Raw genomic sequence first — 57,671 nt, forward strand, 5'->3', positions numbered from 1 at the left:
GCCTAGTAATGAAATAGCAGTAAATGATGATATAGATTCATTATTATCTGAAGATTTAGGAGATGCACTTGGTGACGATGTAGAAGCTGAGTTAGAGGTTACTCCCGAACCAGAAATCGAACAAGCAGATTTAAATGAAAGTGCTGATCTAGATAATCTTGATGATATAGACGCTTTATTAGCAAATGATTTCGGCGATGAACTCGGTGACGATTTAGAAACTGAATTAGAAGTTACTCCTGAACCTGAAATTGAACAACAAGATTTAAATGAAAGTGCTGATCTAGATAATCTTGATGATATAGACGCTTTATTAGCAAATGATTTAGGCGATGAACTCGGTGACGATTTAGAAACTGAGTTAGAAGTTACTCCTGAAACTGAAATTGAACAACAAGATGTAAATCAAACCATTGATTTAGATGCGCTTGATGATATAGACGCTTTATTAGATGCTGATTTAGGCGATGAGCTAGGCGAGGAAATAGGTGACGATTTAGAAACTGAGTTAGAGGTTACTCCCGAGCCAGAAATCGAACAACAAGATGTAAATCAAACCATTGATTTAGATGCGCTTGATGATATAGACGCTTTATTAGATGCTGATTTAGGCGATGAACTCGGTGACGATGTAGAAACTGAGTTAGAAGTTACTCCCGAGCCAGAAACCGAACAACAAGATGTAAATGAAACAATTGATTTAGATGCGATTGATGACATAGACGCTTTATTAGATGCTGATTTAGGCGATGAACTCGGTGACGATTTAGAAACTGAGTTAGAAGTTACTCCCGAGCCAGAAATCGAACAACAAGGTTCAAATGAAAGTGTTGATTTAGACGGGCTTGATGATTTAGATGCACTTGATGACATAGACGCTTTATTAGATGCTGATTTAGGCGATGAACTCGGTGACGATTTAGAAACTGAGTTAGAAGTTACTCCCGAGCCAGAAATCGAACAACAAGATGTAAATGAAACCATTGATTTAGATGCGATTGATGACATAGACGCTTTAGTAGGTGATGAGTTAGATGCTGATTTAGGCGATGAACTCGGTGACGATTTAGAAACTGAGTTAGAAGTTACTCCAGAGCCAGAAATCGAACAACAAGATTTAAATGAAACCATTGATTTAGATGCGATTGATGACATAGACGCTTTATTAGGTGATGAGTTAGATGCTGATTTAGGTGATGAACTCGGTGACGATTTAGAAACTGAGTTAGAAGTTACTCCCGAACCAGAAATCGAGCAAGAAGATGTAAATGAAACCATTGATTTAGATGATATTGATTCTTTATTAGAATCTGATTTAGACAGAGACCTACTAGGGCCTAATGATGATCTAACACTAAACAGTGAGCAGAACAAAGAGTTTAACGCACAACCGGATCTACCAGAAAAAGATCCAACTTTAGATGAGAGTGAGTTTGTACATGAAAACTTAGATAACTTTGATGTAGAACTAAACACAAGTGCTGAAGATTTAGAAATCGATTTAGGTGATGACCCTCTATTAGAAGCCGGTGATTTTGATTTGTCATTAGAAGACGGATCAATAAATGATGCGCAAATTTCATTAGAGCAAGAACATGCAGATTCACCAAGCGAAGAATTAGAAGAGTATCCTGAGTTAGCACTTGACGATGCACTTGCTGAAATTGAAGCTAATGAAGAAAGTGTCCAGCTTTCTCAAGCCGAAATTGAACTTGCGGAATCAATGAGAGCATCAACATCAATTGAAATAGAAGATGATTTTGGTTTAAAAGAAGAAGCCCTTGGTAATTTATCATTAATTGAAGATGATGAATTGGACGCTTTGCATGACGATGAGGACTTACTAAACCTATCATCTGATGATTCGGAAAATGACTTAGAACAGTTAGAATCTGATTTAATGTCAACAGATCAAAACCTATCTACAATAGACATTGATGAAAAAACGCATGAAATTGAAATGGATCTCGAAGGGCTATTAGAGGAAACTAGTGACGATACTTTATTAGAATCTCAAAATGAGAGTAGTGAGATTGATGACTCGTTAAGTGATTTAGAAAGTACAGATTTTGATTCATTACTTAATGAATTAGCTGAACCAGAAGATTTGACCAATCTTGATTCGCAAGAGTTTGAAATTGATTTTGATAGTTTATTATCAGAAGAAAATACATTAGAAAACGCAATTGAGATAGATGATGATCTTGAACTAGAAGACGACTTTGAATTAGAGACTAGCCTAGGCGGTGATACCGACTTTTTGAATATTACGGATTTAATTGAAGAAAGCGATGATATTGAACCTATAGACGAACCTTACGATAGTGTTGATATGGATGTTGGTTTAAGTGAATTTGATGAATTACTAGCTGGAGAAGAAAGTTTAGATGTTGATGCTCAAAATGGCGGTTATTCGGCTAAGTTAGATTTAGCGCTGGCTTATTTAGAGATTGAAGACTTTGAAAGTGCATCTAAAGCAATTCAAGATGTTATTGATAATGGCCCTCCTGAAGTTCAAAGAGAAGCCCAACAATTGAAGAAAAAAATTAAATTATAATCTTTTAGTTAATCAAATAACAAAAAACACTGCTATTTATATCAGTGTTTTTTTGTTTTTAAGCTTGTCGCCCTAGTCGCATTTTTGGCTTAAATGGGTATAATACGGCGCTTTAGTAGTTTCTATTGGATTAATATGCGAATAGCACTTGGTATAGAGTATGATGGCTCACAATATTATGGCTGGCAACGCCAAGATAATGTGATCAGTGTACAGGAAGAGGTTGAAACCGCACTTTCCAAGATTTGTAATGAAAAGGTTGTGGTTTTTTGTGCAGGCAGAACTGATGCTGGTGTACATGGCACAGGACAAGTTGTACATTTTGAAACAACATCTGTGCGCGATATGAGTGCATTTACATTAGGTATGAACTCTTTATTACCAGATACAGTTGCTATTCGTTGGGCAAAAGAAATTCCATTTGATTTTCATGCAAGATATAGCGCTGTGGCAAGGCGTTACCGTTATATTATTTATAATAGCCCATTACGACCTGGCATTTTAAAGAATGGTGTAAGCCATTATTATCAGCCTTTAGATGTAGAAAAAATGCAACAAGCTTGTCCACACATTGTAGGTGAACATGACTTTACTTCATTTAGAGCAATACATTGCCAAGCTAATTCACCAAACCGAAAGATAATTCACTTAAAAGTAGATCGTTATGGTGATTTTATTGTTATAGATGTTAAAGCTAATGCTTTTTTACATCATATGGTTAGAAATATAACAGGATGTTTGATTGATATTGGTTTACATAAACAAAAGCCAGAATGGATGAAAGAAATTTTAGAACTAAAAGATAGATCTCAAGCAAGCCCAACAGCAAAAGCAGGCGGTTTATATTTAGTTGATGTGGAGTATCCTGAAAAATGGGGAATAGAAAAAACACATCCAGGACCCCTGTTTTTACCTGATTTCTAAACAGACCCACAGCTAAGACCAGTTTTTTATACCTTACTGATAGAAATCGTGTTCTAATTGATAAAATTTATCTGTCTGTATACATATATAGGCAGGTAATAGACTAAATTTATAAGAATTAAGAGAATCGCACATGAGTTGGTTAGAAAAAATCTTACCTAAAACAAAATCTTCAGGTCGAAAAGAAATTCCTGAAGGCGTATGGGCTAAATGTGGAGACTGTGATGCTATTTTATATAAAGCTGAATTAGAAAAATCACTTAACGTTTGTCCTAAATGTGATCACCATATGCGTCAAAGTGCGCGAGGTCGCATTGAAGCTTTCTTAGATACTGCTGATAGAGTAGAGCTTGGCCTAGATTTAGAAGCGCAAGATTTATTAAAATTTAAAGATTCTAAAAAATATACTGATCGCCTTAACTCTGCTAAAAAAGTGAGTGGAGAAAAAGATGCATTAGTAGCGATGACAGGTCGCTTAAAAGGCATTCCTGTTGCTGTTGTTGCATTTGAATTCTCATTTATGGGCGGCTCTATGGCATCAGTTGTAGGTGCGCGTTTTGTTGAAGCGGTTAACAAATGTCTAGAAAATGATATGCCGTTAGTCTGTTTTTCTGCATCAGGTGGTGCAAGAATGCAAGAAGCATTAATGTCTTTAATGCAAATGGCTAAAACAAGTGCAGCCCTTGCTAAAATGAGTGAAAAAGGCTTACCTTACATTTCAGTGTTAACAGATCCAACTATGGGCGGTGTTTCTGCTTCTTTGGCTATGTTAGGTGATGTAAATATTGGTGAACCTAAAGCATTAATTGGTTTTGCTGGCCCACGTGTAATTGAACAAACAGTACGTGAAACTTTACCTGAAGGTTTTCAGCGTAGTGAGTTCTTATTAGAGCATGGTGCCATTGATATGATAGTTGACCGCCGTGAAATGCGCGATACGATTGCTAGAATTGTAGCTAAATATATGAACTTACCGTCAACAGAACAAGAACATAGAGTTGCTTAGTTTTGTCGCTTTTGAGCGGTATTTTATATAAAATACTGCTCAAGCCAAGATTAATTACAAAAGTGAAAATATGTCACAGTGTATTTTAAGCCAATCATCAAGCCTTGATGATTGGCTTTGTTATTTAGAAAGTATCCATCCTGCCAATATAGAAATGGGTTTAACACGTGTTGAGAAGGTTGCTCAACAGCAAGGGTTATTAAATCTTTCTAGCAAAATAATCTTAATTGCAGGTACTAATGGTAAAGGCACAACAGCACGCTGTTTAGAAGCGATGTTACTCGCTCAAGGCTACTCTGTTGGTACTTATGCTTCACCTCATATATTTCATTATAATGAAAGAGTCAGGATCAATGGCAATAAACTTGACGATCAAGAGCATGTTGATGCATTTCATGCTTTAGAGCATGGACGAGGTGAAACGACACTGACTTATTTTGAATATTCGACCTTAGCGGGTTTAGAGATATTTAAACGTCATCAAGTTGACTATATATTGCTAGAAGTCGGTTTAGGTGGCAGATTAGACGCGACTAACATTGTATCTCCTATCGCTTCAGTGATCACAACAATTGATTTAGACCATAAAGACTACCTTGGCGATACCAGGGAGTTAGTTGGTTTTGAAAAAGCGGGAATTTTTAGAAAAGATACGCCTGCGATAGTGGGTGATTTGAATATACCACAATCAGTAATTGATTATGGTACTAAAATATCAGCCAATATGATTTTATCTGGTAATGATTTTAAATATCTCGATCATGGTTCGTCATTTGAGTGGCACTATGAATCAAATAAGATTGAATATAAACAACCTGCCATCCCAGCTCAAAATATTGCGACAGCATTAACAACACTTAAAAGTTTAAACTTACTCCCTAGTGATAAAATAATAACTCAGGTGATCAAAACATTAAAAGTAGAAGGGCGGTTTGAGTGTTTAAGCCAATCTCCATTAGTGTATGTTGACGTGGCACATAACCCTGAATCTGCACGTTACTTAGCTAAACAGCTACAAATATTAAAGTTAAAAAATTATAAAATAAATGCATTAGTGGGCATGTTAGAAGATAAAGATCAAAAAGCGGCTTTATCAGAACTAACACAGGTTGTTGATAATTGGTCCATTGCAACACTAACATGTTTTAGAGGTGCTAAAAATGATGTGTTAGCAGAAAAATTATCGTGTTTAGGCATAAACGATGCTCAAAAATTTGCGTCTGTTGACAATGCGTTAGATAATCTTTTACCAAAGATGCAAGGAACAGATAAAAATGGTGAAAAACAACTGTTGATTGTTTTTGGTTCATTTTACACTGTGGCAGATGCAATGCTTTTTCTTAGCTAAGAGGAAATTTAGGTGAATTCAGGGTTTATAAATAGGTTAGTAGGCACAACTATCGTTGTTATTGCAGCAGTTGTGTTTATTCCAAATATCTTAGATGGTGAAAAGGTCCAATTTAAAGAGGGTTTTAAAACAATTCCCGATCGCCCTGAATTTAAAACAGTTGATTTAGATTTAGAGCAAGCACAAGCTGACTTAGAATTTAAATTACCAGATACCTCGACTGAAATAGTGGATGAAATAGCGCTTGATATTACACCATCAGAAATAGCAAACACACAAGTAAAGCAAGTCGACACGGCTACAGAAGTGGTTACAACTAATACAACAGCAAAGAGCGATGTTGTTGAGGTGAGTACATTTAAACCTGAACCTAAAGTTGAAAAACGAGCTAAAAGCGAAAACTTAACTGATTTTGCTTATGTCATTCAGTTGGGTAGTTTTTCTCATAAAGCAAATGTAGCAAGTTTATTAGCTAAATTAAAAAAAGCAGGTTTTACAACTTTTACTAAACCTATATCAACACCATCTGGTCAGCTGACTAAGGTTTTTGTTGGCCCTATGATTAAAAAGTCTGCATTAGAGCGCAAACTACCAGCATTAAAAACGCTAACGGGTCTAAATGGTAAAGTAACTGTATTTGATGTTACAAAATGATCTGGCATTTTAGGCTCGTGTCTTATAAAATGCGCCCGAAATTAACAAAGGCTAATTTATATGATTTGGGTTGATTATGCCATATTAGGCATTATTACACTTTCTGCTATGATCAGTTTGATCAGAGGTTTTATAAAAGAAGCAATCTCCCTTGCTATTTGGGTTGCTGCCTTTTTCATCTCTAGCTTTTTCTATGAGCACTTAGCTGCTTTTCTAACATCCATTTCAGAACCTTTATTAAAAAATGCCGCCGCAATCTCTATTTTGTTTGTATCCACTCTTTTCTTAGGCGGATTATTTAACTTTATTTTAGGTAAGCTAGTTGAACATACTGGTTTATCAGGCACAGATCGCGTTATCGGTCTTGCATTTGGTGCACTTAGAGGTGTATTAGTTGTTAGTGCTATATTATTTTTTCTAGATGCTTTCACCAGTGCGCCAAAAACGCATTGGTGGGAGACTTCAACGTTAATCCCTGAATTTGGCTTTGTTATTGAATGGTTTTTTGCATACCTTGAAAATAACTCTAGCTTTTTAACTTCAGTAAACCCTTAGTCGGCAAGGATAAATAACATGTGCGGTATTGTTGGTATAGTCGGGAATTCTCCTGTTAATCAGGCAATTTATGATGGCTTAACTGTGTTACAACATCGAGGTCAAGATGCGGCCGGTATAATCACCATTAACAACCATACTTTTAGTTTGCGTAAAGATAATGGTTTAGTGAAAGATGTATTCCATACTCGTCATATGAAGCGTTTACAAGGTGATATGGGCATAGGCCACGTGCGTTACCCAACTGCAGGTTCATCTAGCTCAGCTGAAGCGCAACCTTTTTATGTAAACTCACCTTTTGGTATTTCATTAGCCCATAATGGTAACCTAACGAATGCAGAAGCTTTAAAACAAGAGTTATTTTCAGTTGCTAGACGTCATGTAAATACGACTTCAGACTCTGAAGTTTTATTGAATGTATTAGCTCATGAAATCGCATTGACTGAAAAGCTAAGTTTAGAACCAGAAGATATCTTTAAGGCTGTGACAGCTGTAAATGATAAAGCTGTTGGTGGTTATGCTGCAATTGCTATGATCATTGGTCAAGGCATGATTGCATTTCGTGATCCAAATGGTATTCGTCCATTGGTATTTGGTAAGCGCGAATCAGATAAAGGTACAGAATATATGTTTGCCTCTGAAAGTGTTGCACTAGATAGCTGTGGTTTTGAATTTATCCGTGATGTTGCCCCTGGTGAAAGTATTTTTGTTAATAACGATGGCCAGTTGTTTTCACAGCAATGTTCAAAGCATGCTTCTTATTCTCCATGTATTTTTGAATTTGTATACTTTGCACGCCCAGATTCTACATTAGATAATATCTCTGTTTATGCGGCACGTGTAAATATGGGTACTAAATTAGGTGAAAAAGTAGCGAAAGAATGGGCTGATAAAGAGATTGACGTTATCATTCCAATTCCTGAAACATCATGTGATATCGCACTTGAAATGGCTGCAGTGCTTAAAATTCCATATCGCCAAGGTTTTGTAAAAAATAGATATATCGGCAGAACGTTTATCATGCCGGGCCAAGAAATGCGTAAAAAGTCAGTTCGTCAAAAACTTAATGCAATTGGCCGTGAGTTTAAAGGTAAAAATGTATTATTAGTTGATGATTCAATTGTACGTGGTACTACATCGGCTCAAATCGTTCAAATGGCAAGAGAGTCAGGCGCTAAAAATGTGTATTTTGCATCAGCGGCACCTGAAATTCGTTTCCCGAATGTTTATGGTATTGATATGCCATCTGTGACTGAATTAATTGCCCATGGCCGTGAAGTTGAAGATATTAATGAATGTATTGGTGCTGATGGTTTAATTTTTCAATCTTTACCAGACTTAATTGAAGCTGTTTCAAAAGAAAACCCTGAAGTTAAGGCATATGAAACGTCAGTATTTAATGGTCAATATGTGACAGGCGATATCGATCAAACATATTTAAATCGTATCAATGATTTAAGAAATGACTCTGCTAAATCTGATAATGAGCAAGCAATGTCATCAGGACTTGAATTACACAATCAAGACTCTATCGATTAATAAATTTGATTAGCGAGTTAAGATAATAAAAAGGAGCTAAATAGCTCCTTTTTTAATGTTTTAATAATGACTTTTAAACTATTCTCAGCCAACTAAGCGAACATAGGTCCATAACCTGTTGTCCACATCATGGCGGTTAAAGCCAAAATACATACAAGTAAAATTAAGCCAGTTGTTACTACAGAACTTGCATAAATAAAACCGCGTTCTTCAGGAATATGCATTAAAATTGGTACGCCGGTATATAGCAAATAAACAGAATAAGCTAAAGCGATACATCCCACTACAACGATAAACCATAAAACAGGATAAAATGCAGCGAATGCTGTCATAAAGATGGGGGTTGCGGTATATGCTGCCAGCTCAAGTGTTTGTGTATATGTAGGATTTGCACCAAAAGTTTTAGCCATCCAATGTGCTAATAATCCTAAAGCACACACACCACCAATTAATGCGAAGTACATGGCAGTCGCAATCAGCATAGCACTAGATTCTGTTAAATGAATAGGATCTCCAGTACCAATACTCCAACCTAAATGAACGGAAGAATAATAGCCCATAATTGATGGAATTAATGCAATTAGTAAAATGTGAGAAATACTATATTTTAAACTTTCATGACGTTTATCAATGGTTTGCCATTCATCTTTTGGATGTGCGTATATACCCCAGAGGTGATTTAATATCATAATTATTACTTCCTTCTTGTATTATTTTGAGTTGTTTTTATTAGTCTTACCTTTTAGGTATTGTTGAATGTTAATATTTTGTCAAGTTTATAAGTGTTTTAATCAATAATAGGCAATGAGAAAAATGATTATATGAAGCCTCTTATGGATAGAGATCAAGATGTACTTGTTTGATTATGATAAAATGTATTTTTAAATTTAGCTTCTTAATATGAGATATTCATGACTAGCGAACAGTTATTAGCACCCATTAAAGCATTTTTACAATGTGATACTCCTGATGAATGGATTAATGAAGCTAAAAAGCCTGAAAACTTAAAAATATTATTATTAGATCACCTTATTTGTGAGCTAAAAGCGGGGCAAACAGCGATGTGGCTGATCCGTAAATATGCTGTTGATAAAGAAAGTGGCAAAGCTTTGCTTGAATGGTTTCAACCATATGAGAAATACGTATATAAAAAAGAAGGGACTTTAGAAAGTTTAGCTGAACACGCTAAGTTATCTAAGGCAATAGTGCCTAAAAGCAGCTCTGTTTTTGGTCAGGATTTAATTGATAAAATGGTATTATTAATTAAAGAAGAGCTTCATCACTTTTATCAGGTATTAGAAATAATGAATGATAGAGGCATCGCTTATGAAAATATTACGGCTGGGCGATACGCAAAAGGCATGATGACACATGTACGTACTCACGAACCTGCAATATTAATAGATAAATTGATTTGTGGTGCATATATAGAAGCACGTTCTTGTGAACGCTTCGCAAAAATAGCACCGCACTTAGATGATGACTTAAATAAGTTTTATGTCTCTTTATTACGTTCAGAAGCACGTCATTATCAAGATTATTTGAGTTTAGCGCAGCAAGTTGCAGGCGAAGATGTTGATATCAGCGATAGAGTGAAATTTTTTGGTGAAGTAGAAGCACAACTGATCAGTTCAGAAGATACTGACTTTAAGTTTCACTCAGGAGCACCGAGTTTAACATGAGGCTATTTTTAAAATATTTTACTCAAAGTCAGTAAAAATAAGGTCTTGAGCGTCTTTTGTAACAACTAAGTACGAACCTTGTGTATACCAGTCACCTAAAACAATACGTTTGGCTGGTGTACCATCAATATCGTGTTCATGTACTTTGGGTCTATGCGTATGTCCATGGATCATTAAATGAGTTTGATATTTTTTGAAAGTATCTATTACAGCATCATGTGTTACATCAAGTACTTCAGGTGCTTTATCCATTTGGGAAGCTTTACTACGTTCTCTTGCTTTTTTAGCAACGCTTTGTCGATAAAACAATGGCATAGCTAACATGAGTTTAGGCCACCACCAACCTCGGCTTTTCTTTCTGAATTTTTGGTACTCTATATCTTGAGTACACATTTCATCTCCATGAAGAATTAAAGTTGGGGTACCGTATAAATCAATCACTGTTCTTTCATTTAATATTGATATTCCTGATAGCTCAGCATATTTTTTACTGACTAAAAAATCTCTATTTCCATGAATAAAATAAACAGGGATCCCTTTATTTGTAATTGCCTTTAATTCTTGAGCTATTTTTAATGTCAGATCAGTTTGATAATCATCACCAACCCAAACTTCAAAAAAATCACCAAGAATATAAAGCGCATCTAGTTCACTCGTTACTTGATTATCTAGGAAGTCAAAAAATGCTTTACTAATATCTGGTCTAGACTCGGTTAAATGCAGATCTGAGATAAATAAGGTTTTATTCATAAATAAATTTGCTTCGCATATTTATTAGGGCCACTTCGTGGAGAAAAGAAAGGGCTAAAAGATTAGCCCTTAGGTATTACTATGCTTCTACTGTTACTTTAGTGATAATAACATCTTCAAGCGGTACATCTTGGTGGAAACCTTCACTACCAGTTGCTACATTTTTGATAGTTTCAACAATATCAAGACCTTCAACAACTTCAGCGAATACACAGTATCCCCAACCTTGAGATGTCTCACTTGTAAAATCTAGAAAGTTGTTATCATTAACATTGATAAAAAATTGCGCAGTAGCTGAATGTGGATCAGGAGTACGAGCCATAGCTAAAGTACCTTTCTTATTAGAAAGACCATTTGTTGCTTCATTTTGGATTGGATCTTGAACTTCTTTTTGCTCCATACCAGGTAAGAAACCACCGCCTTGAACCATGAAACCATCGATTACACGGTGAAAAATAGTGCCATCGTAAAAGCCTGAATTAGCATATTTTAAAAAGTTTTCTACCGTTTGAGGTGCTTTTTCAGCGTTTAGAGCGATTTTGATATCACCGAAGTTGGTATGTAAAGTAACCATGAAATTTCCTATCTTAAAATAGAGTGTTTATATTAGGGGTATTCTATCTAAGTTCGCAGCGTTCTACAAAGTGATATGGCCAACTGAACCAGTAATTAAGACACTTTTTGATAATTGCATTCACCTAATAAAAGTATCTAGAGCAAGTTGGCTGCAAGTGATAAGATAGCTCTCAAATAAATTTGATCCCCAAACGTGAAGGATTTTTAGTAAATGGTACAAATATACAACACACTGACAAGACAAAAAGAGGCATTTAAACCCCGAGTTGATGGCAAAATCGATATGTATGTGTGTGGTATCACTATTTACGATTACTGTCATATAGGACACGCAAGAACATTTGTTAGTTTTGATGTTATAGCGAGATACCTTCGACATATCGGTTTTGATTTAAAGTTTGTCCGAAATATTACAGACGTAGATGATAAAATCATCAATCGCGCTAATGAAAATGGTGAAACAATTGATGCGTTAACTAAACGTATGACACAAGCCATGCACCAAGATTTTGATAATTTAGGCATGTTACGTCCAGATGTTGAGCCTACAGTGACAGATCATATTCCTGAAATTATTGAAATGGTTGAGCGCTTGATCAATAAAGGGCATGCATATGTTGCTGCAAATGGCGATGTATTATTTAGTGTTTCAAGTTTTGAAAATTATGGTCAGTTATCACAGCAAGATTTAGATATGCTACAAGCGGGCTCTCGTGTTGAAGTTGATGAGAATAAAAATTCTCCTTTAGATTTTGTTTTATGGAAAAAAGCAAAAGTAGATGAGCCGTCTTGGCAGTCACCATGGGGAGCAGGGCGCCCAGGTTGGCATATCGAATGTTCAGCTATGAGCAACAAACATTTAGGTGAACACTTTGATATTCATGGTGGAGGTTCAGATTTACAATTCCCACATCATGAAAATGAAATAGCACAGTCTTGTTGTGCTAATAACGGTGAATATGCTGATACTTGGATCCACACTGGCATGGTTCAAGTGAACAAAGAAAAAATGTCTAAATCTTTAGGTAATTTCTTCACTGTTAGAGACGTATTAAAAAAATATGATGCAGAATCTGTTCGTTACTTTTTAATTTCAGGTCATTATAGAAGCCAACTTAATTATTCTCAGGATAATTTAGACCAAGCACGTTCTTCATTAGAGCGTATCTATACTGCACTACGTGGTGTAACACCTATTGCAGTTGAATTAACTGATAATGAATATGCAATAAAATTCAGAAAAGCGATGGATGATGACTTTAATACACCTGAAGCCTTATCTGTTGTGTTTGAATTAGCTAAAGAATTAAACCGTATTAAAGAAACAGATGACAATAAGGCATCTGAATTGAGTTATGTATTACGTAGTCTTGGCGAAGTGTTAGGTATTGCACAACAAGCACCGACTGATTTCTTACAAGGCGAGCAAGAAGATGACGAAGTCGCAATCATCGAAGCTTTAATAAAACAGCGAAATCAAGCAAGAGCAGATAAAGATTGGGCGATGGCTGATGATGCAAGAGATAAGTTAAATGAAATGAAAATTGTTTTAGAAGATAGTGCTGCAGGTACTAGTTGGCGTAAAGCTTAAGCTTAAGCTTAAATTTAGTCATAAAAAAAACCGCATTCTATGCGGTTTTTTTATGACTAAATTATCGATTTAATAATTAGCTATGGTAATTTTCGCATGCTTCTAAAGTATTCTCTATCAAACTGGCAACTGTCATTGGGCCTACGCCACCAGGCACTGGTGTGATAAAACTTGCATTGTTTTGTGCAACATCATATTCAACATCACCCACTAACTTACCTGAATCTAAACGGTTGATACCTACATCTATTACAATCGCACCTTCTTTAATCCAATCACCAGGAATAAATGCCGGTTTACCAACGGCAACAACCACTAAGTCTGCACGACGAACATGTTCTTCAAGATCCTTTGTGAATTTATGACAAACAGTTGTTGTACAACCTGCTAGCAACAATTCTAAAGACATAGGGCGGCCTACTATATTAGATGCACCAACAACAACAGCGTGCATACCTCTATATTTAACACCAGTTGAATCAAGCAAAGTAATAATCCCTTTTGGAGTACAAGGGCGAAGTGCTGGCATACGTTGTGCTAATCTACCTATATTGTATGGATGGAAGCCATCAACATCTTTATGAGGTGTAATGCGTTCAAGTACTTTTTCGGCATTTAATCCTTCAGGTAAAGGTAGCTGAACTAAAATACCATCTACTTCAGGGTCATTATTTAACGAATCAACCAGATCTAAAATTTGCTCTTCAGTTGAATCTACTGGTAGGTCATAAGACTTAGATACAAATCCAACTTCTTCACAGGCTTTGCGTTTTGAACCTACATATACTTGACTGGCAGGATCTAAACCTACAAGTACAACAGCTAAGCCAGGAGCTCGTAAACCATTTTCTACACGCTGTTTTACTTTTGAAGCTACTGCATTTCTAACTTGTTTCGCAATTGCTTTACCATCTATGATGTTTGCCGTCATGGGTGACCTTTAAATTTGGGGTTATAGGACTTTTGATACAGGTTATTTTCTCATGAAACGTGTGATGCGCCAAGTAAGTCTGCTTTAGATAATAAAGATAATGATGTTTTATAATTAAAAGTAGACAAAGATTAATCAAAAAACCTAAAAAACAGTCAGTATGATTTAATTTTAGGCACTTAGAAATATTTATTAAAAAAAGGTTTGACCTGCCTACATCAAATCTCTATTATGCACCCCGTTGCCAACGAGGACTTACTCGAAAGTAACTGAATATTCGGCGATTAGCGCAGTTTGGTAGCGCACTTGGTTTGGGTCCAAGGGGTCGCAGGTTCAAATCCTGCATCGCCGACCACTTTATTTTTATAAATAAAAGTGGTTAAATAAAATAAAATGCGCCCTTAGCTCAGCTGGATAGAGCAACGCCCTTCTAAGGCGTGGGTCGAAGGTTCGAATCCTTCAGGGCGCACCATTTTATTGTGATATTCAAAGATTTAAATTATGGCGGTTGTAGCTCAGTTGGTAGAGCCCTGGATTGTGATTCCGGTGGTCGCGGGTTCGAGCCCCGTCAATCGCCCCAATTTAATTCTAAAAAACATAAATATAGTTCGGCGATTAGCGCAGTTTGGTAGCGCACTTGGTTTGGGTCCAAGGGGTCGCAGGTTCAAATCCTGCATCGCCGACCATTTATGAATATATTCATAAATATAGTTTACATTTGAAAATTTAGTTTCGGCGATTAGCGCAGTTTGGTAGCGCACTTGGTTTGGGTCCAAGGGGTCGCAGGTTCAAATCCTGCATCGCCGACCATCTAAAACACCCCATATTAAAAGAAATAAATACGGCGATTAGCGCAGTTTGGTAGCGCACTTGGTTTGGGTCCAAGGGGTCGCAGGTTCAAATCCTGCATCGCCGACCATTTCTAAAGACTTCTATCTACATATTATCTATATCTAATTAATCATTTTTTCATTCAAGATACTTATTCAATTTGTGCTACACAGCTTATTTATCCTTAGTTTTTATAAAATCACCATTCAAAAATTTTAATTTGTCACTCTTATTTAAAAAATCATATTGGTTACTCGACTATCTGAATATTTACGCTATAATGCCGCGACTAATATTAAATAAAAAACGTCTACGGACGATCAAGCAGTAATTTTTATTGTTTGAAAGGAAGGCGTATTGAACGCCAAAATATATAGATTGAGGTAAATCATGCAAGTTTCTGTTGAGACGACTCAAGGCCTAGAGCGCCGTTTGACTATCACTGTTCCAGCTGTGAACATCGATACTGAAGTAAAAAAACGCTTACAACAATTATCAAAAACTCAACGTATTGATGGTTTCCGCGCAGGTAAAGTTCCAGTTTCTGTAATCAAAAAACGTTACGGTGCAGCTGTACACCAAGAAGTTGCTGGTGAACTTATGCAACGTCATTACATTGATGCTGTTGTTGCTGAGAAATTAAACCCAGCAGGCGCACCTACTTTTGCTCCTAAAGCATTAGAAGCAGGTAAAGACCTAGAATTCGCTGCAACTTTAGAAGTTTACCCTGAAGTTGAATTAAAAGATTTAGAAACTATCAAAGTTGAAAAGCCAGCTGTTACTGTAACTGACGCTGATCTTGAAAACATGTTAGAAACTTTACGTAAGCAACACGCTAACTGGACTGTATCTGAAGATGCTGCGTCAGAAAGCGCTCGTGTTACTATCGATTTCATCGGTAAAGTTGACGGTGAAGAGTTTGAAGGTGGCAAATCTGAAGATTTCCCTCTAGAACTTGGCCAAGGTCGTATGATCCCAGGTTTCGAAGATAACATCATAGGTAAAAAAGCAGGCGAAGAATTAGTTGCTTCTGTAACTTTCCCTGAAGAATACCACGCTGAAAACCTTAAAGGTAAAGACGCTGAGTTCGCAATCACAGTTAAAAAAGTTGAAGTTCAAGAATTACCAGAGCTTAACGACGAATTTGCTGTTGTATTCGGTGTAGCTGAAGGCGGTGTTGACGCACTTAAAGTTGAAGTTAAAAAGAACATGACTCGTGAACTTGACCAAGCTGTTAAAGCGAAAGTTAAAGAGCAAGTAATCGAAGGTCTTTTATCAACTAATGATGTTGAAGTACCAAGCGCTTTAGTTTCTCAAGAAGTTGATACTTTACGTCAGCAAGCTGCACAACGTTTTGGTGGCGACGCTAAAAACATGCCTGAGCTTCCTGCTGAATTATTTAAAGAGCAAGCTGAGAAGCGTGTTAAGACTGGCCTATTATTAGGTGAAGTGATCAAATCAAACGAAATCAAAGTTGATGATTCTAAAGTTGAAGAACTTATCTCAACTATGGCTTCTGCATATGAAGATCCAACTGAAGTTGTTGAGTACTACAAATCTAACGAGCAAATGATGCAGCAAATGCGCAATGTTGCTATGGAAGAGCAAGCTGTAGAGACTCTTTTAGCAAAAGCAACTATCTCAGATGTTGAGACTGCTTTTGATGATATTATGAACCCACAAGCGGCTCAATAATACACCTTTAGCATAAAGTCATTGACTTAAATCTCTGCTAAAGTTTAAATGGCTCGTGTATCTGTGTTATTTCACTTGATACTCGGGCCTTTTTACATTTTAGCCTATAATTTTTCTCCTAATAAAAAGCGAATAAGGAAATTGATTTAAATGTTTAATAATATTACAGCTCCTTCAGACGCATTAGTTCCTATGGTTGTTGAACAGACACCAAAAGGCGAGCGCTCTTATGATATTTATTCTCGATTACTAAAAGAGCGAGTTATATTTCTGACTGGTCAAGTTGAAGATAATATGGCTGACTTAATTGTTGCCCAATTATTATTTTTAGAATCAGAAAATCCAGAAAAGGATATTTTCATCTATATCAATTCGCCAGGTGGTTCAGTGACTGCTGGAATGGCAATTTATGATACGATGAATTTCATCAAACCAAATATTAGTACTGTATGCGTTGGTCAAGCAGCAAGTATGGGGGCTTTTTTATTATCAGGTGGCACAAAAGGTAAGCGTTTTTGTTTACCCAATGCACGCGTGATGATACACCAACCTTTAGGTGGGTTCCAAGGCCAGGCATCTGATTTTGAAATTCATGCTAAAGAAATCCTGTCTATTAAAGATAAGTTAAATAGATTACTTGCAGAACATAGTGGGCAACCATTAGAAGTTGTTGCAAACGATACAGATCGTGATAACTTTATGAGTGCTGAACAAGCTGTTGAATATGGCATCGTTGATGCTGTACTTACACAACGCGATTAGTGCAAAATAAACGAATAATTAAATAAGTGTGCGCATCTAAGATTTTTTTACTAATATTTTAGTATAAAGAGCTTAGTGATGCGCTAGGAAAGAGGTAGCTTAATGTCCGACACTACTGACGGCGATAAGAACAGTAAACTTTTATACTGCTCATTCTGTGGCAAAAGCCAACATGAAGTACGCAAATTAATAGCAGGTCCGTCTGTTTATGTTTGTGATGAGTGTGTAGAGCTATGTAATGATATTATCAGGGAAGAGATACAAGATATTGCTCCTAAGCATATCGCATCTGAAAAGCTGCCTGTGCCAAAAGAGATACGCGCACACCTTGATGACTATGTTATAGGCCAAGAGCATGCTAAGAAAGTATTGTCTGTTGCTGTTTATAACCATTACAAGCGTTTAAAAAATCAATCTACAACAACATCTTCGGTTGAATTAGGTAAAAGTAATATTTTACTTATTGGGCCTACAGGTAGTGGTAAAACTCTATTAGCTGAAACATTAGCTAAATTATTAGATGTACCATTTACAATGGCTGATGCAACAACATTAACTGAAGCTGGTTATGTTGGTGAGGATGTTGAAAACATCATTCAAAAATTACTGCAAAAATGTGATTATGATGTAGATAAAGCACAACGTGGTATCGTTTACGTTGATGAAATTGATAAAATTTCACGTAAATCAGATAATCCATCTATTACCCGTGATGTATCAGGTGAAGGTGTTCAGCAAGCTTTACTTAAACTTATTGAAGGGACTGTTGCATCTGTGCCACCTCAAGGTGGTAGAAAACACCCACAACAAGAGTTTTTACAAGTTGATACTTCTAAAATCTTATTTATTTGTGGCGGCGCATTTGCCGGCTTAGATAAAGTTGTTGAAGCTCGTGGTCATAAAAATACGGGTATTGGTTTTGGTGTAGATGTTAAATCATCAGAGAAAACACAAACGTTAAGTGATAACTTAAAAGATGTGCAACCTGAAGATTTAATCAAATTTGGTTTAATTCCTGAATTTATCGGTCGTTTACCTGTTGTTGCCACTTTAGGTGAGTTAGATCAAGATGCCTTGATCCAAATATTAAACGAACCTAAAAATGCATTAACAAAGCAGTATGATGCCTTGTTCCAAATGGAAGATGTTGGACTTGAATTCCGCGAAGATGCATTAATTGCAATTGCTGAAAAAGCAATGGAAAGAAAGACAGGCGCACGTGGTTTACGTTCGATTGTTGAAGCCGTGTTACTTGATATCATGTATGAATTACCTTCTATGGAAAATGTTAGCAAGGTCGTTATAGATGAAACAGTAATTAAAGGTGAGTCTGATCCTATATTAATTTATGAAAACCCACCTACAGATAAAGCAGTATCTGAATAGCTTAATTTTTAGCTGGTTTAGTATATAAAACAAACAAAAAGGAACCATTCGGTTCCTTTTTTCATAAAATGATTGATCTTTAGTTTAGTTATCCCCATATTCAATTCATGCCCTTTTTTTTTAAATACCAATGCAAATAAATTATAAGTAAAAAAACGTAATTTTTTGTATTGATATCAGCCTCAAGAGAATAATAATGACGCTTGAACGAACTGATTGTGTTGAGATTCCAGTATTAGCCCTAAGAGATGTGGTTGTTTACCCGCATATGGTGATCCCTTTATTTGTTGGACGTGAAAAATCTATCAAATGCTTAGAAGCGGCAATGGACAATGACAAACAAATATTTTTAGTAGCACAAAAAGATGCCAGCATTGATGAACCTGAAGTTGAAGATGTTTATCAGGTTGGTACGATTGCAACGATCCTACAATTATTAAAGCTACCTGATGGTACTGTTAAAGTCTTAGTTGAGGGCACACAGCGTGCTCAAATTACAGAGTTTACTCAAACTGATGAATTTTTCATTGCGAAGTCGCAATATATCGTATCAGAAGAAATTGACGAGCAAGAGCATGATGTATTTATTCGTAGTGCTGTTAGTCAATTTGAAGGCTACGTTAAACTTAATAAGAAAATCCCACCTGAAGTACTGACATCAGTTTCAGGAATAGATGAGCCTGCACGTTTGGCTGATACTATGGCGGCACATATGCCATTAAAAGTAGCTGAAAAACAAAAAGTACTTGAAATTGCTAATGTGACTGAACGCCTAGAGTTTTTAATGGCGCAAATGGAAGGTGAAATTGACTTACTTCAAGTAGAAAAGAAAATTCGCTCTCGTGTTAAAAAGCAAATGGAAAAAAGCCAACGAGAGTACTATTTGAATGAGCAAATGAAAGCGATTCAAAAAGAGTTAGGTGAATTAGATGATGCGCCTGATGAATTTGAAGCATTAGCTAAAAAAATAGATGAAGCAGGTATGCCTCAAGAGGCAACAGACAAAACCAAAGCTGAATTAAACAAGCTTAAAATGATGTCTCCTATGTCTGCAGAAGCCACTGTTGTTCGTTCATACATAGATTGGATGATAGGTGTTCCTTGGAAAAAACGTTCTAAAGTTAAAAAAGATTTAGCCAAAGCGCAAGAAGTACTTGATTCAGATCACCATGGTCTAGAAAAAGTTAAAGAACGCATAATGGAATATCTTGCAGTTCAACAACGTACTAATAAACTTAAAGGTCCTATCTTGTGTTTAGTCGGACCTCCTGGCGTTGGTAAAACGTCGTTAGGTCAATCAATTGCTAAATCAACGGGTCGTCAATATGTACGTATGGCACTTGGTGGTGTAAGAGATGAAGCTGAAATACGTGGTCATAGACGTACTTACATTGGTTCTATGCCAGGTAAGATCATTCAAAAAATGTCAAAAGTAGGTGTTAAAAACCCATTATTCTTATTAGATGAAATTGATAAAATGTCATCTGATATGCGTGGTGACCCATCTTCTGCATTATTAGAAGTATTAGACCCAGAACAAAATACCAGCTTTAACGATCACTACCTAGAAGTAGATTACGATTTATCTGATGTGATGTTTGTAGCAACTTCTAATAGCTTTAATATTCCTGGGCCATTATTGGACCGTATGGAAGTGATTCGTTTATCAGGTTATACCGAAGATGAAAAACTAAACATTGCAACTAAACATTTACTTGTTAAACAAATTAAACGTAATGGCTTAAAGCAAAATGAAATTGAAATTGAAGATAGTGCCATTATCGGCATTATTCGATATTACACACGTGAGGCAGGTGTACGTAATCTAGAGCGTGAAATTTCAAAATTATGTCGTAAAGCAGTAAAAGAAATTTTATTGAATAAAGACATTAAAAAAGTGGTTATTAATCAAGATAACCTTGAAAACTACTTAGGTGTGCAACGCCATGATTATGGTAAAGCGGAAGGTGATGACCGTATTGGCCAAGTGACTGGTTTAGCATGGACTGAAGTAGGCGGTGATTTACTAACAATTGAATGTGCTGCAGTGCCAGGTAAAGGTAAGTTAACTCACACGGGTTCTCTTGGTGATGTTATGCAAGAGTCAATTCAAGCTGCAATGACTGTCGTTCGTAGCCGCAGTGAGAAACTTCGCATTAATGAAGATTTTTATGTGAAACGTGACATTCATGTTCATGTACCTGAAGGCGCAACACCTAAAGATGGGCCGAGTGCCGGTGCTGCTATGGTATGTGCATTAGTATCGAGCCTAACAGGTAACCCTGTGCGCTCTGATGTTGCAATGACAGGTGAAATTACACTACGTGGTGAAGTATTACCTATTGGTGGCTTAAAAGAGAAGTTATTAGCTGCACACCGTGGTGGTATTAAGACTGTTATTATTCCAAATGACAATGCAAGGGACTTAAAAGAGATCCCTGAAAATGTATTGCAAGGCTTATCAATTCACCCAGTTAAGTGGATTGATGAGGTATTAGAGCTGACTTTATTAAACCCAATTGAGAGTTTTTCAGTCGCTTCTAAGTAAATATTAACAAAAATGTTAAAAAAATTGAAAAAAGTGCTGTAAAGGGCTTTTCAAATTAAAAAGGTATGATAAGTTAGGCTCTGGTTTTTAAGTGCAGCCCTTATCCTATAAGGATTTGGCTAACTTACATCAAATTTAACTAAGATGTCGAAAGTCTTGTTTTCGATGATAATAAAAATATAAGGGGATGTTGTTGTGAATAAATCTCAACTAATAGATCAAATGGCTTCAAGTGCTGATATTTCTAAAGCTGCAGCAGGACGTGCACTAGATTCTTTCATCAATTCAGTTTCAGGCGCACTTAAAGAAGGTGATTCTGTTGCATTAGTTGGTTTTGGAACATTTTCTGTTCGTGAACGTGCTGCGCGTACTGGTCGTAATCCACAAACTGGTGCTGCAATTGAAATCGCAGCTGCAACAATTCCAGCTTTTAAAGCTGGTAAATCACTTAAAGATGCCGTTAACGCTTAATTCAACATTTAGTTGATTGTGAAAGTTAGGGATGTTTATTCCGTTAATAGCTTCAAGTAAAAAGGCGCATCTGATAAGATGCGCTTTTTTTACACCAAATTTTTCAAGTTGAATTACCAATCGGTTTCCAAGTCCAATTTAGGCTGATGCTGATTTGTAATTTTACTTGGTACATAAAGAGATAAAATAATGTTAGAAAGAATTAGAGAAGGATCACAAGGTGTAACAGCTAAGATTGTCCTTGGTTTAGTAATATTATCATTTGCCTTAGCGGGTATTGGTAGCTATTTAGGTTCACCGAACGATCAACCTGTTGCGGTTGTAAACGGACAAAAAATTAGTCAAACAACTTTTGCACGTGCTTATGAAAACGAGCGTAGTCGTTTAGAGCAACAATTTGGTGAGTACTTCTCACAAATTTCATCAGATCCAAGTTATATGGCACGTGTTCGTGAAAATGTAATCGAGCGTTTAGTACAACAAGAATTACAAACGCAGCTTGCTAACGAATTAGGTTTACGTGTAAGTGATGAAGCGTTAAAAGAAGAAATTCGTGGTATACCTTCTTTTCAAATTGCAGGTCAGTTTAGTAATGACCGTTATATTCAAGTTATTAGACAAATGAACTACCAACCAGATGCATTTCGTGATTATTTAAGAACAGAAATGACACGTAGCCAACTTGTTTCTGCAGTAGCAGGCACTGACTTTGCATTAAATGGTGAAGTAAGCTTAGCAACGCAACTTGAAGCTCAGGTACGTGATCTAGATTACTTAATTGTTTCTGCCGATAAAGTAAAAGCGGGAATTGAAGTAACAGAGACTGAAATCTCAGATTATTACACATTAAACCAATCGCAGTTTATGTCTCAAGAGCAAGTTTCTGTTGAATATGTTGAATTATCGTCAGATTCAGTCGTATTAGATACACCTATTACAGAACAAGATATTGAATTGGCTTATGAAGAAAATAAAGCTCAGTATGTTGAAGCTGAAAAACGTCGTGTTGCACATATCTTAATTGATAACAGTGAAGACGATGCTGCTGCAAAACTTAAAGCTGAAGCTGTACTTGCTAAATTGAATGCAGGTGAAGATTTTGCAAAATTAGCCGAAACAGAATCTGATGATATTGTAAGCGGTGAGCTTGGTGGTGATTTAGAATGGATTGACCGGGATATGATGGATCCTGCTTTTGAAGATGCGGCATTTGCATTAAAAGCAAAAGGTGATGTGACTGAAATAGTTAAATCTGAATTTGGTTATCATATTATTAAACTAACAGACTTATTAGCGCAACAAATCAAAACATTAGATCAAGTTAAAGAAGAATTAAAAGCGTCATTAGAAAAAGATGCTAAAACAGAGCTTTTCTACGGTAAACAAACAGAACTTGCTGAACTTGCATTTGAAGTTGCCGATTCACTTGAAGATGCTGCTGGTGCAATTGATCATGAAGTAATGTCTACTGCATTATTTAACCGTTTCAATGCGCCTGCTGCGCTAAGTAACCCAGCAGTTGTTAAAGCTGTTTTTTCTGCTGAATTAATCGAAGATGGTGTTAACTCTGAAGTCATTGAGTTAGGTGATGAGCATGTCATAGTTGTTCGTATAAAAGAGCATAAAGCTGCAGCGACTAAGCCAATGACTGAAGTATCAGAGCAAATTAAATCAACATTAGTTAACCAAAAAGCTGCCGAACTGACTAAAGAAAAATCAGATGGTTTGTATGCAAAAGTTCAAGCTGGTTCTACTTTAGCTGATATCTCAACTGAAGCTGAAGCTGAAGTTAAGCAAGTAACAGGTTTAACACGTAGCGATCGTTCAGTATCACCTGAAATTGCACAGTCAGTATTTAAACTCGCACATCCTACAGATACTGCTGTAACTGATTTAGTGTCACTTAATAATGGTGATGTTGCAATCGTTGCATTAACTAAAGTAACAGCAGCTGATGCCGTTACTGTAGAGCCACAAGTTAAGCAAAACTTCGCAACACAACAAATTAATAAAAATTATTTAGTTTTTGTTAATTCATTAAAAGCTGATGCTGAAGTAGTTGCTGCAAACTTAACTGTTGCAGAACAAAACTAAACTTCTAAATTTAATTTAGAATTAGAAAAGGCGCATTTTAATGCGCCTTTCTTGTTTGCGAAATATGCAGAGGGACTAAATGCTATTTTTAAATGAGATACTGCTCTTAGTTTATTCTACCACGTAGTATCATAAATAGAGTTGCGAAAGAGATAGATTAGCAGTTCAATAATCTTTGTGTTGCTTTACATTTATGTTGTTTAAATAGATCTAAAGTTTTACCCGATTCAATCACTTTTCCTTGGTCTAATACTAAGGTTTGATCGCTCATATGTTTAACCAAACTTAAATGATGTGTGATAAGTACATAGCTTAAACCGGTTTCTTGCTGAAGTTTCAGCAATAAATTAACTGTTTGCGCCCTTACAGAGGGATCTAAAGAAGATAAAGCTTCATCTAATACTAAAACCTTAGGTTCTAAAATTAAAGCGCGAGCGAGAGCGACACGTTGTAGTTGTCCGCCTGAAAACATATGGGGGTAATAATGTTGGTGCTCAGCTAATAAACCTACTTTTAATAAAATTTTATTAATTGTGTCTTTACATTGTAAATCATCAAAATCAGTATTCATCAAAAGAATTTCTTTTAATGTCTTACCTATTGTGATCCCTGGGTTAAGTGATTTAGATGCGTCTTGAAATATTAATCTGATATCACGACAACTGGTTTTTCTTTTACCGTCATCTTCAATAATATTACCTTCAAGTAAAATTTGACCTTTTTGGCTTATTTCAGCGCCTGCTAATATTTTAGCTAAAGTGCTTTTACCTGAACCCGTTTCGCCAATAATCGCAATTGTCTCACCTTTTGATAGGCAAAATGAGATGTTATCCAAAACTTGGAATTTTTTACGTAAAAAATATTTGTCTCGCACTTTAAATGTTTTTGATAATGCTTGAACTTTTAAGATTGGCTGCATTTTAAATTCCTTTTAGTTTTTTCTGCGGTCATTAAAGGAAAGTGGCATGCAAAGCTATGCTCTTGCTGAGAATTAAGTTTTGGTGTTTTTACACAATCTTTTTGAGCTTGAGGGCAGCGAGGGCCTAAACGACAGCCAATAGGCAAATGCTGTAATGTCGGGATTGTGCCTTTCAAAGCGTAAATCTCATGCTTGTGCTCTAAGCCTTTATTATAATCGGGTAAACTTTTTAATAAGGCACTAGTATAAGGATGATAAGGGGTTTTATATAAGATCTTAGTTGGTCCCGCTTCAACCATTTGACCGCAATACAGTACATGTAAGCCATGAGTCCAGCTCGATAGTTCTTCAAGTTCATGGCTGATCATCAATATAGACATGTTTTTTAATAAATTAAGACTTTTTAATAATCTGAACACTTGTGCTCGAGTCGTACTTTCAAGTGCAGTTGTTGGTTCATCTGCAATAAGTAATTTTGGTGAGCGGGCAATCGCCATAGCGATCATAACTTTTTGACAAATCCCATCAGATAATTCGTGTGGATAGCTGCTCAATACTTTCGTATGATCCCTAATACCCACTTTATGCAATAAAGCGATTGCACGTTCATTTCTTTGTTTATTTTTTTGCCAGAAGTATCCTTTTAGGCCTTTATCTGGAATGCTCTCAGCGATTTGATCTGCTATTTTTGCGGTAGGGTCGAGACAACTGCTAGGATCTTGATAAATCATGGCAATTTCTTGGCCAATGAGTTTTCTACGCTTTTCAGGAGAAAGCCGCATTAAGTCGATACCTTGCCAATGCATTCTATCAGCAGTGATACGCCATCGAGAATTTAATACACCAACAATTGCTTTAGCTATGAGACTTTTACCTGAGCCTGATTCGCCTACAAGCGCATGTACTTCACCTTCTTTTAAGCTCAGGCTAATTTTGTCTACAGCGCGAATAATGCCATCAGGTGTTTCTAACTCGATAGTGAGATTGCGAATATCTAATAATTGCATTGTATTTTACTCCAATAGAGCAAGACATTACTGTTTTGTTTTACTAGGGCTTTAATTAAATAATTCAAGTTAAACAACCCCCATTATATCGCTTTACGTTTTTTGAGTGCACTTCTGAGTCCATCACCAACGAGGTTAGTGGCAAGTACTGCGAAAAATAATAAAATACCCGGCAGTGCAACAGTCCAAGGCGCTAAATAAATAAAGGCTAAATTTTCAGATAAAATAGCACCCCATTCAGCGGTTGGTGGTTGTGCGCCAAGCTTTAAAAACCCTAAAGCAGAAATATCTAAAATAGCTGTTGAAAGTGACATAGTAAAAATTACCACGATATGCTCATAAATATTAGGGAAAATACCACGACTCAAAATATGCCAGCTGTTTGCGCCATCTAACCATTGCGCAACAATATAATCTTTAGATAACTCTTGCACCACTAGGTTTCTAACAGAATGAATATACTGAGGCAATAAAGCTAAAATAATTGCCCACACCGTATTTAATAAACCAGGGCCTAATAATGCAATTATAATGATAGCTAATAACAGAGAAGGAATAGACAAAGTCACGTCGAGTAAGTGATTTAAAACACTAGAGCGCACGCCTTTACTCATGCCTGCAAAAACACCTAATACAACGCCAAGTAAAGTAGTTATTAAAGCCGTTAAAATTGCCAAACCAAATGTATAAGTTGTGCCATTTATCAAGCGCGATAAAATATCTCTGCCTAGGTCGTCTGTGCCTAAAATAAATCTGACATCTCCAGCATCATTCCAAGATGGTGGTAATAATAAGGCATCGCTATGTTGCTGATTAACACCATAAGGCGCAATAACAGGGGCTAAAGTTGCCAGTATTGTTAAAGCAATAAATAACCATAACCCAACTAAAGCAACATGATTTTCTTTAAAGTGACGCCAAAGTTGGCGTAATGGCGATTTATTAAGATCTTCAGAACTAATATCTGTATTTATATTAAATTTTGCCATGAGTTTGGTTCCGGCTAATAGGGTCAAACAAAGAATGCATTAAATCGGCTGTAACCGTCGCTAAAATGATAAATGTAGAAACGGCTAATAACCCGCCCTGAATAGCTGGAAAGTCTCTTTGGTAAATACTATCAATTAACCAACGACCAATACCTGGCCAAGAAAAGATAACTTCGGTGATCATGGCTAAAGTGATCAACGTACTAAACTGTAAACCAATTTGTTTAATTACGGGTAAAAGCGCATTTCTAAGTGCGTGTCGAAAGATAAGCTGGCTTCTACTTAAACCTTTAGCTCTCGCAGTTTTTATATAGTTTTTCTCAAGTACTTCAAGCATAGAGTCTCGGGTAAAACGAATAAGTACCATTGTAGGGTAAGTAGATAAAACAATTGTTGGTAATAACAAATGTTTAATCGCATCTATAAATGCATTAAATTTATAACTCACATCGCTCAATAATATATCTATTAAAATAAAGCCTGTCACATCAGGTATTTCATATAATAAGCTCACTCTTCCAGACATAGGCAGTAAGCCTAACTGCAAACAAAAAAACATGATCATGAGCAAAGCGAGCCAAAAAACGGGTGTTGAATATCCTAATAAAGTAAGGGTATTAATGATTTTATCAGGCCACTTTTTGTAATACGCAGCTGAAATGATGCCAGCTGGAATACCAAATACAATTGATGCTAATAGCGCATATAAAGCTAATTCTAATGTTGCAGGGAATAATGCAACAATATGATCAAAAATAGGCTCTTGTGATGCAAACGATATGCCCCAATCTCCTTGACTAACTCGTGTTATAAAAGAAATAAATTGTGTTGGAATACTCTGATCTAATTTATATTTCTCAGACAAGGCATCTGATTCATGAAATGAAATATTTTGAATTCCGCTTAAATTACTTAAAGGATCGCCTGGGAACAAAAAACTTAAAGAAAATGTGAAAATGGATAAAAGTAACAGCATAAAAGAGAGTAAAATTATACGGCGAAATACATATTCTAAAGCCATTATAGTTTCCTTGCCTTAGCCAGTGATACTCCACCAAAAGACTTGATTTCTATATTTTCAACACTGGTAGAGCTCGCTTGAAAGCGCATTCCTTGTGCTATGGGTAAAAGAGGTAACTCTTGAATAACCATTTGTTGTGCTTGAAAGTAAAACTCTTTTCTTTTCTCAATTTCGATTGTATCTAATGCTTTTGATAGCAATAAATCAAACTCAGGATCACACCAATTGGCTGCATTTTTACCATTAAGTGCTGCGGCGCAACTCAATAGTGGGCTAAAAAAATTGTCAGGATCGGGTGTATCTGCTGACCAACCTAGAAGTACTGTATCGTGAGCATGCTCTTCAAGTTTTTTTATAAAGGTATTCCATTCATATTCAACAATATTAACCGTAATGCCTATTTTCTTTAAATCACTTTGTATTAACTCAGCCATTTTTCGTGCATTAGGATTGTATATTCTGGCTACTGGCATCGCCCATAAGTCCATTTTGAACCCTTCAGCTATACCGGCTTGTTGTAATAGGCGTTTGGCTAGTTCTGGATTGTAGTTTGGCATATTGACTTGGGCTTGATACGCCCATGAATCGTTTGGCAAAATAGACTCTAATCGTTTGCCATTATCTAGATATACAGCATGCATTATTTTTTCAATGTCGACAGCATGAGCAAGCGCTCTTCGTACTCGACTATCATCGAATGGGGCTTTTTGTGTATTGAAAGCCCAAAAGCCAATATTTAAATTAGTTTCTTTTTGTACTTTGATATCGTTTCTGCTGGCTAAAATAGAAAGCTGAGATGAGTTTGGATGGGGTGTGACATCACACTCATTTGTTAACATTTTTGCAATTCGTGTCGTACTATTTGGTGTAATATCATAAACCAACTGTTCTAATTCAACTGGGTGTTTCCAATACGATTTATGTTTATAGTAACGAATTAATATATCGCGTTTATAATCCTTAAATTTATAAGGACCAGTACCCACCGGAAAGTTATCTAAATTATCTAGTGTTTCATTAATTTCTAAATTCTTCGCATATTCTGCTGATAAGATCACAGAAAAGTCCGTGGCAATATTAGCTAAAAAACTGCTCTGTGCATCAAATAGTTCAAATGAAACACGATAATCAGACTCTTTGATTATGGACTTAATCAATTGATCTAAACCGATGCTTTGAAAGTAAGGATATTGCCCGCCGCCAACAAAGTGGTATGGATTATAGGCATCAAATAAGCGACTAAAAGTAAATACAACATCATCGGCATTAAAGTTTCTAGTGGGAGTAAAATAATCTGTTTGATGAAATTGCACATCTTGTCGTAATTCAAATGTGATCTTTTTTCTATCTTTTGAAATTACCCAAGACTTAGCAAGTTCAGGTAAAAACTCGCCTGTATTAGCGTCAATACTGATCAAACGGTTATATAACTGGTTTGATGTTAAATCTATTGTAGATCCTAAAGTAGTGATCTGTGGATTAAAGCTAACAGGGTTAGCTTCGGCACAGTATATTAACCCATGGCTATTTTGATTTTTAAGGGCGTGTTCAGAACAGCCTGTAAGCATAATAATGACTATGCTAAAGATGAATTTACTCACTCATCATGCCTCTTTATTTTTGTGTTTATTGAGCATTTTCTAATAAATTGTACTTTTTTAGATATCCTCTAAGCTGATGATACGTTAAACCTAGCATTTCTGCAGTCTTCTTTTGATTAAATTGACTATTTTTAAGTGCATTTTTAATCAAATCTATTTCAAATTGATTTGATAATGTCTTTAAATCACATGGAAAGTTATTTGTATTAATGTCAGGCACAGTATTAACAGCTGGTTTATGGGAAACTTCAGGGGTAACTGAATCAATATTAACAACGCGATCTTGTGTTTTTACTCGATTAACAGGGCGATATGGGCTTTTAAAAGGGTCAAGAATAATATTATGAACAGGGATGTGTGCATTAGCGCTGCGATAGACACTTCTTTCAACTGTATTTTTGAGCTCACGGATATTACCGGGCCATGGATAATCTAATAATGTTTCTTGTGCTGCGCGGGTAAAGCCACTAAATAATTCCCACTCTAGATCACGTGCCATATTTATGGCAAAGTTCTCGGCTAGCAGTAAAATATCATCTTTACGTTCGCGCAGGGGAGGGAGTGTTATGACATCAAAAGCTAATCTATCAAGTAAATCACTTCTAAATTCACCTTTTTCGGCTAATGTCGGTAAATCTTCATTTGTAGCACAAATTAAACGGGTATCTACTTTTACGGTGCTTTTACCACCAACACGTTCAAATTCACCATATTCGATCACACGAAGCAGCTTTTCTTGCACTAAACCAGAGGTATTGGCTAATTCATCTAAAAATAAGCTACCGCCATCAGCACGTTCAAATCGACCTTCATGTCTTTTACTGGCACCGGTAAAAGCGCCTGACTCATGGCCAAAAAGTTCACTTTCAAGTAAATTTTCACTTAAAGCTGCACAATTCAGTTTAACGTAACTCTGATCCCAACGTTTAGATAAGTAGTGCAAACGAGCTGCTATCAGTTCTTTACCCGTACCGCGTTCACCAATAATCATCACAGGTTTATGTAATGAGGCTACTTGTGAAACATGTTCAAGTACTTCTAAAAAACTATTAGATTGTCCAAGTAAATTATCTTGTTGTCGAAACCGGCTCATCTATGATCCTAAAATTTAGTCATTTACACTATTTAGTAGTGTATTTTAAATAATGGAGTAACAACAGTTATTTCTTAAAGTAATTATTAATTCCATTAAAACAATGTGTTATATTAATTTTTAAAGTTGGCAAGTATCTTGATACGTTAAGTTAGAAGCAAACTAAGTTAGATAAATACGATAATCAATTAGAGGTATATAATATGGGTATTTTTTCACGTTTTACAGATATCGTTAATTCTAATATTAACGCAATTTTAGATAAGGCCGAAGATCCAGAAAAAATGGTACGCCTTATCATCCAAGAGATGGAAGATACGTTAGTTGAAGTGCGTTCAACTTCAGCTAAAACAATTGCAGAAAAAAAAGAGCTTTCACGTCGCGTTGAAAGGTTAAATGCACAAGCAGATGAGTGGCAAACTAAAGCTGAGCTCGCTTTATCTAAAGATCGTGAAGATTTAGCAAGAGCTGCACTTGTTGAAAAGAAAAAGGCGACAGAAACTGCAACTGCTGCTGAAAATGAACTAAATCATGTGGAAGAGCATATTGGCAAACTACAAGCTGAAGTGACAACTTTGCAAGAAAAACTGGCAGATGCAAAAGCAAGACAAAAAGCGATTGTATTACGTCAACGCTCTGCAGAATCACGCCTTGAAGTTAAACGTACTTTAGATAGCTCTAAGGTTGATGATGCATTAAGCCGTTTTGACCGATTTGAAACTAAAATTGATGGTTTAGAGTCTCAAATTGAAGCATATGATTTAGGTAAAAAATCATTATCGGATGAGATCGCCTCATTACAACAAGAAGATAAAGTGGACGATGAGCTTGCTGCACTTAAAAAGAAAATGTCAGGTAAATCTGACAAGTAAGCAAAGTTGGTTAAAACAAGTACCAAAATTGATTTAATAAATAATAACCAAGGTTAGTTTTGGTACTAAAATCAAGGGATATAGGAGAGTAATATGAATGGTTTTGAAGCAGTAATCGCACCATTAATGGTTTTCATGATTTTTATTGCACCATTATGGCTTATTTTACATTACAGAAGTAAAAAACAAGTTAGCCAAGGTTTAAGTGAACATGAACATCGTCAACTAATTGAATTATCGAATAAAGCGGAAAAAATGGCTGAAAGGGTACAAACTCTTGAGTCCATTTTAGATGCGGAGGCACCACAATGGAGGAGTAAAGTATGAGTAAATTAAAGCGTGAACTTTATCGAGATCCAAGTCGTGGCAAAATTGCAGGTGTGTGTGCAGGTTTAAGTGATTATTTTAATATGGAGTTATGGTTAGTTCGTATTATCTTTATTTCAGCTGTTTTATTAACAGGCGGACCATTTTTTATAGTCGCTTATATTGCTTGTTGGTTTATTTTAGATAAAAAAGAGCTGTCAGCGGATGAGATTTTAAAAACGAGCGACAAGGAAGAGCGTCCTGTTGAAGTTAAATTTAAAGTTTGGCAGGCCGGTGAGCCACCAAGACGTGCGTTACAAGATTTAAAAGAGCAACTTTCTCGAGTGGATAGCAGAATTCAAACAATGGAAAAATATGTTACTTCACCAGAATTTACGGTAAGTCATGAAATTAATAAACTTTAAGGAATTTAATGCCATCAGGCGTATAGATACCCAAACCATACTATAAAATGGCTTGGGTATTTTAGTTAATGGCATTGGCTATTTATGTTAGATAAATTAATTAATACAGTTAGTTCTTCAATCAATTCACAACTTAATTCTAATAGTGCTAAAAAGCTGAAACATCAAGCGCATCAAATGTTGCATCGTAGTTTAGATCAGCATATTACGTTAGCTGTCACAGGTTTCAGTCGAAGTGGTAAAACAGCATTTATAACGGCTTTGGTAGAGCAACTTACTATGAAGGCGAGTAAAGAAAATTTACCTTTTTTTGAAGTTGTTCAGAGTGAAAGGCTGATCGCAGCGAAATCAGTACCGCAAGACGCATTAGCGCTACCTACATTTCCTTATCAAAATGCATTTGCATCCATTAAAGATGAGCAACCAAATTGGCCTGAATCAACACAAAGAATAAATACCCTAAGGTTAGCGCTAAAATATCAGCCAAATTCAGGTATCCGTGGTCAAATTAGTGATTCATCAACGCTTATTATTGATTTAATTGACTACCCAGGTGAGTGGTTGATGGATTTACCTATGTTATCCCTCAATTTTGAGCAGTGGAGTAGTCAGCAGTTAGCACTTTTACAGCAAAATCCTAGAGCACAATATGCAAGTGAATTACAAGAACAACTAGCGTCATTAGATTTAAATGCACCCGTTGATGAATCTAAATTAGCACAAATTGCATTAATGTATAAAATGCTGTTAAAACGCTTTAAAAAAGACGCAAAATTGACAATATTACAGCCTGGTCGTATGTTGATCCCAGGTGACTTAGATGGCGCTCCCTTATTAATGTTTTTCCCTGTAAATATTAATAATGAAACTGCCGTTGTTGAAGGTTCAAATTTAGCGCATCTGAAAAAACGTTATCAGGCGTATATTAAAGAAGTTGTTACACCTTTTTACCAAAATTATTTTTGTCGATTTGATCGTCAAATCATATTAGTTGATTTATTAACAGCGTTAACGCAAGGCTCAGAGGTATTAGCAGAGCAAGGTAGGGCGATTGAGCAACTGCTTGAACATTTTAATTATGGTCAATCGAGTTTTATAAAACGATTGTTTTCACCAAAAATAGATAAACTTTTATTTGCTGCAAATAAATCAGATCATTTAAGTTCAGAGCATCACAAAGACTTGGCAATATTATTAAATAGTCTTGTGCAACAAGCTCAAAATGAGCTTAAATTTAACGGTGTTGAAGTTGAAACTATGGCTATGTCATCAATTTGTGCAACAAAATCGGTAGAAGTTAAAGATAAGAATAATGTAGTTATAAAGTGTATTTATGGTAAAGAAATGCAAAGCGGTCAATGGATGACCTATTTACCCGCACAACCACCAATGAGAGCGCTTAGCCAACACGAATGGCCAAAACATGGGTTTTCATTTCCAGAATTTTATCCTCAATTAACACCCGATAATAATTTAAGGCATGTGCGCTTAGATCATGTATGTGAATTTTTATTAGGTGACAAATTAAAGTAAAACCCCTCATTATTTTGAGGTAAATGAATTAATTAAAGGAACACTCGGTGAATTCAAATAAAACAGACTACCAACAAGGTCGGGTAATTGAAACTTTAGCACAAGATGATGTTGCGCAGTTACTTGAGTCAGCAGATACATTACAAACAGGCGCTAAGATTGATGATGATACTGAACATTTCAACGAAAGCGATCTATATGATATAGAAAGTGAGCCTAGTGATGAGAATGCACCAAATATGGAAAGTGTATATAAAAATAAACCAAGTTCATTGCTTAAAAAAACATTTGTATTGAGCTTAGTAACTTTAATTATTGCAGAGCTTGGTTTAACCGTATACCAAAGCTTTAACAGCTCACTTATATTAGGTTGTTTATATAGTGCACTAATTGTAAGCGCGTTAGGTTTGATTTCTAAAGTATTTATACAAGAATATCTACAACTTAAAAGGTTAAAGTCAAATCAATTACAGCGTACTGATGCCAATAGGCTACTTCACTCACAACAAATAGGTGAGGCAATAAGTTGGCTTAATAAATTAAATCAACACCAAGAAATACCAGGATTTATTGAATTTAAAAATACGCTTGAGCCGCATCATACCGACAAAGAAGTGATGACGCTTTATAGTAATACTGTATTAACTAAACAAGACGAAAATGCACAAAAGTTGATAAATAAATACGCATTAGAATCAGGCTTAATGGTCGCGTTAAGCCCAATTGCATTAGTAGATATGGCTGCTGTTTTATGGCGTGGTACGAAATTGATTGAAAGTATAGCAAAAGTATATGGCATTCCTTTGGGATATCTGAGTCGTATAAGACTTTATCGTTTATTAGCTAAGCAAATGTTATTTGCCGGTAGTGCAGAATTGGTTTCAGACTTAGCAACAACAGCATTGGGTGCTGAAGTGGCAGGGAAAATATCTGCAAGAGCAGGCCAAGGAATAAGCGCTGGTATTTTCACAACTCGAATTGGCTATAAGGCTATGGAATTAAGTCGACCAGTACCTTTTTTAGAAAATAAAAGAAAGCTGTTAGCAAACTCGATGTCAATATTAGTTAAAGGGATAAGTAAAAGAGATTAGTGAAAAATTTAATTAATATTGTGACAATTTTAATAGATTAGATAACATCTCCTTATATTAGGAACGGGACTTGACTTTTTTGTATTATAAAGTTTACAGTTGGAGTCTCTGTATGGTCTGTTTTTACTGGTTGTAATCTTTACTCTCCTTTAATGTATTTAATTCGTTACAAGTCGGGGTGTTTTTCGCTTTTCAAATTAACTCTTGGGGGTTAATAATTCCTTAGCTTTAAAATAATATGTTCTTAACAAGTTGGGGTGCATTTTTATAATCAGCACTGCCAAAAAAGAATTATTAAAAAGGCTGAACATGTCTAAAGTAAGTCAGTATATTTCCAAAGAGCCAGATGAAAATGGTTTTATAAATTGGAGCGATGAAGAAAATGCAATTTGGTCAGAATTGATCACGCGTCAATTAAAGTGCATTGAAGGTAAAGCCTGTGATGAATATATGGCTGGGTTGAAACTTCTAAATTTGCCAACAGATAAAATTCCACAATTAGAAGATGTAAGCAAGGTTTTACGCGAATCTACCGGTTGGCAATGTGAACCTGTTCCTGCATTAATCAGTTTCGATAAGTTTTTTGAATTGCTTGCAAACAAAAAATTTCCTGTCGCTACTTTTATCCGTAGTCGAGAAGAATTTGATTATTTAAAAGAACCCGATATTTTTCATGAAATATTCGGTCACTGTGGCATGCTGACAAATAAATCGTTTGCAGATTTTACACATAAATATGGTCAAATTGGCTTACAAGCAAATAAAAAAGACCGTGTTTATTTAGCGCGTCTATACTGGTTCACCATTGAATTCGGTTTAATGATGGTTAACGATCAAATCCGTATTTATGGCGGTGGTGTGTTATCAAGTCCAGGAGAAACACAATATGTTTACTCTGGTGAAGCTAAAATTGTGCCATTAGAGGTTGTTAACGTATTACGTACACCATACCGCATTGATATTATGCAACCTATTTACCACACTATAAACTCGATTGATGACCTATTTGATATATCAAATATGGATTTAATGTCATTAGTTGAAAAAGCAAAAGCATTAGGGCTACATAAGCCATTATTTGAACCAAAAGAAAAACTAGCAAGTTAAAGGATAAAGAATGTCTGATTTAAGTGCACAAAAATGTGAAGCGTGTCGTGCTGATGCACCTCAAGTTTCAGATGAAGAATTAGCAACATTAATCAAAATGATCCCTGATTGGGTACCTGTTGTAAAAGATGGTGTAATGCAACTTGAACGTGAGTTTAAATTTAAAAACTTCAAGCTAGCACTCGCATTCACTAATAAAGTAGCGGAACTTGCGGAAGAAGAGTTTCACCACCCAGGTATTTTAACTGAATGGGGCAAAGTAACAGTTACATATTGGACTCATGCTATTAATGGTCTACACAAAAATGACTTTATTTGTGCTGCAAAAACTGATGCTTTATTAGAAGACTAAGTAGTTAATACTTAAAATTTAGTGATAGATAAAAGGCTCCTTATGGGGTCTTTTTTGTTTATGAATTTACACGTTGTCACACTCTGCTTACAGCCACATTTAACTAATAATGTAAACAGATGTGTCTTACTATGGTAATTGGAAGAGTGCATCATTATGATGAATTGTTAAAGAAATGTATTCATAAATAAAAACGCCATGGGAATCGCAATGAAAAATATAATAACAGGTGCATTATGCACATCTTTATTATTTGTAGCTGCTTGTAATGAAACAAGCACTTCAACAAAAACAGTTAAAGCAGCGCCAACAGAAATAAAAAAAACGGCTTTAGCTTCTGGTATTGAAAAAGCAAATATGGACACAAGTGTCCGTGCACAAGATAACTTTTATCAGCATATTAATGGTAGCTGGCTAAAAAATACTGAAATTCCAGGTGACAAGACTGCAATCGGATCTTTTTATGATTTACGTGATAAAGCAGATAATGATGTAAAAGCTATTATTGAAGAATTAGCAGCAACAAAAGATCTAAAGTTTGGTACTGATGAGCAAAAAGTAGCTGATTTATTCCGTTCTTACATGGATACTGAGGCAAGAAATGCTGCTGGCATTGAACCAGTTAAAGCCATTTTAGATCAAATTACAAATCTAAAAGACAAAAATGCATTGGCAACATTCTTTGGTGAAACACAAAAGATAGGTATTAATAATCCATTAGCATTTTATATTAGTGTTGATGCAAAAGACTCAAGTCGTTATGCAACACATATCTGGCAAAATGGTTTAGGTTTACCGGATAAAGATTATTACTTTAATGAAACCGAACGCTACGCGAAATTACGTGAAGGTTATGTTGATCATATTGAAAAAATGTTTGCGTTAGCTGGGTTAAAAGACGGTGCAGCTGCAGCAAAAGCCATTATGGCGCTTGAAACCAAATTAGCTGATTTTCATTGGACACGTGTTCAAACCCGTGACAGCGAAAAACGCTATAATAAATTTGAAACAGCAAATTTAAATACGATCACAGATAAATTTAACTGGGATCTTTACTTAGAAGCGCAAGGCGTTGCAGCACAAAAAGATATTATTATCAATCAACCTGATTTTGTGAAAGGTTTTGGTGACATATTTGCTGATACCAGTATTGCTGATTGGCAAGCATATTTAACTTTCCATGCATTAAGTGCAGGATCGGGCTATTTAACTGCTGACTTAGATAATGAAAACTTTGACTTCTTTTCTAAGCAATTGAGCGGTCGCAAAGAGCAGCGCCCACAATGGAAACGTGGTGTAAGTGTGGTAAATAGCAATTTAGGTGAAGTGATTGGTAAAGTATATGTTGGGCGTCACTTTACTGCTGAAGCTAAGTCTCGTATGAGCACGTTAGTTGAAAACTTACGTTCTTCTTATGGTGAAAGTATCACTGATTTAGAATGGATGTCTGAAGATACTAAAAAGTCAGCACATGTTAAATTAGCCGCTTTCACACCAAAAATTGGTTACCCAGATAAGTGGGAAGATTATTCAGAGCTTGAAATTAAAGCTGACGATCTTGTTGGCAATATTATGCGCTCAGCAAAATTAGGTCATAAAAAACAATTAGAAAAATTAGGTGGACCTATTCGTAAATGGGAGTGGGGCATGACTCCGCAAACAGTGAATGCTTACTATAACCCTACAGTCAATGAGATCGTATTCCCTGCTGCAATCTTACAACCTCCATTCTTTAATATGGCCGCAGATGATGCAGTTAACTATGGCGGTATTGGTGCGGTAATTGGTCACGAAATGGGTCACGGGTTTGATGATCAAGGCAGTAAATATGATGCAGAGGGTAATTTACGTAACTGGTGGTCTGAGCAAGATTTAGCTGAGTTTGCTAAACGTACTAAGTCTTTAGTTGATCAATATAGTAAGTATCATGTATTTGAAGACTTAACAGTTAATGGTGAATTAACATTAGGTGAGAACATCGGTGATTTATCTGGTGTGACTATCGCATACAAAGCTTATAAAGCATCTTTAAATGGTCAAGAAGCACCGGTAATTGATGGTTTAACGGGCGATCAAAGATTCTTTATGGGTTATGCGCAAATTTGGCGTTCAAAAATTGTAGAAGCGTCAATGCGTAATCGCGTAGCAACTGACCCGCATTCACCAGGTGAGTTTAGAGCGCTTGGTTCACTTTCTAATATGAATGAATTCTATGAAGCATTTGATATCAAGAAAGGCGATGCTATGTATATCGCACCTGAGAAACGCGTGAAAATTTGGTAATAAACCTACCGAGTAGTTTTATTTAAACTACTCTGTGGCAAAAACAATAATGGAAAAGGAAGCGTATGCTTCCTTTTTTACTCGTTAAATGAGATAAATAAAGAGTGTCATTCCCAAAGTGTTTTATCGGGAATCTAACAGATAAAAATCATTTTTTAAGTGATTTAACCATTACGTAAAGATAATAAAGCTTTTAAATCGATAGGTTTACTTTTATCTTCATTATAGAGTTTAAAGCCTTCTTCCTTCTTGTCTATTGCGATAATAGACATACGATCCGCTAACTCATTGCCTTCAACGCCAACGTGACCATTTACATGTAAAATCTGTACTTTACTTTTAATCGCACTGTATAAAGCAAACATTTGTTTAATAAGTTCAAGGTTTTTGATTTCACCAGATGGTTTTTTCCAACCTTTTTTCTGCCAGCCAGCTGCCCATTGTGTAATGCATTGAATTGAATACTTTGAATCACAAAAAATAGCGATGCTTTTACCTTGTTTGCTTTCATGATCGGCTATACGCATTGCGTAATGTAGCGCATTTAATTCAGCTGTATTATTAGTCCCATATGAATTAAATAAACCGTACCAAAGTTCATCTATTTTTTCATCGCGATATACCGCTATGCCGGAGCCTGCTTTACCAGGGTTTGGCTCACAGCCACCATCGGTATATATTTTAGTATTGATATCCATAGCATCAATTTCTTTGGCTGTGTATGTTTTAACGCCATTTGCATTACTACGTTTCTTTGTGCCACTTGCAGTGGTGCCACTGGCACTTTTAGCTGTACTATTACTAGATGAAGAACCTGAAAAAGCCTCTTGAGCTTCATCTAAAGTGGGGAAAGATTTGTATTGTGCACCAGAGAACTTTTCAATTTGTTGCTTACACGTGGCCCAATCATTAAAAATACCGGTTTTTCTACCTTGCCATACTACATAAAATTTCTTTGCCACGAATTTGATACCTTAGGGATATGTTTTACATTAATGTCTTAGGTATTTTGTCTTAAAAAGCGAAGTTGTCAAAGCTGTATTTAGTGTTTTTTAGCATTCTCTATATTTTTAGTGATTTGAGTTACTTGTTGCTCTTTCTTTAAGCTACAAGCGCGCATTTGTTTAATTGTGCCGGCTTTACAATTACTGGCGAGTTCTTTTTGAGCTTCAACTGCTCTTATTATCCAAAAAGGATCTTGAGCACATGCAGTTAATTGAATGCTCAATATAATTAGGCTAAATAACTTAATTGAATTTTTCATTTTACCTTTTCTCCTTTAAGGTTTGTAAGTCTACCGATTCCGATAATAAAGTGACCACTCAGAAGCTCCTTTTAGGCGGGTTTCAAAGCGCTTTGAATTCCCGCTGAGTAATCAATTAATTAACGAGATGGTATAAGTATAAGTAAAAAAGGTGAATAATAGTGTTGGATTTTGTTGGGAATTGTAATTTTTTCCAAAAAAGAATCTTTTAATATCTAACTGTAATATTTCTGTCATAAACCTTTGGTTAAATGCGCTGGTCATAAAAATTTAATCAAATCGTCATAATTGGGGCGGTTGAAAACAGGTGTAGTATGAGTAGTAAAACTGAACAATTGACAGATGTATCTATGAGTAAAAAGATTTTTAATTGGGCTGCAGTTGCATTTTTTGTGTATATGGTGCTTGTTGCCGTAGGGACTGTAAGCAGTGGTTTTAAATTATTCTCTGGTGGTACTGAAGGTGCCAAAGAAATATTTGAATTTGCAACGAACCCTTTTATTGCATTGTTATTAGGTGCGTTAGCGACTGCACTTGTGCAATCATCATCAACAGTTACATCAGTGATTGTTGGCTTAGTTGCAGGTGGTTTACCAATTAGCATTGCAATTCCTATGGTAATGGGTGCAAATATTGGTACAACCATTACGAATACAATTGTAAGCATAGGTCATGTACGTGATAAAGAAGAATTTAAACGTGCTTTTAGTGCTGCAACCGTTCATGATTTCTTTAACTTACTAGCTGTGGCCATCTTCTTACCATTAGAAATTGCATTTGGTTTCTTACAAAATGTCGCTCAGTATTTATCTCACTTCTTTGTAGGTGATACTGATATGTCGATAAAAAGCTTTAACTTTATTAAACCTTTAACAAAACCGACAGTTTCTTTTATTAAAGATACATTAGATTTTATTCCTGGTTCTAACTTAGGTTTAGCTATGGTTGTTGTGGGTATTTTTATTATTCTTGTATCTGTAACGTCACTCGGAAAAGTATTACGTAAAGTAATGGTAGGGCGTGCTAAAACAATTTTGCACAATGCAATCGGTCGTGGTCCAGTTGCAGGTATCACGTCAGGTACTGCGGTAACGATTATGGTGCAATCATCATCAACAACAACGAGCTTGATGATCCCATTAGCGGGTAGCGGTGTATTTACGACAAAACAAATTTACCCATTTACATTAGGTGCTAACATTGGCACAACAATCACAGCATTACTTGCGGCAACATCGATATCAGGCGCTGCAAGTGAAGTGGCACTGACTATCGCTTTGGTTCACTTACTGTTTAATGTATTTGCAGTTGCATTAATTTATGGCTTACCTTTCTTACGTGATTTACCAATTAAAGCAGCTGAAAAACTGGCTGTCGTAGGAACTGAAAATAAGTTATTAGCTTTACTTTATGTGGCAGGTAGCTTCTTTATTATCCCTGGTTTGATGGTGTTTTTAGTTAAATAACGATTAAATACATTAAAAAAGGCGCTGTTATTAATTTAACAGCGCCTTTTTGTTTTATACAAATGGATGAAACTATTTTTGTTCGTACATTAAATAATAGCTTTGTTCCATACCGAGAGCTTTATAAGTATTTTGTGCTGAAGTATTTTCTTTTTCTACATAAAGCCTAAAGCTTGCAGCACCACCTTGCTCGTGTGCTAAATCTTTTACTGCTTGGTATAGTTTAGTATAAATGCCTTGGCGTCTATTTTCAGGGCGAATATAAACACTTTGGATCCAATAATAATCTTTGGCCCTCCAATCACTCCATTCAAAAGTGACCATAAGAGAGCCGACAATGTCATCACCAATTTGTGCAACTAAATACAATCCTTTTTCGGGTGTATTTAGTAACGTTTGTACGCCTAAGGTGAGTTTATTGGTATCTAATGACTGGCCTTCTGTTTCAAGTGCCATAGCTTGATTAAAATTAACTAATGATTGTAAATCACTTATTTGACCTTTTCTTATTTTCATTTAGACCTCGTTTATTTTAAACATAAAAAAAGGGAGCATAGGCTCCCTGTTTTGAATTTAAATTAATGGTTATTTATTTAAATTCAGCGTTGATTGTGCATTTTTACTAAGATCAGTTAATCCTAACTTATCATAGCTTTTAACCATCATTTCAAGTGCTTCATTGGTGTAGCTGCTTTGTGAAAAGTGCTCTACAACATATTTTCCACGGTTAGCAGCAGCTAAATAGGCTTCGCGCTCATAATAATAATCAGCTACTTTAATTTCATAACGTGCCATTTTATTTAATAACCAACCTAAGCGTTTTTTTGCTTCAGGAGTATAGTGACTTTGCGGGAAGCGTTTAACTAAAGTGCTTAAGTCTTTAAATGCTTCTCGGGTCTTTTTTGGATCTCTATCAGCGCGATCCACACCAAAATATTCTTGGAATGCATTTTCATCAGCTTTTATATTTACTAAACCACGCATGTAGTACATATAATCTAGATCTTTATGGTTTGGATTTAAGCGCACAAATCTATCTATATTAGCTAATGATTGAGCTACATTGTTTGATTGATAGTATGCAAAAATTAAATCCATTTGCACTTGTTTTGACATAGGTCCAAATGGATATCTAGAGTCAATAGCACTCAATAATTCAATTGCACGTACATACAAACCAGAGTCTAAGGTCTGTTTTGCATCTAAATATAAAGCTTGTGCAGATTTGTTTGGCACACGTTCAATTTCTTTTTGTTCTGGTTTTGATGAACATGCACTTAGTGTTGAAAGTATCAAAGCGATACTAAAAGCACGTTTTCCCATTGTATTTATCATTTATTTTTTACCTTATTCTTAATAACGTCGGCATAGGCTAGGCCAAATCGTTAAAAACGAGTAAACTATACCAATTAAGCGATTCTACCCCAGTCAGCGGCAGCTTGCACTGGTAAATTTAGGTAAAACTGACAAATGGCAGAGCAAATTTCTTTAACCGCTGAAGTTCCTTTTGAACTTGGTGGCAAACGTCTAGACCAAATATTAGCGCAATTGTTCCCTGATTATTCACGTTCGCGTATAAAAACGTGGATTTTAGATGATATGGTGCAAATAGATGGCGAAACTTTAAACATACCAAGAGAAAAGTTACTTGGTGGTGAAAAAGTAGCTATCGAAGCTCAAATTGAAGAGCAAAGAGAATATGAAGCACAAAACATAGATATTGATGTTGTTTATGAAGATGATGATATTTTAGTTGTAAATAAACCTGTTGGTTTAGTTGTGCATCCAGGTGCTGGTAATCCGAATGGTACTTTATTAAATGCATTGTTATATCGTTACCCTGAAATAAAAAATGTTCCACGAGCAGGTATTGTTCACCGTCTTGATAAAGATACTTCAGGATTAATGGTTGTTGCTAAAACGATTCCGGCACAAACGTATCTTGTTGCAAATTTACAAGCGCGTGTTAATTTTACCCGTGAATATGAAGCAATTTGTCTTGGTACTATGACTGGTGGTGGTATGGTGGATGAGCCAATTGGCCGTCATGCGACAAAACGTACTCATATGGCGGTGGTTTTAGATGGTAAACCTGCTATAACGCATTATAGGGTAGCTGAAAAGTATCGAGCGCATACACGTTTACGTTTACGCCTTGAAACTGGTCGTACACATCAGATTCGTGTGCACATGGCATATTTAGATCATTCATTAGTGGGTGACATTGTTTATAGTGGTCGTCCTCGCCCACCTAAAAAAGCAACACCTGAGCTTTCAGATGTGCTTAAAACCTTTAAACGTCAAGCGCTACATGCCGTTATGTTAACATTAGAACATCCTATTTCAGGTGAAATTATGAGTTGGGAAGCGCCTATTCCTGATGATATGGTTCAGTTAACACTTGCACTGCGTGAAGATACTAAGCAAAACCCTCAAAAAGATTTTTAATTAAAAAATCGTATTGCGTCGTCAATACGATAAGGAGTTGAATTAATGTCATGTATCTCTACAGCTTGGACAACTCCTAAAAATATTAAATCTTTTACAACAACTCGAAAAGGCGGTGTTTCTAAACCGCCTTTTGATAGCTTTAATATTGCATATCATGTTAATGATAATCCAAATGATGTTTCAACTAATCGTGCGTTATTACATGAGCAACTTCCTTGTAGTGCTGTTTGGTTAGAGCAAGTACATAGCAATGAAGTCATTGAAGTTAATTCAAAAACTGATCTAAACATCGTTGAGCAGGCTGACGCGTTATTTACCAAAGAAAAAAACATACCTTTGGCTATTATGACAGCAGATTGTTTGCCTATTTTACTGACAGATGAAAAAGGCAGTCAAATAGCTGCAATCCATGGTGGTTGGCGGGGGCTTGCAGGTGGCATTATAAATAACACTGTGGCATGTTTTGATTGTAACCCCTCAGATATAAAAGCGTGGTTAGGCCCTGCAATTGGTCCTGAAAGATTTGAAGTTGGCCAGGATGTTGTTGATGCATTCTCAAAATTAAATATAAATCATCTATCGGGTTTTAAGCCTCAAAAAAATGGTCAGTTTCTTGCTAATATTTTTGTATTAGCACAACAATTGCTTATTCAATTAGGTATTTCACACATCAACAGTGAGCAGCGATGTACTTATAATGATCCTGAGCTATTTTATTCCTATAGAAGAGAGTACCAAACTGGGCGTATGGCAAGCTTGATCTGGATCGAAAACTAAATAACGCTTATAAATATTTAATTATTTAGTTAATAAAATATTGAAATAAATCAAAATTACTCCTCTTTAACCTTGAACATTCGAACAATAATACCCATAAATAGTGTAGTTACCGCAAATAGATTTTTAGAGGCTAACAATGCGTTTAGACCGACTGACCAGTAAATTACAAGCTGCATTATCAGATGCACAATCTCTTGCATTAGGCCGAGACCATCAATTTTTAGAACCTGTGCATTTAATGTATGCCTTGCTGCAACAAACAGGCTCAAGTATTCGAGCTTTACTTGTGCAAACGGGTGTTAATCCTAATGAAATGAATACTAAATTATCACAAGCGATAGAAAAACTATTTAAAGTTGAAGGCATAGGTGGCGATGTTCAATTATCGTCAAATATGATCAACTTGCTAAATTTGAGTGATAAATATTCGCAAAAAAGAAAAGATAAATTTATTTCTAGTGAAATATTTGTATTAGCTGCATGTGAAGATAAAGGCCCGTTAGGCGAGATTTTTAAATCACTCAAAATAAATGCAAGTAAAGTAGAGAGTGGCATTCAAGCCATAAGAGGCGGGCAGAAGGTTGATGACGCTAATGCAGAAGATAATCGCCAAGCCCTAGAGAAATTTACTGTTGATTTAACTGAACGTGCTGAACAAGGGAAATTAGACCCTGTAATTGGAAGAGATGATGAAATTCGTCGCACATTGCAAGTATTGCAAAGAAGAACAAAAAATAACCCTGTTTTAATTGGTGAACCGGGTGTTGGTAAAACAGCCATTGCTGAAGGTTTAGCCCAAAGGATCATAAATGGTGAAGTCCCTGAAGGTCTAAAAGGTAAACGTGTATTATCTCTCGATTTAGGCGCTTTAGTTGCGGGTGCAAAATATAGAGGTGAATTTGAAGAAAGACTTAAGTCTGTTTTAAATGAATTATCAAAAGAAGAAGGTCAGGTAATTTTATTTATTGATGAAATTCATACTATGGTGGGTGCAGGTAAAAGTGATGGCGCTATGGATGCAGGAAATATGTTAAAACCTGCATTAGCGCGAGGCGAATTGCATTGTGTCGGTGCAACAACATTAGATGAATATCGTAAATATATTGAAAAAGATGCAGCATTAGAACGTCGCTTTCAAAAGGTATTGGTGCAAGAGCCTACAGTTGAAGATACCATCGCCATTTTACGAGGCTTAAAAGAGCGTTATGAGTTACATCACTCAGTAGATATTAGCGATCCAGCGATTGTTGCTGCAGCGACTTTATCTCATAGATATATTTCAGATAGACAACTGCCTGATAAAGCAATTGATCTGATTGATGAAGCGGGTTCTTCAATTCGATTGCAAATAGATTCTAAACCAGAAGAACTAGATAAATTAGAACGTAAAATTATTCAACTTAAACTAGAAGATAATGCACTGGAAAAAGAGCAGGATGATGCTAGCGTAAAACGTCAACAAGATATTAAACATCAAATAATCGCTTTAGACAGACAATATAATGAATTAGATGAAGTTTGGATTGCAGAAAAAGCCTCTTTACAAGGTACGCAAGTCATTAAAGCAGAACTTGAACAGGCTAGGCTTGATTTAGATGTTGCCAGACGTGCCAGTGATCTACAGCGCATGTCGGAATTACAATACGGTAGAATTCCTGAACTAGAAAATAAGCTCGACCTTGCTTCACAAGCAGAAATGCAAGATATGAGTTTATTAAAAAATAAAGTAGGCGAAAGTGAGATTGCAGAAATTTTATCTCGCTGGACTGGGATCCCAATTAATAAAATGCTGCAAGGTGAAAGAGAGAAGTTATTAAAAATGGAAGAGCAGCTCCATGAAAATGTGATTGGTCAAGATGAAGCTGTAGAGGCTATTTCAAATGCAATTAGGCGCTCTAGAGCGGGATTAGCCGATCCAAATCGCCCGATTGGTTCTTTTTTATTTTTAGGGCCATCAGGGGTCGGTAAAACGGAATTAACAAAAACCTTAGCCAATTTTATGTTTGATACCCAAGATGCCATGGTGCGTATAGATATGTCTGAATTTATGGAAAAACATTCAGTGGCACGTTTAGTAGGTGCACCACCAGGTTATGTAGGTTATGAAGAAGGGGGTTATTTAACAGAAGCTGTAAGAAGAAGACCTTATTCAGTTATTTTGTTAGATGAAGTTGAAAAAGCGCACCCTGATGTATTTAATATACTGCTACAAGTGCTAGATGATGGGCGGTTAACTGATGGCCAAGGCCGTACTGTTGATTTTAAAAATACTGTAATCATAATGACATCTAATTTAGGCTCTGAACTAATACAAGAACAAACAGATACTGCAGACTATCAGCAATTAAAGCTGATGTTAATGGATGTATTAGCAAGTCAATTTAGACCCGAGTTTATAAATCGCATAGATGAAACTGTCGTGTTTCACCCGTTAGCTAATGAGCATATAAAACAAATAGCATATATTCAGTTGCAAAACTTACGTGAAAGGTTGGCTGATTTAGATTATCAGCTAATTCTAACCGATGAAGCGATGTCTAAGTTAGCAGAGTCCGGCTTTGATCCTGTTTTTGGTGCAAGGCCACTTAAGCGTGCAATACAGTCATCAATTGAGAACCCACTGGCACAATTGTTATTGGCAGGTGAAAGTAAAAAGGGCACCTTATTTACTATTGATGTAAAAGATGGGTGTTTTATTATCAATAGAGATTAAAGCCTTTTCGCTGTTAAACACCTATATTGCGTTTTTTTATTTAATACAAAAAAGCGCAATACGTTTTTCTGCTTGTTTTTTATATTCCGCTTTATCTTCATTTGACAGTATACGCTCTTTGCCTGAGTCATCAGCAAACTTAACTTTTGCATATTCTGAGAGTACTTTTAAGTTGTCTTGGGCGTTTTTACAATTCGTTTTTGCTTGTTCAGTGAGTTTATCAGACAGGCTTAGGTCTTCTTGGGCATTTTGTGTTGCATCAGTCTCTTTTTTAGGTGGCGGTTTCTTCATTTCAAATGTGGTGTAGTCTGCATTTTTAGGCATGATGTATGAGAAGTGAGCAATACCTTTGCTATCAACCCATTTATATACTGTAATTGTTTGACTATAAGCTTTTATAGAAAATACGCTTATTAATATAAACATCACTGTGATTACTTTGCTCATTTGCCTTTTCTCAAAAATAAATCCCTTCCTAGTTATTATTAGAATTAATTTATATTTTAGCAACAAATTTAAAAATTATATGATTACTAAATATTTCAGATTCAAAATAGTAATTTTTTGATACAATTAAAAACATTAAATTTGCTTTGTTTAGTAATATATTAACGCGGCGCTATTGAGTATTACTTTCATGCCCCCATAAAAACAAGAAGCAAGTACAAAGCCATTTAGGTTTGAGGATTTATTTTTGAAAAAACAGCTATTAAAATCGACTTTAGCAGCGCTTTCCCTTGAAGAAAACAGCAAAAGTATCTTGGGGATCACTCGAGGTATAGAGCGTGAGACTTTAAGGATCAGCAAAGAAGGTCGTTTATCTTCAAATGCTCACCCAAAAAGTATTGGCAGTGCTTTAACACATAAATATATTACCACTGACTTTTCTGAAGCATTATTAGAGTTTATAACCCCTGCGACAGATAATGCAGAGCGTACTTTAAATCAATTAAGAGATATTCAAAAGTTTACACAGGCAAGACTTGATAATGAAGTCTTATGGCCAATGAGCATGCCTTGCTTTATTAAAAATCAAGATGAAATTGCTTTAGCAGATTATGGCAGCTCTAATATCGGTAAAATGAAAACCTTATATAGAGAAGGTTTGAAAAACCGTTATGGCAGCATGATGCAAGCTATCGCAGGTGTGCATTTTAATATTTCATTCCCAAAGTCATTTTGGCTTAGCTTACAAAAAATAAAAGATGATAGCGCAAAGTCACAAGATTTCATTTCTGATGGATATTTAGGTCTAATACGTAATTTTAAACGTGACTTGTGGCTGTTAAGTTATTTATTTGGTGCCTCACCGGCATTATGTTCTTCTTTCTTAGAAGGTAAAGAAAGTAAGCTTCCTTTTGAAAAACTAGGTAAGGGCAGTTTATATTTACCTTTCGGCACAGCACTACGCTTAGGTGATTTAGGTTATACCAATAGTGAGCAATCTGCGCTTAAAGTAACTTACAATAATTTAGATGAATACATAAAAGGCTTAAAAAAAGCAATCTCAACTGATTCAGAGCTATACCGTAACATAGGCACAAATGAAGATGGCTCATTAAAACAGTTAAATAGTAATGTTTTACAGATTGAAAATGAATTTTACTCGCCAATTCGTCCTAAGCGTAATGCCGATTCAGGTGAAACGCCGATAGATGCATTAAATCGTGGTGGTATAGAATATATTGAAGTACGTGCACTTGATGTTAATCCGTTCAGTGATACAGGGATTAGCCTACAGCAAATTTACTTTTTAGATGTATTTTTATTATATTGCTTGTTAAATGATGCGCCTCAGATGAATTGTAGCGAACAAAATATCAGTCAAAACAATTTAGACAAAGTGGTAAATCAAGGACGTGATCCTAATTTAACTTTAACTAAAGGTAATGAAGAAGTCTCTATCAAAACTTGGGGTAAAGATATTTTTGATCAGCTTGCACTTGTTGCTAAGTGGCTTGATGATGCCCACGAAACATCTCATTATCAACAAGCAATTTCTGAATTAAGTCAGTCTATTGAAGATCCAAGCAAAACACTTTCAGGTCAATATATAAATGAGCTTAAAGCGTCAGGTAAAGACAACGGTTGTTTTGCACTTGATTTAGCAAATCAATACCATGAGAAGCTAAGGTCACATCAATATGTTGAGTTTAGTGAGTCTGACTTAAACTCAGAAAGTCAAAATTCTTTTGTTAAACAGCAAGAAATAGAACACAATGATAAAATGACATTTGATGAATTCTTAAAAGATTATTTTAAAGATTAATCTTGAACCCAATTCTGCTTAACGAGTGGAATTGGTAATAGAATATTTTGGCAAAAAAAACGCAGCGACAACAGCTGCGTTAAATATTCTTCAGGGATGAAACAATGTTCATAAAGTCAGACCAAGCTCTTTTTAATTAGTTCAAAAAAAATTGAATAAAATGAAAAAAAAATTAACTTTACCCATCTTATTAGTTTCAAGCGCAGCCATATTAACAGGTTGCGCTTCTGCGCCTCCTGAAAATCCAAATAATATTTGTGATATTTTTACTGAAAAACGCGATTGGTATTTTGCGTCTAAAGACGCTCAAGATAAATGGGGTGCACCAAAACATGTTTTAATGAGCATGATGTATCAAGAAAGCTCATTTAGACATGATGCTCAGCCTCCAATGGAGTATTTTTTAGGTTTTATTCCTACCGGACGTGCAAGCTCTGCATATGGTTTCTCACAAGCTAAAACTATGACTTGGGATGACTATATCAAAAAAACAGGCAACTCCGGCGCAGATAGAGATGATTTTGATGATGCAATAGATTTTATGGGTTGGTTTGTTTATCAAACTCATCGTATTAATGGCGTTTCTAAATGGGATGCATATGCGCAATATCTTAATTATCATGAAGGCTGGGGTGGGTACCGTAGAGGCACCTATAAAAAGAAAAAATGGTTAATGCCAGTTGCAAATAAGGTAAAACATCGCGCGAGTAAATATGGTGCGCAATTGAAAAAGTGCGAAGATGAATTAGGTAGAGGCTGGTTTAGCCGTTTCTTTTTTGGTTAAAGAATTAATAATTATAAAAAAGCCGAATAGTGATATTCGGCTTTTTAGTGTTTATTTGCTGAAATGTTAGATTTTATGTTCAGGTAATACTTTTGCAAGTTTTACTGTGTTTTCTTTTACTTCTATAATTTCAATCGGATAACCCGCTAAACGTATGCTGACATTCGCTTCTGGAATTTCTTCTAGATACTCAACAATTAATCCGCTTAATGTTTTTGGACCGTCAGTAGGGAAGCTCCAGTTCATCTCTTTGTTTAAATCACGAATATTTGCACTGCCATCTATGATGAAAGTACCATCCTTTTGCGAATGAATTTCTTCACTAGGAGTACGGGTCATAGTTGTTGTGAAATCGCCAACCACTTCTTCTAAGATATCTTCTAGGGTAACTAAGCCTTGTATATCACCGTATTCATCAACAACTAAACCTATGCGCTCTTTACTTTGTTGAAACTTAAATAGTTGTGTATTAAGAGATGTTCCCTCAGGTACGTAATAAATATCTCTTACTGCACGTAATAATGAATCTTTTGTAAATTGCTCTTTTGTTAATAGCCTTAATGCGTCTCTAGAATGAATAAAACCAACAACATCATCTATTTGATCTCTATAAAGTAATACACGAGTATGCTGTGCATGAGATAACTGTTTTAAAATCGTTTTAAAATCATCATTGATATCAATTCCCACAATTTCATTTCGTGGGATCATAATATCTTCTACTTTTACTTGCTCTAAATCTAAAATAGAAACAAGCATATTTTGATGTCTTTCAGGCAGCATAGCACCTGATTCATTCACAACTGTTTTTAGCTCTTCTTTACTTAAGCTATGTTGTTCTATTTTATCAGCACTGATCCCAAACAATTTAAGTAGGCCATTTGTGATCCAATTAACCACAATCACAACTGGGAACAATATTTTTAATAATATGTTTAAAATCCAAGAGCTTGGAAATGCAACTTTTTCTGGGTGTAATGCTGCTAAAGTTTTAGGTGTTACTTCAGAAAAAATTAATATCACAAAAGTCAAAGCAAAAGTAGCGATAGCGATACCAACATCGCCAAATAAGCGCATACCTATAATGGTTGCAACTGCTGATGCAGCAATATTAACTAAGTTATTACCTATAAGAATTAAACCTATTAATCTATCAGGTCTTTCAAGAAGTTTACTAACACGCTTAGCACCTTTATGGTTTTGTTTTTCTAAGTGGCGTAGGCGGTAGCGATTAAGTGACATTAATCCAGTTTCAGAGCCAGAAAAATAGCCTGAAATAAGTATAAGCACTGCTAATGTGATAAATAGCGTACTTGTAGATATGGCGTCCAACTAGGGATCCTTTTATTTAATATAGAATAGGTATTAAGTCTTAGCTCGTAACTATAGTCAAGCTAAAATTGATATAATAAAACTTCTTTCACAAATCGGCTGCCAAAATAGGCCATAGTTAACATAAAAGCAGCAAACATTGTTGTTATAATACTGCTTTTACCACGCCATCCTCGATATTTATGTCCCCATGCAACAGCAACAAAACAACACCAGGCTAAAATAGAGAGTATGGTCTTATGAATAAAGTCATTGCTGAACATATTCTCAAGAAATATAAACCCAGTAGCGAGTGCAACAGTGAGTAATAAAGTGCCAACAGTGACAAGCTGATAAAGTTGTCTTTCAACAACCATTAATGGTGGAAGATGACTATATGCAATTGATAAGTCTTTTTGTTTTAATCTTTTGTTTATAAAGTAAAATTGTATAGCGTAAAGCGTAGCAATAATCAGGATACAGTATGCTAAGAAAGACAGGGAGATATGCGTGACTAAAGCGATATCGATATTAATCGATTTTAAAATAATATGATGTGGCAGAAATAAGCTAATAATTAATAATATTGCAGCAAAGCCATATACAACAGGTAATAATAAGGTTGCTGGATAGCGTAATGATACAGTTGTAATAGAAACAACAATTATCCAACAGATCAACAAAGAAATATTCACTAGGCTTAAATCTTGGCCGCTTTCAGTAAATACTAAATTAACCAATAAAGCCATATGAGATAAAATAGCCACTGTACTTAAAAGTAAAGTGAGTTTTTTATTTGGTCCATCTTTATGAAATAGGCGCGCAACAACATGACTACTTGCTAAGGCGTAGAAAAAAAATGCAATAAAGGTAAGGCTATTCACAAGCATATTAATACCGTAGGGCAAAGCCCTATATTCAATAATATTATGTTCTTATTGTATTTTAACCGTGATGAATTTAATAGAGGTTAAATCAATATAAATGAATTTGCTTGCTCAAGATTTGATACTTATCAAAGGATATTGATAGATATTTAAAATCAACGCTGTTTTATACGGTGTTATCTGGGGTATAATCGAAAATAATTTAGAATTTTGAACGGACGATTTTTAATGTTTGAAAACTTACAGGAACGATTAGGCAAAACCTTAAACAATATAAGAGGCCGTGGTCGTCTAACTGAAGATAATATAAAAGAGACTTTGCGTGAAGTGCGCATGGCGTTGTTAGAGGCTGATGTTGCTTTACCTGTTGTTCGCGAGTTTGTTAAAACAGTAAAAGAACGTGCCGTTGGTACAGAAGTAACTAAAAGTTTAACCCCTGGACAGATTTTTGTAAAAATTGTTCAAGATGAGCTTGAAAAAGCCATGGGTGAAGCGAATGAAGAATTAAACCTTAATGCCCAACCACCAGCAGTGGTTATGATGGCAGGTCTTCAAGGTGCTGGTAAAACAACCAGTGTTGCTAAGCTTTCTAAGTTTTTAATTGAAAGAAAAAAGAAATCTGTTTTGGTTGTCAGTGCTGATGTATATCGTCCAGCAGCAATAAAACAATTAGAAACTTTAGCTCAAGAAGTTTCTGCGGAATTTTTTCCGAGTGATATTTCACAAAAGCCTGTTGATATTGTTAATGACGCAATTGCTTACGCAAAACGTAAATTTATTGAAGTTGTTATTGTAGATACTGCGGGTCGTCTTCATGTTGATGAAGATATGATGGATGAAATTAAAGCCTTACATAATGCTGTAAATCCAGTTGAAACATTATTTGTTGTTGATGCTATGACAGGTCAAGATGCTGCCAATACAGCTAAAGCATTTGGTGATGCATTGCCATTAACCGGCGTGATCTTGACAAAAACTGATGGTGATGCCCGTGGTGGTGCTGCTTTATCAATTCGTCATATCACAGGTAAGCCAATTAAATTTATCGGTGCGGGTGAAAAAGTTGATGCGTTAGAACCTTTCCATCCAGATAGAATCGCTTCTCGTATTTTGGGCATGGGTGATGTACTTTCATTAATCGAACAAGTCGAGATGAAAGTAGATAAAGACCAAGCTGCAAAAGTTGCTAATAAAGTACTCAAAGGTGATGGATTTACTTTAGAAGATTTTGCTGAGCAGCTTAGACAGATGAAAAACATGGGCGGTATGATGTCTATGATGGATAAATTGCCGGGTATGGCTAATTTGCCTGATGCGGCTAAAAGTCAAATGGGTGATAAAACATTTAACCAAATGGAAGCGATTATTAACTCTATGACAGTTAAAGAGCGCATTCGTCCTGAAATCATTAAAGGTTCACGTAAAAAACGTATAGCGGCTGGTTCTGGTACTACGGTACAAGAGATAAATAAGCTATTAAAACAGTTTACACAAATGCAAAAAATGATGAAAAAGATGAAAGGCAAAGGCGGCATGATGAAAATGATGCGCGGCATGAAAAATATGATGCCACCAGGTATGGGTGGTGGTATGGGCGGCATTGGCGGTCCAAAATTTTAAATTATAAAAGTTATTTAATATAATTTTTATATCTCGTAATGGCGTATAGGTTATGCTTATACGCCATATATAACTTCAACTAAGCCTTGTAAACCCGTTATATATTTTCCACGATTCAATCGATAAACCTCAAAAATATCTTGCATTTTTTCACCAGATACGTACAATTCGCGAGCTTCATCTGAACTTGTCACTTTATTTATAAAGCGATAAGTGAGAATAGGAAGTATGTTAGAAAGTAATCAAAACATTAAATATAGGTAGAAAACGATATGGTAACTATTCGTTTACAACGTGGCGGTGCTAAGAAGCGTCCATTTTATCAAGTAGTAGTAGCGGACAGCCGTTGTGCTCGTGACGGTCGTTTCATCGAGAAAGTAGGTTTCTTTAACCCACTAGCTCGTGGTCAAGAAGAAAAAATCCGTTTAGATCTTGCTCGTGTTGATCACTGGGTAGGTCAAGGCGCATCTTTATCTGATCGCGTTAAAAGAATTGTAAAAGACGCTCGTAAAGCGGCTTAATAGGTGTAAGTGAAACCATGAGTCAAGATTCTATTGTTGTAGGTAAGCTTGGTGCCCCTCACGGCATAAAAGGATGGCTTAAGGTACATTCATTTACTGATGATCCCGAAGGGATCTTTGATTTCAGCCCCTGGCTGATTAATCAACAAGGTAAAGTGGAGACCTTTGAAGTTGCCGACTGGCGTCGAAGCGGAAAGGGCTTTATAGCCAAATTTGCGAATATTAATGACAGAGATGAAGCGATGGCTTATACCCATGGTGAAATCACAGTTACTGAGTCGCAAATACCAGAATTACCGCAAGGTGAATTCTATTGGCGTGACCTTATCGGCATGTCTGTTGTAACTAATAAAGGTTACAGCTTAGGCAAAGTCGATGACTTGATGGAAACAGGTTCTAATGATGTGCTAGTTGTTAAAGCTAACAACAATGACGGATTTGGAAAGTCTGAGCGTTTATTACCATTTTTAACTGATTCAGTTATTTTAAATGTTAATGCTGAGGCAAAAGAAATTACTGTAGATTGGGATCCAAGCTTTTAATGAGTACTGAGTCTAAACTGTGGGTGGGGGTGATAAGTCTTTTCCCTGAAATTTTTGATTCAATCACTAAGCTTGGTGTTACTGGTCGAGCGGTTAAAAATGGCATTATTAGCTTTAATAGCTGGAATCCACGCGATTATGCTTTTGATAAGCATAGAACCGTAGATGATCGTCCCTATGGTGGCGGACCAGGTATGTTAATGATGGTAGAACCGCTCAAAAAAGCGATCACTGATGCAAAAGCTGCAGCTGGTGATGGTGCAAAAGTAATTTATCTGTCTCCTCAAGGGCGTAAACTAGATCAACAAGGTGCTGCCGAATTGGCAAAACACGAAAAGTTGATTTTAGTTGCTGGTCGCTATGAAGGTATAGATGAACGTATTATAGAATCCTATATAGACGAAGAATGGTCTGTAGGTGATTTTATTTTAAGTGGTGGTGAATTACCTGCCATGACACTAATTGATGCAGTAGCGAGATTAGTGCCTGGCGTGTTAGGTCACAGCCAATCGGCGGAGCAAGATTCATTTTCGGATGGATTGTTGGATTGCCCACACTATACTCGACCTGAAATTTTGGATGGTAAGCAAGTTCCAGCTGTTTTGCGCAGCGGGGATCACCAAAAAATCGCTAAATGGCGCTTAAAGCAGTCATTAGGTAGAACTTGGTTAAGACGTCCAGACTTGTTGAATAAACTAGCTCTGACTGTGGAGCAAACTCAATTATTAGCTGAATTTCAGCAAGAAAATAGTGAGTTAGCGGCAAATGACAGTTAATACTAGAAAAGAGAAAATAATGTCAAAAGTTAATCAAAATATTATCCTAGCGCTTGAAGAAGAGCAGCTTAAAAAAGATCTTCCTGCATTTGGTCCTGGTGACACAGTTGTAGTTAAAGTTCGTGTTAAAGAAGGTGAGAAAGAGCGTCTACAGGCTTTCGAAGGCGTAGTAATCGCTGTTCGTAACCGTGGTCTTCACTCAGCATTTACTGTTCGTAAAATCTCGAACGGTGAAGGCGTTGAGCGTGTTTTCCAAACTCACTCTCTACAAGTAAATAGCATTGAAGTTAAACGTCGCGGTGCAGTTCGTCGTGCGAAACTTTACTACTTACGTGAGCGTTCTGGTAAATCTGCACGTATCAAAGAGAAACTTCCTGCTAAAAGAAAGTAGATCTTTATACGTACTAGTATTTAGTTCAGATAAAAAAGGTCGATATCTTATGATATCGACCTTTTTTGTTGGCAAAATTTTAAATAATTATAAAGTATGTTTATTATAAAACTCAGTAAATGCTTCAGGGTTGATCGGTTTACTAAAATAATACCCTTGTATCTCATCGCAACCTATATCAGATAAAAAGTCTTGATGCTGCTTATATTCAACGCCTTCAGCAATCAGTGACATATTAAGGTTTTTACCTAAACTTACGATAGTTTGAACGATATCCCTATCTTCTTTAGAATTATGAGATTCTAAAATAAAGGATTGATCGATTTTTAATTTATCGACAGGGAATTGTTTTAAATATGACAAAGATGAATATCCAGTACCAAAATCATCAATAGACAGATGTACGCCTAGTTGTTTTAGTTCTAAAAGCATGGCTATGGTATCTGACTCTTGATGCATTAAGACACCTTCTGTGATCTCAAGTTCCAGATTACATGGCGGAAGCTTACTTTGTATTAAAACTTCTTTTACTAAATTAACAAAATTAGGTTGGCTAAATTGTCGTGGAGATATATTAACCGCAATAATTATGTCTATCCCCTGATCTAACCATTGTTTAGCTTGAAAGCATGCCGTGTTTAAAATCCAGTTTCCTAATGGGATAATCAAACCTGATTGTTCTGCTAATGGAATAAATTCAGCTGGAGAGACTTGTTGGCCTTCAAGTGTCCATCGGCAAAGTGTCTCTGCACCTGTAATTGTATTACTGTATAAATGGAGCTGAGGTTGATAATGTAAATAAAGAGCATTATTTTGAATGTCAGACTTGAGTGCATCGATTAAAGTTGCTTGTCTATTGAGTTTATCCCCTAATTGGGAAGAATAAAAAACGAGACTTGAATGTTCAATTGATATTGCTTGCTCCAAAGCCGCACGACCGTATTTTAGAAGTTCATCAGAATTACTGCCATGACTGGGGTAGTCGACAACACCAAAGTCTAATTCAATTGATAGTTCGCCACATTGGGTCATAAAAGGGTTTTCAACAGATAATTCTATCGCGTTATATAAATTTTGGATTTCACTTTGATCATTTGGGTTATCTATAATGCAAACAAAAGATCGCTCATTAAGTTGAAATAGATGGGTTTGATGTGAGATGTTGAAATCAGATAAGCAATTTTTCAAATTTTGAGTGACTGTAATTTGTAATTCTTTTGCTGCATCTAGCCCATGGGAAGTCATAAATGCATTGAATTGTCTTATCTCTAATAACATCATGGAAAATGGTCTTGAAGTATTTTGGCATATCTGAGTATTCAAATGTTTTATAAGCTGATTTAAATTATATAAACCAGTGATAGAATCATGAAATGCTTGATAATATAACTCATCTT

General features: G+C 35.8%; 53 protein-coding genes and 6 tRNA genes (1 of these 59 running past the window's edge). 40 read left to right on the forward strand and 19 right to left on the reverse strand.

Annotation, left to right across the window (positions count from 1 at the left end):
* The 7 genes from KO527_RS08160 to purF form a co-directional block, all read left to right on the forward strand.
* Positions 1 to 2,557: FimV/HubP family polar landmark protein (locus KO527_RS08160; RefSeq protein WP_289847667.1), on the forward strand; the 2,557-nt coding region annotated here is incomplete at its 5' end.
* Between the two features lie 135 nt (positions 2,558 to 2,692).
* A complete protein-coding gene (gene truA, locus KO527_RS08165; RefSeq protein WP_042142307.1) occupies positions 2,693 to 3,481 on the forward strand; it encodes a tRNA pseudouridine(38-40) synthase TruA in 789 nt (262 codons plus the stop codon).
* A 133-nt stretch (positions 3,482 to 3,614) separates the two neighbouring features.
* Positions 3,615 to 4,487 carry an acetyl-CoA carboxylase, carboxyltransferase subunit beta gene (gene accD, locus KO527_RS08170; RefSeq protein WP_216039841.1) on the forward strand — a complete coding sequence of 291 codons (873 nt, stop codon included), beginning with the start codon at positions 3,615 to 3,617 and terminating at the stop codon, positions 4,485 to 4,487.
* Positions 4,488 to 4,557: 70 nt separating this feature from the next.
* Complete coding sequence (gene folC / locus KO527_RS08175) at positions 4,558 to 5,835, forward strand: bifunctional tetrahydrofolate synthase/dihydrofolate synthase (RefSeq protein WP_216039842.1); 1,278 nt, start codon at positions 4,558 to 4,560, stop codon at positions 5,833 to 5,835.
* A gap of 12 nt (positions 5,836 to 5,847) precedes the next feature.
* Positions 5,848 to 6,489 (forward strand): SPOR domain-containing protein, encoded by a 642-nt coding sequence (locus tag KO527_RS08180; RefSeq protein WP_216039843.1) that lies wholly within the window; start codon positions 5,848 to 5,850, stop codon positions 6,487 to 6,489.
* A gap of 60 nt (positions 6,490 to 6,549) precedes the next feature.
* The gene (locus tag KO527_RS08185) at positions 6,550 to 7,044 is read left to right on the forward strand and encodes a CvpA family protein (protein ID WP_042142298.1); all 495 of its coding nucleotides are present in this window, start codon (positions 6,550 to 6,552) and stop codon (positions 7,042 to 7,044) included.
* An 18-nt stretch (positions 7,045 to 7,062) separates the two neighbouring features.
* On the forward strand, positions 7,063 to 8,583 hold the full coding sequence (gene purF / locus KO527_RS08190; protein ID WP_216039844.1) for an amidophosphoribosyltransferase: 1,521 nt from the start codon (positions 7,063 to 7,065) through the stop codon (positions 8,581 to 8,583).
* A 92-nt stretch (positions 8,584 to 8,675) separates the two neighbouring features.
* Here purF and KO527_RS08195 read toward each other — a convergent pair whose 3' ends face one another.
* Positions 8,676 to 9,272, reverse strand: a complete 597-nt coding sequence (locus tag KO527_RS08195; protein ID WP_216039845.1) for a Yip1 family protein — start codon at positions 9,270 to 9,272, stop codon at positions 8,676 to 8,678.
* Positions 9,273 to 9,494: 222 nt separating this feature from the next.
* On the opposite strand from KO527_RS08195, the gene KO527_RS08200 reads away from it, so the two are divergent.
* Entirely contained in the window at positions 9,495 to 10,265 is a 771-nt protein-coding gene (locus KO527_RS08200; protein WP_216039846.1) for a tRNA isopentenyl-2-thiomethyl-A-37 hydroxylase MiaE, read from the forward strand.
* An 18-nt stretch (positions 10,266 to 10,283) separates the two neighbouring features.
* Here the strand turns inward: KO527_RS08200 and KO527_RS08205 are convergent, their stop codons facing one another.
* On the reverse strand, positions 10,284 to 11,015 hold the full coding sequence (locus tag KO527_RS08205) for a UDP-2,3-diacylglucosamine diphosphatase (RefSeq protein WP_216039847.1): 732 nt from the start codon (positions 11,013 to 11,015) through the stop codon (positions 10,284 to 10,286).
* Between the two features lie 79 nt (positions 11,016 to 11,094).
* Entirely contained in the window at positions 11,095 to 11,589 is a 495-nt protein-coding gene (locus KO527_RS08210; protein ID WP_042142288.1) for a peptidylprolyl isomerase, read from the reverse strand.
* Between the two features lie 213 nt (positions 11,590 to 11,802).
* Here KO527_RS08210 and cysS point away from each other — a divergent pair, with 213 nt between their 5' ends.
* The gene (gene cysS, locus KO527_RS08215; RefSeq protein WP_216039848.1) at positions 11,803 to 13,182 is read left to right on the forward strand and encodes a cysteine--tRNA ligase; all 1,380 of its coding nucleotides are present in this window, start codon (positions 11,803 to 11,805) and stop codon (positions 13,180 to 13,182) included.
* A gap of 76 nt (positions 13,183 to 13,258) precedes the next feature.
* Here the strand turns inward: cysS and folD are convergent, their stop codons facing one another.
* Positions 13,259 to 14,113 carry a bifunctional methylenetetrahydrofolate dehydrogenase/methenyltetrahydrofolate cyclohydrolase FolD gene (folD, locus tag KO527_RS08220; protein WP_216039849.1) on the reverse strand — a complete coding sequence of 285 codons (855 nt, stop codon included), beginning with the start codon at positions 14,111 to 14,113 and terminating at the stop codon, positions 13,259 to 13,261.
* A 278-nt stretch (positions 14,114 to 14,391) separates the two neighbouring features.
* Between folD and KO527_RS08225 the strand changes: the two genes are divergently transcribed.
* The 12 genes from KO527_RS08225 to KO527_RS08280 all read left to right on the forward strand — a co-directional run bounded on the left by KO527_RS08225 (position 14,392) and on the right by KO527_RS08280 (position 23,900).
* Positions 14,392 to 14,468: transfer RNA gene (locus tag KO527_RS08225), tRNA-Pro, on the forward strand.
* A 40-nt stretch (positions 14,469 to 14,508) separates the two neighbouring features.
* Positions 14,509 to 14,585, forward strand: a tRNA-Arg gene (locus tag KO527_RS08230).
* Between the two features lie 32 nt (positions 14,586 to 14,617).
* Positions 14,618 to 14,693 (forward strand) — tRNA-His (locus KO527_RS08235).
* 29 nt (positions 14,694 to 14,722) lie between these two features.
* Positions 14,723 to 14,799 (forward strand) — tRNA-Pro (locus KO527_RS08240).
* A 47-nt stretch (positions 14,800 to 14,846) separates the two neighbouring features.
* A tRNA-Pro gene (locus tag KO527_RS08245) sits at positions 14,847 to 14,923 on the forward strand.
* Positions 14,924 to 14,955: 32 nt separating this feature from the next.
* Positions 14,956 to 15,032, forward strand: a tRNA-Pro gene (locus KO527_RS08250).
* 302 nt (positions 15,033 to 15,334) lie between these two features.
* Positions 15,335 to 16,639 (forward strand): trigger factor, encoded by a 1,305-nt coding sequence (gene tig / locus KO527_RS08255; RefSeq protein WP_042142266.1) that lies wholly within the window; start codon positions 15,335 to 15,337, stop codon positions 16,637 to 16,639.
* 150 nt (positions 16,640 to 16,789) lie between these two features.
* On the forward strand, positions 16,790 to 17,401 hold the full coding sequence (gene clpP, locus KO527_RS08260) for an ATP-dependent Clp endopeptidase proteolytic subunit ClpP (protein ID WP_042142264.1): 612 nt from the start codon (positions 16,790 to 16,792) through the stop codon (positions 17,399 to 17,401).
* A gap of 102 nt (positions 17,402 to 17,503) precedes the next feature.
* Positions 17,504 to 18,787, forward strand: a complete 1,284-nt coding sequence (gene clpX, locus KO527_RS08265; RefSeq protein WP_216039850.1) for an ATP-dependent protease ATP-binding subunit ClpX — start codon at positions 17,504 to 17,506, stop codon at positions 18,785 to 18,787.
* 196 nt (positions 18,788 to 18,983) lie between these two features.
* Entirely contained in the window at positions 18,984 to 21,335 is a 2,352-nt protein-coding gene (lon, locus tag KO527_RS08270; protein WP_216039851.1) for an endopeptidase La, read from the forward strand.
* A 195-nt stretch (positions 21,336 to 21,530) separates the two neighbouring features.
* On the forward strand, positions 21,531 to 21,806 hold the full coding sequence (locus KO527_RS08275; protein WP_042142258.1) for an HU family DNA-binding protein: 276 nt from the start codon (positions 21,531 to 21,533) through the stop codon (positions 21,804 to 21,806).
* A gap of 189 nt (positions 21,807 to 21,995) precedes the next feature.
* On the forward strand, positions 21,996 to 23,900 hold the full coding sequence (locus tag KO527_RS08280; protein ID WP_216039852.1) for a SurA N-terminal domain-containing protein: 1,905 nt from the start codon (positions 21,996 to 21,998) through the stop codon (positions 23,898 to 23,900).
* Positions 23,901 to 24,057: 157 nt separating this feature from the next.
* Here the strand turns inward: KO527_RS08280 and KO527_RS08285 are convergent, their stop codons facing one another.
* The 6 genes from KO527_RS08285 to pspF form a co-directional block, all read right to left on the reverse strand.
* Complete coding sequence (locus tag KO527_RS08285; RefSeq protein ID WP_042142255.1) at positions 24,058 to 24,819, reverse strand: ABC transporter ATP-binding protein; 762 nt, start codon at positions 24,817 to 24,819, stop codon at positions 24,058 to 24,060.
* The gene (locus tag KO527_RS08290) at positions 24,804 to 25,826 is read right to left on the reverse strand and encodes an oligopeptide/dipeptide ABC transporter ATP-binding protein (protein WP_216039853.1); all 1,023 of its coding nucleotides are present in this window, start codon (positions 25,824 to 25,826) and stop codon (positions 24,804 to 24,806) included. The genes KO527_RS08285 and KO527_RS08290 overlap by 16 nt, the downstream gene beginning before the upstream one ends.
* 83 nt (positions 25,827 to 25,909) lie before the next feature.
* Positions 25,910 to 26,815, reverse strand: a complete 906-nt coding sequence (locus KO527_RS08295; protein WP_216039854.1) for an ABC transporter permease subunit — start codon at positions 26,813 to 26,815, stop codon at positions 25,910 to 25,912.
* The gene (locus KO527_RS08300) at positions 26,802 to 27,836 is read right to left on the reverse strand and encodes an ABC transporter permease (protein WP_216039855.1); all 1,035 of its coding nucleotides are present in this window, start codon (positions 27,834 to 27,836) and stop codon (positions 26,802 to 26,804) included. The genes KO527_RS08295 and KO527_RS08300 overlap by 14 nt, the downstream gene beginning before the upstream one ends.
* Complete coding sequence (locus KO527_RS08305; RefSeq protein WP_216039900.1) at positions 27,836 to 29,404, reverse strand: ABC transporter substrate-binding protein; 1,569 nt, start codon at positions 29,402 to 29,404, stop codon at positions 27,836 to 27,838. Before KO527_RS08305 ends, KO527_RS08300 begins: the two co-directional genes overlap by 1 nt.
* 58 nt (positions 29,405 to 29,462) lie before the next feature.
* Positions 29,463 to 30,530 (reverse strand): phage shock protein operon transcriptional activator, encoded by a 1,068-nt coding sequence (gene pspF, locus KO527_RS08310; protein WP_216039856.1) that lies wholly within the window; start codon positions 30,528 to 30,530, stop codon positions 29,463 to 29,465.
* A 203-nt stretch (positions 30,531 to 30,733) separates the two neighbouring features.
* Here pspF and pspA point away from each other — a divergent pair, with 203 nt between their 5' ends.
* The 8 genes from pspA to KO527_RS08350 all read left to right on the forward strand — a co-directional run bounded on the left by pspA (position 30,734) and on the right by KO527_RS08350 (position 38,499).
* Positions 30,734 to 31,402, forward strand: coding sequence for a phage shock protein PspA (gene pspA, locus KO527_RS08315; RefSeq protein WP_216039857.1), 669 nt, complete (start codon positions 30,734 to 30,736; stop codon positions 31,400 to 31,402).
* Between the two features lie 93 nt (positions 31,403 to 31,495).
* Positions 31,496 to 31,729: an envelope stress response membrane protein PspB gene (gene pspB, locus KO527_RS08320; RefSeq protein ID WP_042142241.1), complete on the forward strand. Its 234-nt coding sequence runs from the start codon at positions 31,496 to 31,498 to the stop codon at positions 31,727 to 31,729.
* Positions 31,726 to 32,133, forward strand: coding sequence for an envelope stress response membrane protein PspC (pspC, locus tag KO527_RS08325; protein ID WP_216039858.1), 408 nt, complete (start codon positions 31,726 to 31,728; stop codon positions 32,131 to 32,133). Before pspB ends, pspC begins: the two co-directional genes overlap by 4 nt.
* Before the next feature lie 84 nt (positions 32,134 to 32,217).
* Entirely contained in the window at positions 32,218 to 33,666 is a 1,449-nt protein-coding gene (locus tag KO527_RS08330; protein ID WP_216039859.1) for a YcjX family protein, read from the forward strand.
* 47 nt (positions 33,667 to 33,713) lie between these two features.
* On the forward strand, positions 33,714 to 34,757 hold the full coding sequence (locus KO527_RS08335; RefSeq protein ID WP_216039860.1) for a TIGR01620 family protein: 1,044 nt from the start codon (positions 33,714 to 33,716) through the stop codon (positions 34,755 to 34,757).
* 309 nt (positions 34,758 to 35,066) lie between these two features.
* Entirely contained in the window at positions 35,067 to 35,864 is a 798-nt protein-coding gene (phhA, locus tag KO527_RS08340) for a phenylalanine 4-monooxygenase (RefSeq protein ID WP_216039861.1), read from the forward strand.
* Between the two features lie 10 nt (positions 35,865 to 35,874).
* The gene (locus KO527_RS08345) at positions 35,875 to 36,216 is read left to right on the forward strand and encodes a 4a-hydroxytetrahydrobiopterin dehydratase (RefSeq protein WP_216039862.1); all 342 of its coding nucleotides are present in this window, start codon (positions 35,875 to 35,877) and stop codon (positions 36,214 to 36,216) included.
* A 210-nt stretch (positions 36,217 to 36,426) separates the two neighbouring features.
* A complete protein-coding gene (locus KO527_RS08350; protein WP_216039863.1) occupies positions 36,427 to 38,499 on the forward strand; it encodes a M13-type metalloendopeptidase in 2,073 nt (690 codons plus the stop codon).
* A gap of 164 nt (positions 38,500 to 38,663) precedes the next feature.
* Here the strand turns inward: KO527_RS08350 and KO527_RS08355 are convergent, their stop codons facing one another.
* Both KO527_RS08355 and KO527_RS08360 read right to left on the reverse strand, forming a co-directional pair.
* Positions 38,664 to 39,461: a ribonuclease H family protein gene (locus KO527_RS08355; RefSeq protein ID WP_216039864.1), complete on the reverse strand. Its 798-nt coding sequence runs from the start codon at positions 39,459 to 39,461 to the stop codon at positions 38,664 to 38,666.
* An 80-nt stretch (positions 39,462 to 39,541) separates the two neighbouring features.
* Positions 39,542 to 39,763 carry a hypothetical protein gene (locus KO527_RS08360; RefSeq protein WP_216039865.1) on the reverse strand — a complete coding sequence of 74 codons (222 nt, stop codon included), beginning with the start codon at positions 39,761 to 39,763 and terminating at the stop codon, positions 39,542 to 39,544.
* Between the two features lie 314 nt (positions 39,764 to 40,077).
* On the opposite strand from KO527_RS08360, the gene KO527_RS08365 reads away from it, so the two are divergent.
* Positions 40,078 to 41,229 (forward strand): Na/Pi symporter, encoded by a 1,152-nt coding sequence (locus KO527_RS08365; RefSeq protein WP_216039866.1) that lies wholly within the window; start codon positions 40,078 to 40,080, stop codon positions 41,227 to 41,229.
* A gap of 72 nt (positions 41,230 to 41,301) precedes the next feature.
* Here KO527_RS08365 and KO527_RS08370 read toward each other — a convergent pair whose 3' ends face one another.
* Positions 41,302 to 41,745: an N-acetyltransferase gene (locus KO527_RS08370; protein ID WP_216039867.1), complete on the reverse strand. Its 444-nt coding sequence runs from the start codon at positions 41,743 to 41,745 to the stop codon at positions 41,302 to 41,304.
* Between the two features lie 69 nt (positions 41,746 to 41,814).
* Positions 41,815 to 42,564: an outer membrane protein assembly factor BamD gene (locus tag KO527_RS08375; RefSeq protein ID WP_216039868.1), complete on the reverse strand. Its 750-nt coding sequence runs from the start codon at positions 42,562 to 42,564 to the stop codon at positions 41,815 to 41,817.
* Positions 42,565 to 42,699: 135 nt separating this feature from the next.
* Between KO527_RS08375 and rluD the strand changes: the two genes are divergently transcribed.
* The 3 genes from rluD (at position 42,700) to clpB (ending at position 47,173) form a co-directional block, all read left to right on the forward strand.
* A complete protein-coding gene (gene rluD, locus KO527_RS08380; RefSeq protein ID WP_216039869.1) occupies positions 42,700 to 43,677 on the forward strand; it encodes a 23S rRNA pseudouridine(1911/1915/1917) synthase RluD in 978 nt (325 codons plus the stop codon).
* A gap of 45 nt (positions 43,678 to 43,722) precedes the next feature.
* Positions 43,723 to 44,457 (forward strand): peptidoglycan editing factor PgeF, encoded by a 735-nt coding sequence (pgeF, locus tag KO527_RS08385; protein WP_216039870.1) that lies wholly within the window; start codon positions 43,723 to 43,725, stop codon positions 44,455 to 44,457.
* A 139-nt stretch (positions 44,458 to 44,596) separates the two neighbouring features.
* Positions 44,597 to 47,173: an ATP-dependent chaperone ClpB gene (clpB, locus tag KO527_RS08390; protein ID WP_216039871.1), complete on the forward strand. Its 2,577-nt coding sequence runs from the start codon at positions 44,597 to 44,599 to the stop codon at positions 47,171 to 47,173.
* A 36-nt stretch (positions 47,174 to 47,209) separates the two neighbouring features.
* Here clpB and KO527_RS08395 read toward each other — a convergent pair whose 3' ends face one another.
* Positions 47,210 to 47,620 carry a DUF4124 domain-containing protein gene (locus KO527_RS08395; RefSeq protein WP_216039872.1) on the reverse strand — a complete coding sequence of 137 codons (411 nt, stop codon included), beginning with the start codon at positions 47,618 to 47,620 and terminating at the stop codon, positions 47,210 to 47,212.
* A gap of 247 nt (positions 47,621 to 47,867) precedes the next feature.
* Between KO527_RS08395 and gshA the strand changes: the two genes are divergently transcribed.
* Complete coding sequence (gene gshA / locus KO527_RS08400; RefSeq protein ID WP_216039873.1) at positions 47,868 to 49,442, forward strand: glutamate--cysteine ligase; 1,575 nt, start codon at positions 47,868 to 47,870, stop codon at positions 49,440 to 49,442.
* Between the two features lie 160 nt (positions 49,443 to 49,602).
* The gene (locus tag KO527_RS08405; protein WP_216039874.1) at positions 49,603 to 50,226 is read left to right on the forward strand and encodes a transglycosylase SLT domain-containing protein; all 624 of its coding nucleotides are present in this window, start codon (positions 49,603 to 49,605) and stop codon (positions 50,224 to 50,226) included.
* A gap of 66 nt (positions 50,227 to 50,292) precedes the next feature.
* Here KO527_RS08405 and KO527_RS08410 read toward each other — a convergent pair whose 3' ends face one another.
* Both KO527_RS08410 and ccsA read right to left on the reverse strand, forming a co-directional pair.
* Positions 50,293 to 51,558 carry a CNNM domain-containing protein gene (locus KO527_RS08410; protein WP_216039875.1) on the reverse strand — a complete coding sequence of 422 codons (1,266 nt, stop codon included), beginning with the start codon at positions 51,556 to 51,558 and terminating at the stop codon, positions 50,293 to 50,295.
* A gap of 62 nt (positions 51,559 to 51,620) precedes the next feature.
* Complete coding sequence (gene ccsA / locus KO527_RS08415; RefSeq protein ID WP_216039876.1) at positions 51,621 to 52,427, reverse strand: cytochrome c biogenesis protein CcsA; 807 nt, start codon at positions 52,425 to 52,427, stop codon at positions 51,621 to 51,623.
* Positions 52,428 to 52,652: 225 nt separating this feature from the next.
* On the opposite strand from ccsA, the gene ffh reads away from it, so the two are divergent.
* The gene (gene ffh / locus KO527_RS08420; RefSeq protein WP_216039877.1) at positions 52,653 to 54,044 is read left to right on the forward strand and encodes a signal recognition particle protein; all 1,392 of its coding nucleotides are present in this window, start codon (positions 52,653 to 52,655) and stop codon (positions 54,042 to 54,044) included.
* 56 nt (positions 54,045 to 54,100) lie between these two features.
* Here the strand turns inward: ffh and KO527_RS08425 are convergent, their stop codons facing one another.
* Entirely contained in the window at positions 54,101 to 54,238 is a 138-nt protein-coding gene (locus tag KO527_RS08425) for a hypothetical protein (protein WP_216039878.1), read from the reverse strand.
* A 78-nt stretch (positions 54,239 to 54,316) separates the two neighbouring features.
* Here KO527_RS08425 and rpsP point away from each other — a divergent pair, with 78 nt between their 5' ends.
* Genes rpsP through rplS form a run of 4 tightly spaced genes read left to right on the forward strand, consistent with a single transcriptional unit; the run spans position 54,317 to position 56,274 of the window.
* Positions 54,317 to 54,565 carry a 30S ribosomal protein S16 gene (rpsP, locus tag KO527_RS08430; RefSeq protein WP_042142202.1) on the forward strand — a complete coding sequence of 83 codons (249 nt, stop codon included), beginning with the start codon at positions 54,317 to 54,319 and terminating at the stop codon, positions 54,563 to 54,565.
* 17 nt (positions 54,566 to 54,582) lie between these two features.
* On the forward strand, positions 54,583 to 55,107 hold the full coding sequence (gene rimM, locus KO527_RS08435) for a ribosome maturation factor RimM (protein ID WP_216039879.1): 525 nt from the start codon (positions 54,583 to 54,585) through the stop codon (positions 55,105 to 55,107).
* The gene (gene trmD, locus KO527_RS08440) at positions 55,107 to 55,883 is read left to right on the forward strand and encodes a tRNA (guanosine(37)-N1)-methyltransferase TrmD (protein ID WP_216039880.1); all 777 of its coding nucleotides are present in this window, start codon (positions 55,107 to 55,109) and stop codon (positions 55,881 to 55,883) included. Before rimM ends, trmD begins: the two co-directional genes overlap by 1 nt.
* A gap of 19 nt (positions 55,884 to 55,902) precedes the next feature.
* Positions 55,903 to 56,274 carry a 50S ribosomal protein L19 gene (gene rplS / locus KO527_RS08445; protein ID WP_042142198.1) on the forward strand — a complete coding sequence of 124 codons (372 nt, stop codon included), beginning with the start codon at positions 55,903 to 55,905 and terminating at the stop codon, positions 56,272 to 56,274.
* Between the two features lie 87 nt (positions 56,275 to 56,361).
* Here rplS and KO527_RS08450 read toward each other — a convergent pair whose 3' ends face one another.
* A protein-coding gene (locus tag KO527_RS08450; RefSeq protein WP_216039881.1) for a GGDEF domain-containing phosphodiesterase crosses the window boundary here: on the reverse strand, positions 56,362 to 57,671 show its 3' portion. Its footprint extends 952 nt past the window's final position; the window shows 1,310 of its 2,262 coding nt (coding positions 953-2,262); the start codon falls outside the window, past its right edge — the gene reads right to left on this strand; its stop codon occupies positions 56,362 to 56,364.

The organism is Pseudoalteromonas sp. C2R02, from assembly GCF_018860845.1.
Classification (GTDB): Bacteria; Pseudomonadota; Gammaproteobacteria; order Enterobacterales; family Alteromonadaceae; genus Pseudoalteromonas.

What these genes read in the sequence shown, in the direction of transcription:
- truA (WP_042142307.1), top strand. Translation starts at nt 2,693, where the DNA reads ATGCGAATAGCACTTGGTATAGAGTATGATGGCTCACAATATTATGGC.
- accD (WP_216039841.1), top strand. Translation starts at nt 3,615, where the DNA reads ATGAGTTGGTTAGAAAAAATCTTACCTAAAACAAAATCTTCAGGTCGA.
- folC (WP_216039842.1), top strand. Translation starts at nt 4,558, where the DNA reads ATGTCACAGTGTATTTTAAGCCAATCATCAAGCCTTGATGATTGGCTT.
- KO527_RS08185 (WP_042142298.1), top strand. Translation starts at nt 6,550, where the DNA reads ATGATTTGGGTTGATTATGCCATATTAGGCATTATTACACTTTCTGCT.
- purF (WP_216039844.1), top strand. Translation starts at nt 7,063, where the DNA reads ATGTGCGGTATTGTTGGTATAGTCGGGAATTCTCCTGTTAATCAGGCA.
- KO527_RS08195 (WP_216039845.1), bottom strand. Translation starts at nt 9,272, where the DNA reads ATGATATTAAATCACCTCTGGGGTATATACGCACATCCAAAAGATGAA.
- KO527_RS08200 (WP_216039846.1), top strand. Translation starts at nt 9,495, where the DNA reads ATGACTAGCGAACAGTTATTAGCACCCATTAAAGCATTTTTACAATGT.
- KO527_RS08205 (WP_216039847.1), bottom strand. Translation starts at nt 11,015, where the DNA reads ATGAATAAAACCTTATTTATCTCAGATCTGCATTTAACCGAGTCTAGA.
- KO527_RS08210 (WP_042142288.1), bottom strand. Translation starts at nt 11,589, where the DNA reads ATGGTTACTTTACATACCAACTTCGGTGATATCAAAATCGCTCTAAAC.
- cysS (WP_216039848.1), top strand. Translation starts at nt 11,803, where the DNA reads ATGGTACAAATATACAACACACTGACAAGACAAAAAGAGGCATTTAAA.
- folD (WP_216039849.1), bottom strand. Translation starts at nt 14,113, where the DNA reads ATGACGGCAAACATCATAGATGGTAAAGCAATTGCGAAACAAGTTAGA.
- tig (WP_042142266.1), top strand. Translation starts at nt 15,335, where the DNA reads ATGCAAGTTTCTGTTGAGACGACTCAAGGCCTAGAGCGCCGTTTGACT.
- clpP (WP_042142264.1), top strand. Translation starts at nt 16,790, where the DNA reads ATGTTTAATAATATTACAGCTCCTTCAGACGCATTAGTTCCTATGGTT.
- clpX (WP_216039850.1), top strand. Translation starts at nt 17,504, where the DNA reads ATGTCCGACACTACTGACGGCGATAAGAACAGTAAACTTTTATACTGC.
- lon (WP_216039851.1), top strand. Translation starts at nt 18,984, where the DNA reads ATGACGCTTGAACGAACTGATTGTGTTGAGATTCCAGTATTAGCCCTA.
- KO527_RS08280 (WP_216039852.1), top strand. Translation starts at nt 21,996, where the DNA reads ATGTTAGAAAGAATTAGAGAAGGATCACAAGGTGTAACAGCTAAGATT.
- KO527_RS08285 (WP_042142255.1), bottom strand. Translation starts at nt 24,819, where the DNA reads ATGCAGCCAATCTTAAAAGTTCAAGCATTATCAAAAACATTTAAAGTG.
- KO527_RS08290 (WP_216039853.1), bottom strand. Translation starts at nt 25,826, where the DNA reads ATGCAATTATTAGATATTCGCAATCTCACTATCGAGTTAGAAACACCT.
- KO527_RS08295 (WP_216039854.1), bottom strand. Translation starts at nt 26,815, where the DNA reads ATGGCAAAATTTAATATAAATACAGATATTAGTTCTGAAGATCTTAAT.
- KO527_RS08300 (WP_216039855.1), bottom strand. Translation starts at nt 27,836, where the DNA reads ATGGCTTTAGAATATGTATTTCGCCGTATAATTTTACTCTCTTTTATG.
- KO527_RS08305 (WP_216039900.1), bottom strand. Translation starts at nt 29,404, where the DNA reads ATGCTTACAGGCTGTTCTGAACACGCCCTTAAAAATCAAAATAGCCAT.
- pspF (WP_216039856.1), bottom strand. Translation starts at nt 30,530, where the DNA reads ATGAGCCGGTTTCGACAACAAGATAATTTACTTGGACAATCTAATAGT.
- pspA (WP_216039857.1), top strand. Translation starts at nt 30,734, where the DNA reads ATGGGTATTTTTTCACGTTTTACAGATATCGTTAATTCTAATATTAAC.
- pspB (WP_042142241.1), top strand. Translation starts at nt 31,496, where the DNA reads ATGAATGGTTTTGAAGCAGTAATCGCACCATTAATGGTTTTCATGATT.
- pspC (WP_216039858.1), top strand. Translation starts at nt 31,726, where the DNA reads ATGAGTAAATTAAAGCGTGAACTTTATCGAGATCCAAGTCGTGGCAAA.
- KO527_RS08330 (WP_216039859.1), top strand. Translation starts at nt 32,218, where the DNA reads ATGTTAGATAAATTAATTAATACAGTTAGTTCTTCAATCAATTCACAA.
- phhA (WP_216039861.1), top strand. Translation starts at nt 35,067, where the DNA reads ATGTCTAAAGTAAGTCAGTATATTTCCAAAGAGCCAGATGAAAATGGT.
- KO527_RS08345 (WP_216039862.1), top strand. Translation starts at nt 35,875, where the DNA reads ATGTCTGATTTAAGTGCACAAAAATGTGAAGCGTGTCGTGCTGATGCA.
- KO527_RS08350 (WP_216039863.1), top strand. Translation starts at nt 36,427, where the DNA reads ATGAAAAATATAATAACAGGTGCATTATGCACATCTTTATTATTTGTA.
- KO527_RS08360 (WP_216039865.1), bottom strand. Translation starts at nt 39,763, where the DNA reads ATGAAAAATTCAATTAAGTTATTTAGCCTAATTATATTGAGCATTCAA.
- KO527_RS08365 (WP_216039866.1), top strand. Translation starts at nt 40,078, where the DNA reads ATGAGTAGTAAAACTGAACAATTGACAGATGTATCTATGAGTAAAAAG.
- KO527_RS08370 (WP_216039867.1), bottom strand. Translation starts at nt 41,745, where the DNA reads ATGAAAATAAGAAAAGGTCAAATAAGTGATTTACAATCATTAGTTAAT.
- KO527_RS08375 (WP_216039868.1), bottom strand. Translation starts at nt 42,564, where the DNA reads ATGATAAATACAATGGGAAAACGTGCTTTTAGTATCGCTTTGATACTT.
- rluD (WP_216039869.1), top strand. Translation starts at nt 42,700, where the DNA reads ATGGCAGAGCAAATTTCTTTAACCGCTGAAGTTCCTTTTGAACTTGGT.
- pgeF (WP_216039870.1), top strand. Translation starts at nt 43,723, where the DNA reads ATGTCATGTATCTCTACAGCTTGGACAACTCCTAAAAATATTAAATCT.
- clpB (WP_216039871.1), top strand. Translation starts at nt 44,597, where the DNA reads ATGCGTTTAGACCGACTGACCAGTAAATTACAAGCTGCATTATCAGAT.
- KO527_RS08395 (WP_216039872.1), bottom strand. Translation starts at nt 47,620, where the DNA reads ATGAGCAAAGTAATCACAGTGATGTTTATATTAATAAGCGTATTTTCT.
- KO527_RS08405 (WP_216039874.1), top strand. Translation starts at nt 49,603, where the DNA reads ATGAAAAAAAAATTAACTTTACCCATCTTATTAGTTTCAAGCGCAGCC.
- ccsA (WP_216039876.1), bottom strand. Translation starts at nt 52,427, where the DNA reads ATGCTTGTGAATAGCCTTACCTTTATTGCATTTTTTTTCTACGCCTTA.
- ffh (WP_216039877.1), top strand. Translation starts at nt 52,653, where the DNA reads ATGTTTGAAAACTTACAGGAACGATTAGGCAAAACCTTAAACAATATA.
- rpsP (WP_042142202.1), top strand. Translation starts at nt 54,317, where the DNA reads ATGGTAACTATTCGTTTACAACGTGGCGGTGCTAAGAAGCGTCCATTT.
- rimM (WP_216039879.1), top strand. Translation starts at nt 54,583, where the DNA reads ATGAGTCAAGATTCTATTGTTGTAGGTAAGCTTGGTGCCCCTCACGGC.
- trmD (WP_216039880.1), top strand. Translation starts at nt 55,107, where the DNA reads ATGAGTACTGAGTCTAAACTGTGGGTGGGGGTGATAAGTCTTTTCCCT.
- rplS (WP_042142198.1), top strand. Translation starts at nt 55,903, where the DNA reads ATGTCAAAAGTTAATCAAAATATTATCCTAGCGCTTGAAGAAGAGCAG.